Source organism: Helicobacter pullorum NCTC 12824, from assembly GCF_017979475.1.
Classification (GTDB): domain Bacteria; phylum Campylobacterota; class Campylobacteria; order Campylobacterales; family Helicobacteraceae; genus Helicobacter_D; species Helicobacter_D pullorum.
The window spans coordinates 57,672-115,342 of sequence record NZ_JAERIT010000003.1 but is presented as its reverse complement, the minus strand read 5'-3'; the positions used below and the strand labels follow the sequence as shown (position 1 = coordinate 115,342).

Below are 57,671 nucleotides of genomic sequence, written 5' to 3'. Positions count from 1 at the left end.
TCAAAAATGCAGGCCAATAAACTGCGTGAAATCGCAAAATATCTTTGCCCACCAAATGATAGTTTGCTGGCCAAAAATCCATTTTATTTTCCAAATTATTTTGATACCCCAAAGCACTCAAATAATTTACTAAAGCGTCCAACCAAACATACATTACAAATTTAGAATCCCCAATCTCATTTGGAAGTTTAATCCCCCAATCAAAACTTGTTCTTGTAATAGAAAGATCCTCCAAGCCCTCTTTAATGAAATTGATTACTTCATTGCGTCGCATTTTGGGCAAAATACATTCTGGATTTTGTTCAATCCATTGCAATAATCTATCCCCATAAGCACTTAATCTAAAAAAATAACTTTCTTCCTTTAAAAGATTCGTCTCTTTTCCGCAATCAGGGCATTTCTTTTGTTCGATTAATTGCGACTTAGCAAAAAACGATTCGCAAGATACACAATAATTCCCCTCATACTCTCCCTTATAAATATCGCCCTTTTGAAACATTTTCAAAAAAACATTTTGAGCGGTTTCTTTGTGATAAGAATCTGTTGTGCGAATAAACCAATCATAGCTAATCCCAAAACTATCCCAAAGATTTCTAAACCTCGATGAAATCTCATCTACATATTCCTTAGGATTTTTGCCATTTTTTTGTGCAGATTGTTGAATCTTTTGCCCATGCTCATCTGTCCCCGTCAAAAATAAAACCTCATCGCCCAAAAGCCTATGGAATCTCGCCAATGTATCTGCAATAATAGTAGTATAAGCATGCCCAATATGAGGAATATCATTCACATAATAAATAGGCGTTGTAATATAAAACTTAGAATTCAAAACTTCCTCCATTTCCTTTATTCATACTCAAATAAACAGCATTGACATAACGATTTCTCACAGCACATTCTAGCACTTCTTGACATTGCAAACAGCTTTGTAAATTATGCTTTTTTTGACATTCTTTAAGCATTTCAATATTTTCCTGCAAATTTAACTCTGTCATCTGCTCAAAATTATGCTTTTTTTCGCATTTTATCGCTTCTTTACAAAAATCACAACTTGTTGTATTATGCCGATTTTGACACTCTTTAATCTCTCTTAGTGCAATTTCTGTATTTTCAATGACTTCTGACAAACTCTATCTCCTCTTTGCTTCCAAAAAAACATGGGGTTGTATCATGCAAATGGCTTGGCGCTAGCTCCAAAAGACGCTTTTTAGAATCAATTGCTTCTCCACCTGCCCTTTCAAAAACAAATGCAAAAGGAAAAACCTCAAACAACATTCGAAGTTTTCCTTTGGGTGCATCTTGTGTAGATGGATAAGAAAACAAACCTCCACCCTTAACCAAAATATGATGCAAATCAGGGACCATTCCACCGCTATAACGCAAGCGATAACCCTTTGCAAAAAGAGATTCTATTTTTTCCCTATGTTCCTTGCTCCAATACTGCTGTGTGCCACCGGGTGAATTTAACTTGCCCTTTTCTTTGAGCATTAATGTTTTTTGGAATCTAAACTCCCTCCCATCAAAAACAAAATAATCTACCCCTTCTTTGAGATTAGAGGCAAAACCAATTCCTATTACCATACCATAAACCACATAAGCAGCCGCTATTAGATTTTGTGGTAAAAAATCCCCTTGATAAATACCAAAGATACTCCCCACACTCAAATTTGCCCCCATCAAAGAAGAACCATCTAAAGGATCATAAGCAATGCTATAAATACCTTCATTATGGAGTTTGATTGCACTTTCTTGCTCTTCACTGCAAATTTGCTGTATGATTTTTAACTCCCTAAAAGAATCTTGAATGATTTTATCTGCCAATATATCAGCTTGAAGTTGCAAATCCCCTGTTTTGTTTGTATTTTGTGTGTATTCTCCCATGCTATTTTTTAATACTTCAAAAATCAACAAAGAGCTATTTTTTATTGTCGCAAAAATCTCTTCCAAATCCGATGATAAACGATTTTGCATTAATTAAACTCCAAAAAAATAATAATTGTCTTTTATTATACCTAAAAATACATTTTTTATCGCTTACTACTTAGCATTTTAGAAACATATTCGCACTTTTTTGCTAAAATTTACTATCTCAAAAATGCAAAGGTAAAATATGTTAGTTGCTCCAAGTATCCTCTCTGCAAATTTTGGCAAACTCGATGAAGAAATCCAAGCAATCTGTGAAGCAGATTGCGACTTTATCCACATTGATGTAATGGATGGGCATTTTGTCCCTAATCTCACAATGGGACCTATCATTGTCGAATCTGTGGCAAAAGTCGCTACAAAACCACTGGATATTCATCTTATGGTGCAAAACAATAATTTTTTTGTCGATTTATTTGCCCCATTGAAACCTAAATTCCTTTCTTTTCATATTGAAGAAGAAAAACATGCAAATCGCCTAGTCCAAAAAATTCGTGATTATGGAATCTCTCCTGCAATTGTTTTAAACCCTCACACCAGCTTACAATCCATTGCTTATTTGATTGAATATGTAGATATGGTATTACTTATGAGTGTAAATCCGGGATTTGGGGGGCAGAAATTTATCCCAAACACTTTTGACAAAATCAAAGCACTCAAAGATATGATTGAAAGTCTTAATCCCAACTGCCTAATAGAAGTTGATGGGGGAGTGAGTGACAAAAATATTATGGAACTCAAAAAATGTGGAGTAGATATTGTAGTGGCTGGAAGTTATATATTTAGCGGCAATTACAAAGAAAAAATCTCATCTTTAAAATAATTCGCCCAAAACAGCACCAAGCAAAATTGCTTTGGGTGCTGATATTTTAAAAGCTAGGTAAAATAGCGCCTTTGTAGTGTGTCAAAATAAAATCTTTAATCTCTTGACTTTGGAGTGCCTCTACAAGCTTCTTGATTGCTGCTTCATTTTCTTGTCCCTCTTTAACCACCACGATATTTGCAAAAGGCGAATCTTTTGATTCTAAAGCAATCGCATCATTGAGAGGATTTAATCCCGCTAAGAGAGCAAAATTCGTATTAATCACTGAAATTGTAACATCATCTAATGCTCTAGCAAGTTGTGGAGCGTCCATTTCTTTGAAATTAAGCTTTTTGGGATTCTCTACAATATCTTGCACAGAGACAAGCTCCACGCCCTCTTTTAACTTAATAAGTCCATTAGCTTCTAAGATTCTTAATGCCCTAGCACCATTAGAAGGATCATTAGGCAAGGAAACCAAATCCCCCTCTTTTAGCTCATCAAGGCTTTTAATTTTGTTAGAATACACACCCATTGGCTCTAAATGAATATTTGCCACACTTACTAATTTTGTGCCTCTTTCTTTATTAAAAGAATCCAAATAAGGCTTGTGCTGGAAGAAATTTGCATCTAATGAACCATCATTGAGTGATAAATTAGGTGTTACATAATCTGTAAATTCTTTAATCTCTAATACAACACCTTCTTTTTTAAGCACTGGAATTACTTGCTCCAAAATTACTGCATGTGGCTCTGGAGTAGCACCCACTACAAGCTTAACTTCTCCCTTTGATTCTGCACTATTTTCTTTTGCAGAATCTCCACAACCACTAAAAACCAATACAGCTGCTATTCCCAACAAACCAATTATTTTTTTAAACATATGCTTCCTTAAATTTAAAAATTAATGTTTCAATTTTCTGTAAAGAAAATCCCCAAAACTTTGGATAATCTGTACAAGAACAATCAAAATCACAACGGTATATAACATAATATCGCTTTGGAATCTATAATATCCATATTTTATTGCAATATCTCCAAGCCCTCCACCACCAACAGCACCCGCCATTGCACTAAAACCAATTACCAAAATAAGTGCCAAGGTGATTCCTGATACAATACTTGGCAAAGCTTCAATAAACATGATTTTAAAAATAATCTGAAAATGACTTGCTCCAAAGCTTTGTGCTGCCTCTATCACGCCTTTATCCACTTCTTTTAAAGCACTCTCAATAATTCTCACAATAAAAGGTGCAGCACCAATACTAAGAGGGACAATGGCAGCTGTCGCACCGATACTTTTGCCCAAAATCCATTGCGTAAAAGGAAATAAAACTACCATTAAAATCAAAAATGGAAAAGAGCGTAAAGTATTTGTAATAGCGTCCAAAACTCTATATACCACTGCATTTGGTTTCAATCCACTAGGACTACACAATACAAGCAAAATTGCAGGAACTACCGCAAGCAATGCAGCAATAGTTGTGGCTATTATACTCATATACAAAGTATCCAAAGTCGCTTCAAAAAGCAATTTCATTAATTTTATATCCATTTTACAATCCTTACTCCACTATTTCCCAACGCGTCCCACTTTGCGTTAAAAACCTACAAACTCTTTCTTGAAACTCTTTTTGTATATTAATTACAAGCACTCCCAAAGCAATTCCGCCAAAAGATTCTAAATTTCCCCATACGATATTAAAATCCACCTGCAATTCTCTAGCCATTTGCGTAATGATAGGATTTTGTGCAACTTCTTTTGGAAAATAGATTCGGATATTCACTCCGCTTTGAGGCAAAATTTCATTTTCCCCTAAAAACTCCCGCATTTTTTTGTCTGGCTCCAAAAACAGCGATTCAATATTACCACTTTTAATAATCTCTCCATTCTCCATAAACGCTGCTTCTTGACAAATCTTTTTTACCACTTCCATTTCATGGGTAACCAAGACAATTGTTACTCCAATTTCTTTGTTGATTTGCAATAAAAGCTCCAAAATAGAACTTGTTGTAGAAGGATCTAATGCACTTGTCGCCTCATCACTCAAAAGCAAACTCGGATTCATCGCCAATGCCCTTGCAATCGCCACTCTTTGCTTCTGCCCGCCACTTAACTGACTAGGATAAAATTTGATTTTTTCTTGCAATCCTACTAATTCTACAAGTTTCTCTATTTTGTTTTTATCAATTTTTTCTCCCCAACATTGCAAAGGCAAAATAATATTTTCATAGACATTTTTTCTCGCCATCAAAGAAAAATTTTGAAATATCATTCCAACTTTTCTCCTAAAATGACGCAATTCTTCAATATTTAATTGATCAATTTGCACACCATCAATCCAAATCTTTCCACTATTGATTTTTTCCAATCCATTAAAAGTCCTAAGCAATGTGCTTTTCCCAGCTCCACTATGTCCAACAAGACCAAAAATAGAACCTTTTTTAATATTTAAGCAAATATTTTTTAAAACCTCCATAGAACCATAACTTTTATGTAAATTTTTTACCTCTATAAAATCCATCAAAAAACCTTAATTTTTAAAAAATTGCAATTTTATCAAAATTCAAACCACTTTATCTAGCCTAAAAATCAAATAATTCATGAGAAGGCTTATTGCCCTCTAATATGCTATGGAAATGCAAAATTTTGCAAGAATTCTCTAAAATCGCCATAAGTTTTGAGAGATATTGCAAATCCCGATGATAAACATACACACCATAGCCTTTAACTACCATAATCTTTTTATCACTTTCTTTAAAATAACGATTAATTTCAATATCTGCACGTTCATACCAATTATCATAATCTTTAGGGTCATAGACTTCTAATGTGCCTAAGATCTTATACCCAAAATAATCTCTAGGTTCAATTTTGTCATTGCTAAGTGTATAAGCAACCGTAAAAGGCGGCATTCCATAGGCAATATATTTTGCATTAGGGATATTTTGATAAATCAATGAATGAATAAACGCATCAATACTCGCTTCTTTCCAGCGATAATCTTGTTTGTGATAAAGCATAATCAAAGAATCTTCTGTCAAATCATCAAAAATTGCGTCCTTTTTATTGATTAAAAAATGCCCCTCTTCAAGCTTTGTGGAAATAGAGCCATGGAAGATTCCAAAAAAATTTTTCCTAAACATTGCAAGGGAAATTGTTTTTAAATCTTGAAAAATTTTTTCCATTCTACCCTTTCTTTAAAAAATTGTATTGATTTTGGCAATAAAATCCAATGGATCAATTTGCACCCCTCTTACTAAGATTCCAAAATGCAAATGCGGACCACTTACCCTACCGCTATTTCCACTTAGAGCAATCAACTCCCCTCTCTCCACTCTATCGCCCACTTTGACTTTAATCTCACTGCAATGATAATACATACTAAAAATCCCCTCCCCATGATCAATCACCACAGATTGACCAGCTAAGAATCTATCTTTAGCAATCACCACTTTACCACTATTGCTTGCATAAATAGGCGTCCCAATGGCTGCCCTAAAATCTGTCCCACTATGGTAGCTTTTAATTTCTTGATTAAAAAGCCGTGCATTCCCAAATTCACTTGTAATTTTGCTCTCCATAGGATAAATAAAGGGCTTATCCCAATAAATTCCTTTTGTATAGTTTGCATAAATTTTATTTGCCTCATCTCTTTCTTGTTTGATTCTAGCCTGATTTTTGGGATTTGGTTTAGCCTTGCTAGAATCCACACTAATTTGCTCACTTTTATAATTTCCCTTGTAAATACGCACAATTTTGCCATTATCCAAATGTAACTTTCTTTCTTTGGCATAATATGAAATAGGCAAAACCAAAATGCTTTTATCTTTTTCTTGTGGATGAGGAATCCATATTTGACTTTTCTCTTTTAATTTCCCAATCTCATTAGAATCTTCTACCAAAACCAAAGTTTTACCATTTTCTACTATCAATTCACTTGCAAATAATTTTGCTACACACAGCATTAATAATACAATTTTCTTCATCAATACAAAATTCCTTTTACTCCATAAACTAATAATTTTGAAGTATTTTAGAAAATTATCAAAGTTTTACTTATAAAGCAATTTAGCCAAAAAACTTTGATTATTTTCCCCATCTTTTACGATAATTGAATTTTTATTTTTAAGAAAGTTTAGTTTATTTTATTAATTTAACTTGACATTAATTGACTAAAGTTATATAATTTTACTTGAAATTCACAAGAATAATTGCTAAAATTCAATTTTGAAGTTGTTATTTTTGTTTGAAAGGAGTGAAATTCTATATGCAAGATGAAAATGAAAAAATAGATTCTCCACAAGATGAGAACACACAAGAAGAACAAGAGATTTCTGTGCAAGATTCTAAAGAAACACTTGAAAATAAAATTAAAGAGCTAGAAGATCAATATTTAAGGACTTATGCTGATTTTGAAAACACCAAGAAACGCTTAATGAGAGAAAAAGATCAAGCCTTGGAATACGCTTATGAAAAAATCGCAAAAGATTTATTGCCTAGCATTGATACTTTGGAAATTGCTTTAAAAACAATCAAAGAATCTAAAGAAAATAGCGATCAAACAGAAATCTTAGGAAAAATAGAGGAGGGAATTGCATTAACATTAGATAATTTATTAAAAACGCTTGCCAAACATGGGATTGAACCCATTGATGCAAGTGGAGAATTTGACCCGAATTTTCACGATGCCATTATGCAAGTGCAAAGTGATTCGCACAATGCAGGGGAAATTGTCGCAGAAATGCAAAAAGGCTATAAATATAAAGAAAGAGTGCTAAGACCTTCTATGGTTAGCATTGCAAAATCTTAAAATTAATAAAAAGGATATATTATGGGAAAAGTATTAGGAATTGACTTAGGAACAACAAACTCAGCAATGGCTGTTTTTGAAGGAAATGAAGCAAAAATTATCGCAAATAAAGAAGGGAAAAATACAACTCCTTCTGTCGTTGCCTTTACCGATAAAGGCGAGATTCTAGTCGGTGATCCTGCCAAAAGACAAGCGATTACAAATCCAGAAAAAACCATCTACTCCATTAAAAGAATTATGGGGTTAATGTTTAATGAAGAAAAAGCTCAAGAAGCCAAAAAAAGACTTCCTTATAAAGTAGTAGATAGAAATGGAGCTTGTGCTATTGAGATTGCAGGCAAAGTTTATACTCCACAAGAAATTTCTGCTAAGATTCTTATGAAACTCAAAGCTGATGCTGAAAGCTATCTTGGCGAAGAGGTAACCGAAGCTGTTATCACCGTGCCTGCATATTTTAATGATGCACAAAGAAAAGCAACCAAAGAAGCAGGGACAATTGCTGGATTAAATGTTTTAAGAATCATTAATGAACCAACTTCGGCTGCCCTTGCTTATGGATTAGACAAAAAACATGCAGAAAAAATTGTTGTTTATGACTTAGGTGGAGGAACATTTGATGTTACTGTGCTTGAAACAGGCGATAATGTCGTAGAAGTTTTGGCAACTGGTGGAGATGCATTCTTGGGTGGAGATGACTTTGATAATGCAATTATTGATTGGGCTGCAAAAGAATTTGAAAATGAAAATGGTATCAATCTTAAAAACGATGTTATGGCACTCCAAAGATTAAAAGAAGCTGCTGAAAATGCCAAAAAAGAATTAAGTAGTGCTCAAGAAACAGAAATCAATCTACCCTTTATCACCGCAGATGCAAGTGGTCCAAAACATTTAGTCAAAAAACTAAGTCGTGCAAAGTTTGAAAGTTTGATTGAATCTTATATTGACCAAACTATTAACAAAATCGGTGATGTTATCAAAGATGCTGATTTAAGCAAAGGCGATATTGCCGAAGTTGTAATGGTAGGTGGTTCTACAAGGATTCCAAAAGTTCAAGAAAGAGTAAAAGACTTCATTGGAAAAGAGCTCAACAAATCTGTGAATCCTGATGAAGTTGTCGCAATTGGTGCAGCAATTCAAGGTGGAGTTTTAAAAGGCGATGTTAAAGATGTTTTATTACTTGATGTTACTCCTCTTAGCTTAGGAATTGAAACATTAGGTGGCGTAATGACAAAAATTATTGAGCGAGGCACAACAATTCCTGTTAAGAAAAATCAAGTATTCTCTACAGCTGAAGACAATCAACCTGCTGTAACCATTCAAGTTTTACAAGGGGAGAGAGAATTAGCAAGAGACAATAAAGTATTAGGGAATTTTGAATTAAGCGGAATCCCAGCAGCACCAAGAGGTGTTCCACAAATTGAAGTAACTTTTGATATTGATGCTAATGGTATTTTGACAGTTAGTGCCAAAGATAAAGCAACCGGCAAAGCTCAAGAAATCAAAATCACTGGTTCTAGCGGACTTTCTGATTCTGAAATCGAAAAAATGGTAAAAGACGCTGAACTCAACAAAGAAGAAGACAAAAAGAAAAAAGAAGCTATTGAAGTAAGAAATCAAGCTGATAGCCTTGTGTATCAAACACAAAAAAGCCTAGATGAAATGAAAGACAAAATCGATTCTAGTGAGGCAGAAAAAATTCAAAATGCAATCAATGAATTGCAAGAAACTCTAAAAAATGAAAATGCCTCAAAAGAAGAAATTGAAGCCAAAGTAAAAACATTGACTGAGGCGAGCCATAAACTTGCTGAAGCAATGTATCAAAAAGATCAAAATGCACAAGGCAACACCGCTCAATCCAACAACAAAAAAGATGATGATGTGATTGATGCAGAAGTAGAATAACTAAAATTCTAAATCAATTCCAGCCCTTTGGGCTTGGATTTTCTGAAGTTTTTTTGGTATTTTATAAATTCTTGAATCTTTTAAAAATCTACTCCCTGTTTGATGAAAGCTAAAATTAATCTTAGCTCTCTTAGCTTGTTCCCTTAAATCCAAAACCCACTCATAATCACAAATCCTAGCATTAAATCCAGATTCTCCGCCCACACTAAGATGTTCAATTTTTTCCTTATCCAAAAATCGACTTAAATCCAATCTCTCAAGCAATGGAGCACACACAATCCATCTATGCTTAATTGGCAATTGCAAAAAACCCTCAAGACGCAAAGAAGCATAATATTGATTTTCTACGCTACAACCAACTATTACATTTTCATACCCACTACCCCAATCACTTGGGATACACTCCATAAATCTCATAATGCGTTTGGTAAAGAAAATAAATGTGCAATTTTTGCGTATTTTTATCATCTCCCACACTTCTTTACGCCAAGAATCTGCCTCTTTGAGCAAAAAATCACTACTAAAGCACAACCAAATTTTAGAAAAATCCGGAATTTTATAAGTTTGATTTTTATTTTTTTGCAAAGGAAGATAGAAAGATTTTGTTTGATAGATTTCCCTTGAATCTTTTTGATGACTTTTATCAATACTAAAAACATAGCAATTTTTGCATCCAGCACTGATTTTAAAACATCCATGCCAAGGGTTATATCCAAACTCTAATGTTTCCCCAAAAAGATTCTGCAATTTCACTCCAAAAAACAGATTCTACTGCATTTTTAATGATTAATTGCTTGTGCGATACCTAAATTGCCCCTTTTTAAACACCATTTTAAAACCACCTATGCTAAAAAGCCATTTATTTTCGATTGTGTTTTTCATAAAAGCAGCTAATTCTCCACTGACATTTTTATGATAAACAATCCCCACGCCATCTGTATGCCCTATGGAACAAACCGTCCCTCTATGATTAAATAAAAATGGCTTTTCAAACGCCCTACCTTCCAACTTTGCACACAAAAGCTCTGCAAGATAATCTCCCATTTGAGCCGAAAGCTGTGCTGTTGGTGCATGAATTGCATCTTTAGTAGCAGCAATCGCACAATCCCCCACTACATAAATATTAGAGAAATCCTTACATTGCAAATGCGAATCCACAGCGATTCTGCCCTTTTTATTAGGAATTTCTGACTTTTCTACTATATCACTTCCCTTTACCCCTGCGCTCCAAATAATCGTATTCCCTTCAACTTCAATTATTTTGCCATCTTTTTCTACCAAAACCTTATTTTCTTGTATTTCTTTAATATTTCCACTAGAAATGATTTCTACGCCCAATTTCTTTAGTTTGTCCTCTGCAATATCTACTAATTTTGAATTAAAAACAGGTAGAATATGCGGCGAACGCCCAATACAAGTAACCTTTGGAATCTTCCTATCAATCCCACAAATCAAACACAATTCATCAAGCTGCGTAGCAAGCTCTGCTGCAAACTCTATTCCGGTAAATCCCGTCCCACAAACAATAATTTGTAAATCTTTGGGATTTTTTGTATGCATAAAATCTTTGAATTTATTTTCAATATTTTTTGTGAGTTTCAAAGCCCGATTAAGGGAAGAAAGTTTATAAGTATAAGCATCTACGCCCTTGATGCCAAAACTATCTGGCTTAAATCCAAGTCCAATCACCAAATAATCATAAAAATATTCCCCGCCATTACCAATTACCTTGTTTTCTCTGGGGCAAATCTCAATAATCTTATCCTTAATAAAACGAATTTTTTTAGGATTCAAAATCTTGCGATAATAAATTCTTGCTTTTCTTGAACTCAAAGTGCCTATTGCTACTTTATGTAACAAAGTAGTCTGATAATGGTAGTCATGTTTGCTAATTAAAGTAATATCTGCTTTGGCTTTTAGTTTCTTTTGCAATCCAAGTGCGACTTTTAATCCACCATAACCACCACCGATGATAAGAATCTTTTTTCTTGCTTTTTCCATAAAAACCCTTGACTTTTTATTCCTTAGTTTGCATATTAGCAAAAAATATTAATAAAATAATAAAAAGTTTAAATAATATTTTACTTTTAAAGATATTTTAATGTTTTTAATCGATGTTTCTTTGGCTTTGCTATAATTGCATCTTTAAAAATTTTTATTAGGAATCTAGGTGCATAATTTTAGACGCTATACCCTTATTGCTCTCATTATTGCTTTAATCTATTTTTTGGTTGTATTTCCAGAATTTGCCAAAATCTTAGCAGGTGTTGCTATCTTGCTTATAGGAATGACAAATCTTAGTGGTGGCTTTAAATCTTTTAGCGGTGGATTATTAGAAAAAATCCTAAAAAAATCTACCGACACTCGCTTTAAAAGTATTTCTTTTGGTGTAATTACCACCATTTTAATGCAGTCTTCTACTTTGGTTTCTATTATTTCTATTTCCTTTCTTTCAGCAGGGCTTATCACTCTAGCACAAGGCATAGGGATAGTCTTTGGTGCTAATCTTGGAAATAGTGCTGGTTCATGGCTCATTGTAGGATTAACTAGTATTAATATTTCTATGTTTGCAATCCCTTTGATTGTTTGTGGGACTTTACTTGGATTCCAAAAAGATTCCTTATTCAAAGGTATTGGGCTTATATTTATGGGCATTGGTTTTTTCTTTTTGGGTGTAGATTATATTAAAAGCGGCTTTGAATCTTACAAAGAAGTAATGGATTTATCCCGCTTTAATTTCGAAGGATTCAAGGGTATTTTGATTTTTGTAGGACTTGGTGCAATTATTACAGGAATCGTTCAATCAAGCCATGCAACTTTAGCCATTATCATTTCAGCTCTTATTAGCGGGCAAATAGGATTTGAAAATGCTTTAGCAGCGACCTTGGGAACAAGTGTTGGCGGAGTTGTTACAGCAGTAATAGCAAGCTTTAGCACAAACATAGAAGGCAAGAAATTAGCCATTGCAAATTGCATTTTTAACTTCACTATTGCATTGATTGTTATTTTATTGTTTCCTTATTTTGTTAGCCTTGTCAATCTTGTCGCACATTACTTATGGATTCCTCAAGATAATCTAACGCTCAAAACCGCGCTTTTTCACACTTTATTCAATCTTATTGCAGTTTTATTGATTTCTTTATTTATCAAACAAATTGTTTTCTTTTTGGATAAATTCATCAAAGCACCAAAAGACAGAGATATGGACGCTCCACTTTATCTCAATAAAAATATTATCAATTATCCTGATACCGCCATTGAAGCATTACAAAAAGAAAGTTTGCATCTCTATAACAACGCGTATGCAATGATTGCACACACCATTGGTTTTAATCGCAGTGATATACGCGGAAAAGAGAGTTTTGACAATATTATCCAAAACAAAAAATGGTTTAGCGGAAATGTTGATTTAGATTATCTCTACAAACGCAAAATCAAAGTGCTTTTTGATGCAATTATGGAATTTTCTACCAAAGCGCAAACTTTCGTGCGAGATGAAAAAAAGCATTCAAGAATTTTTGCTTTTAAAATTGCTTCACGCAATATCACTGAAGCTACCAAGAATCTTAAAATTATCCAAACTAATATGAAAGTCTATTCAAGCTCACAAAACAAAGAATTAGCCAATCAATACAATGCAATGCGAAAAGACTTAGGCGAGCTTTTAAGAAGTATTGAAGAGCTAAAAACAATGAAAGATGAAAACGCACAGCTTATTCTCTCTCAACTCAAAAATGCAAAAAATCTCTTGAAAGAAAAAGATTATAATGCCCTCCACAATGTAGAAGAACTTATTTCTCAAGATAAAATCAGCGTAACTAATGGAACTTCTATCCTCAATGATAGTGCTTTTGTCGCACAAATTGCTAACCAATTAATTGAAGCAGTGGAAATTATTTTTGCCAAAGAAGAATGGCTAAAAGAGCAAAATCCACAAGAATCTATCCAAGATTCTTAGAATTTTGTCTCTTGCGTTTTTGATAAAAAATATAAACCGCTATTCCTAATACCACCAAAAACACTAATCCTAGTGTAATAATATGCAAATACTCTTTCAAAAGTGCCTCATTTTGTCCCAAAAAATAACCAAGTGCAGTAAGAATAATAACCCAGATTCCAGCACCCAAAGAAGTATAAAAGCAAAACAAAGCAAGATTCATTTTACCAAGTCCAGCAGGGAGTGAAATATATTGACGCACAACAGGAATTAAACGACCGCTAAAAGTAGAAACATGTCCATGCTTAGCAAAAAAATCTTCCATTTTTTGCATTGTTTTTTCATCAAAGAAAACATATTTGCCATATCTAATAAGAATGTCTCTACCAAAGAAAAGTGCCAAATAATAATTAATCAAAGCACCTGCTAAAGAACCCAAAATCCCAAATAAAATAGCTACAAAAAAATTCATTTCGCCTTGGTGTGCTAAATAACCTGCTGGTATCATTACAACTTCACTTGGAAAAGGAATGAAACTGCTCTCTAAAAGCATCATAAAAAAAATCCCAAAGTAACCCAAAGCACCAACACTCTCAACAATAAAATCAACAATGGCTTGCAAAATTTCCTCACTTAAAATTTAAAAATTAAATTAAATTATAACCAAATACAAGTTATAATTAGACAATAGAGTTTAAAATTTAAGGATTTCAAAAGTGGCAAAAGAAAAATGTCCCCCTTGTGATTGCCCACAAGGCGTCCCTTTATGGCTTGGAACTTATGGAGATATGGTAACTTTGATTCTTACATTCTTTATTCTCCTGCTTTCTATGGCTTCTTTTACCAATCAAAAAATCAACCAAGCCATAGGATCTTTAGAAGGCTCTTTTGCAGTTTTAGAAAAAGGACTAAGGACACAAATTAATCCGCCACAACCTATACAAGCAACCCCTATCCAAGCAGAAACAGAAATGGATAATGTAATGAATATCTTTGCAAGTCTTATCACTGAATACAATGAAATCAATAAACTTGCAAATGGTCCTGCAGTAGAATTTGAAGAAGCCGAAAAAGGTGTAATAATCCGCATTCCAGAAGATTTGCTTTTTGAAAGTGGCAGCGCAACACTTAGCAATCCAAATGGCATTACCTTTTTAAAACGCATTTCCTTAGAGCTTAATCATCTCCCCAAAGAAATACTCATCAAAGCAATCGGTCATACAGATAATACACCTATGAAAAAAAACGCCACTTTTGCGGATAATTTAGAGCTTTCTATTGCTAGAGGAGTCAATGTGGCTAATTTATTAATCTCTCAAGGTATTGACAAAGAACGCATTATAGGCGGTGGAGAAGGAGAGTTTTCGCCTATTGCCAACAATGATATTCCAGAATTGAGAGCCAAAAATAGGCGGGTTGATTTATATGTGTATAGCATAGGCGAAGATCTCTCCAATCTTATGGAAAATCTTTCTAAAGCTACACAGCAATAAGGATACAAATTGGCACAAACCTCTATTGAAACGCTTTTTGAAGGAGCAATAAAATTCAAAGAAGAGAATTTTCTAACCTATAAAGAACTTTTTGAAAATCTTAAAGAAGGGCAGAACCCTCACACTCTTTTTGTGGGCTGTTCTGATTCTCGCGTTGTTCCAAACCTCATTACAAATACACTTCCCGGAGAGCTTTTTGTAATCCGAAATATTGCCAATATCGTGCCACCTTATAGAGAAGCGGATGAATACCTCGCTACCACATCTGCCATTGAATATGCCCTAGAAGAATTAAAAGTAGAAAATATCATTATTTGCGGACATTCTCATTGTGGTGGTTGTGCTGCACTTTATGAAGAGGAGCATTTCACAAAAATGCCAAATGTGAGAAATTGGCTGAAGCTCATCTCTCCTGTTAAAGAGCAAGTATTAGCTCTTAATCCAAAAACCAAAGCTATGCGAGCATATTTTACAGAACAAATCAATATTGAAAAGCAAATTATGAATCTCTTTACCTACCCCAATGTCAAAGAAAAATATCTTGCTAGAACACTCCATATCTATGGCTGGCATTATATTATTGAAAGTGGTGAAGTTTATAGTTATGATTTTAAAAAACACGAATTTAATTTACTAAAAGGATAAATAATGATTATAATAGCTGGACCTTGCGTTATTGAAAATGATGAAATTTTAGAAGAAATTGCAGAATCTCTAAATCCCCTCTCAAAAAACCCCAAAATTGACTTTTATTTCAAAGCAAGTTTTGATAAAGCCAACCGCACAAGCCTTGAATCTTACAGAGGACCGGGCTTAGAAAAAGGATTAGAATCTCTAGCTAAGATTAAAGCAAAATTTGGCTACAAACTCCTAACAGACATTCATGAAACCTACCAAGTAAAACCCGCAGCAGAAGTGGTAGATATTTTGCAAATTCCAGCTTTTTTATGCCGACAAACAGATTTGATTGTAGAGGTAGCCAAAAGCAAAGCTATTGTCAATATCAAAAAGGGGCAATTTATGAATCCAGCCGATATGCGTTATTCCGTTTTAAAGGCTATAAAAACCCGTGGCGGAGAGAATCCTACTTATCAAGAATCCAAAAATCTAGGGATTCTTCTAACAGAACGCGGAAGTAGCTTTGGGTATGGAAATCTAGTGGTGGATATGCGCTCTTTGGTGATTATGCGAGAATTTGCTCCGGTTATTTTTGATGCAACTCACGCTGTACAAATGCCCGGTGCAGGCGGCGGAAAAAGCGGAGGCGATTCCCGCTTTGCTCCCATTTTGGCAAGAGCGGCAAGTGCAGTTGGGATTGATGGCTTATTTGCCGAAGTGCATACCAACCCAAAAATCGCTCTAAGCGATGGACCTAATATGCTAACCCCACAAGTCTTACTTGAACTTTGCCAAAAAATACTAGAAATTGACAATCTCATAAAATAAAGGATAAAAAATGCAAATTATTGAAGGTGAATTATCATTACTTGGCGATGAAAAAATCGCAATTATTTCAAGCCGCTTTAATCATCTTATTACCGATAGATTAGTCGAGGGTGCCAAAGATTGCTTTTTGAGGCATGGAGGAATTGAAGAAAATCTCACACACATTTTGGTGCCGGGAGCTTTTGAGATTCCATTTGCACTAGAAAAAGTACTTGCACAAGGAAATTATGATGGCGTTTGTTGTTTGGGTGCAATTATACGCGGCTCTACACCACACTTTGATTATGTAAGCGCAGAAGCAACAAAAGGTATTGCAAATGTTACAATCCGCTATGGTGCTGCTGTTACTTTTGGAGTTTTAACTACTGATAGCATTGAACAAGCCATTGAGAGAGCGGGGACAAAATCCGGCAATAAAGGCTTTGAATCAATGAGTAGCCTTATTGAACTTATCAATCTCTATCGCAAGATTGGTGCATAATGGCAACTAGAAGTCATGCCAGAGAAGTTGTTGTACAACTTTTGTATGCCTATGGTAGCGGAAATGAAAAAATTGGTAAATTTGCAGATGAAATTTTTGAAGAACAAAAAATCAAAAACAACCAAAAAGAATTTGCAACCAGCCTTTTTGAAGGTGTGATTGCAAACCTAGAAGCACTAGATTTACGAATCTCTCATCAACTCAAAGATTGGGATTTTTCAAAAATTGGAGATATGGAAAAAGCCATTTTGAGACTTGGAGTTTATGAAATTATTTTCAATCATTTAAGCAAAGCCATTGCAATTAATGAGGCATTAGAACTTGCAAAAAGCTTTGGCAATGAAAACTCTGCAAAATTTATCAATGGAGTGCTTGATGGGATAGCCAAAAATCTACAAGATTCTTCCCAAACTCCCCATCAACCTCACCAAAAAGGAAATCAATGAAACTTTGCATTGCCCTTGATATGCCAAACCCAAAAGACAATCTCAAGCTTTTAGAAAACCTCAAAAACACCAAAGATATTTGGGTAAAAGTTGGACTTAGAAGCTTCATAAGAGATGGTAAAGATTTTCTTTATCAAATCAAATCTATCGGGGATTTTAAAATTTTTTTAGATTTAAAGCTTTATGATATTCCTAACACAATGGGAGATAGCATTGATGAAATCACAAAATTACCCATAGATATGCTAACAATCCACGCAAGTAGTGGAAGAGAAGCAATGCAAGAAGTGATAAAACGCATTCAACACATTCAAAATCCCCCACTTATTATGGCAGTTACAGCACTTACTAGCTTCAATCAAGAGAGTTTTTATGAAATCTACCATGCTAATTTAGAATCACAAGTATTAGAATTTGCTAAAATAGCCCATGAATCTGGGATTAATGGGGTAGTTTGCTCTTGTTTGGAATCCAAAGCTATTAAAGAAAAAATAGGACAAGATTTCCTAACTCTCACACCTGCTATCCGCCCTTTTGGTGAAGATAGCGGAGATCAGAAACGCACCGCTACCTTGCAAGATGCCAAAGAAGCAATGAGTGATTTTATTGTCGTTGGCAGACCGATTTATAAAGCAGAAAATCCACAAGAAGTGGTAGGAAAAATCCTTACTTTGATTGCAAAATAGCAGTCCAAAAAGGGAAACCAATGGACAAGCTAACGAATTTTAAGATTCTACTCTCCAAAGAAAGATTGGAATCTTATAATAATGAGATAGACAAGCATTATGAAAATTTAAAGCTAATAGCCAATATCACCCCAAAGATTGCCACATTAGAGATTATTCTTAGGAATAAGCTTGACAGTGTGCTTTCTTTAAGAAATAATGAATGGATAAAAAATGCTAAAGATGCAAAAATCATTGAAGCTAGAGAAAAAATAGAAAATAATAGCAATGGAAGCTACCTATCTCATCATCAATACCTTTCTCGTATGAGTCTGGGAACTATAATCCATATTACAAGAAAAGGAAGATTCCAAAATAAAGTAATGAATTTAGGCAACATTAGCTTTTTGGATTATGATTCTAGTAATAGGAATTTTTGGATAAAAGATAGCAGAAAAACTTACTTTAAAAATTTCGAAAAAGTCGATATTGTCTTAAGTCTTTTGCAAAATTTACGCAATCGCAGTTATCATTGGGAGAATATAACAAAAACAATCAGCAAGAATGGGATTGATTATCCAAGATTAACTACAAAAGTTAAAAATACCCACATCGGCATTAATCCAAACAAAATAGAAATATTCTTAGATGATTTAATTAAAACATACAATGAAAGATTTTTAGATTATTGTTAAATAATCAAAGAAGTGGGGCGTAGCCTAAAAGACTTTTGGTATTGTCGCCCCTTGAATTTCGCTTACAATTATACCAACCAAAAATTAAAAGAATCTAAAACAATAATTGCTCATTCTCCATTTTAAAACCACAAGAAACCCAACTCTAAAAACATTTGAATTCACAATTATTTATTACAAATGTACTTTAAAGCCACACTTTATGCAATCATTATCTTTGGACAAAAGGCGGAATATCAATCAAAATTTAAAACACAAGTTCCAAATCCACCACTAAATCCAATCCAAAAAAATATTTTGGATATTATTTTTAGCAATTTTATTTTTGAGATTCTCAATTTTTTCTTTGGGATTTTCAAAGAATCTCTCATGGGTTTCCACCATAATATATTCTACATTTTCATAAAGCTTCTGCTCAATCAAAGAATCCAACACATCAAATTCCGCCCCTTCAATATCGATTTTAATAAGGCTAATTTTGTGGTGTTTTTGGATAATATCTTTTAAAAATTCACAAAATCTAGCATTTCTACCTCATAACCTACACCCAAATTATTTCTCATTATACCAGCCCCATCAGAAACAGCATTGCTCGCATAAGTGTAAAAAGTCGTTTTCCCATTTTTATTAGAAACTGCTTGATTGGACAAAATAAGCTTTTCATTGCCTTTGTATAAATCTCTCAAAAAAGCATAAAGATATTTATTAGGCTCAAAAGCATAGCAAATTCCTCCACAAGCCAAAGCCACATCGCTAAATACCCCCGCATGAGCTCCACAATCTACAAAAACAACCTTTTTACCATTTTGATTTTGCAAATAAAATTCATAAAAAATCTCATAATATTTCCCCGCAATGTGGGCTCGCCTAAGAAGATATTGAAAATGATAAATCCCCTCTTTGGATTGTTGGGATTCAACCATATCTAGCCTAATAGCACCGCTTCTATTATTGATATGTCGCATTATTTCTTGTTTTTGATTTTGTATAAAAGTCTGCATTTCTTGATTTTGTTTCAAATACAAATCACGCATTTCTTGCTTATATGCCTGTATATCGCTCTTAAGAATATTATCAGTATGTAGAGAATCTACCAAACTATCAATCTTATTTGAAATATTATTTAGCATAAAACGCAATCCCTGCACCAAATTTCTAATTTTAAAAATCTTTTTCTTCCCAAAATAAATTTCCCTCAAACCACTTTCATAACACTTAATTTTAAACATCTTTTGCCTTAATAAAATTTTTACTCTATCACCATAGAATGCGACAATATTTTAAAATTAATATCATTTTTTGTCATTCTATAATTATAGAGTAAGGGCAAAAATTGTTTGAAGATTTCAGCAAAGAAGAGATAGAGAATTTCCATAGAAAAATTGCCAAAAACATCGCAACAATCCGCAAAGAAAAGAGATTCTCGCAACTTGATTTAAGTTTAGCCATTGGATATAAATCTGTCTCTTTGGTTGGTGGAGCAGAAGCTGGATATAAAAATATTCATTATAATTTAGAACATCTTTACAAAATTGCCAAAGTTTTAGAAGTTGAAATCGGAGATTTTTTCAAAGGGATTTAAAACAATCCCAAAATCACTTTTTTCATTAATTTTCTAATTAATATAATCGCACTCTACTTCGCCCCACAGCATTTTATAAGGAAGCACTTTAATCAAATCCCCCTCTTTTATTTCTGTGTATTCTTCGCCAAATAATGCAATAGCACTGCTCTCAAAAAGTGGCAAAATTTGTCCAGAAGTATATTTGCCCTTTTGTGTTATACAAAACCCTTCTACGCCCAAATCACCAAGCATTGCGTCCATTCTCTTTTTTAATTGAAAAGTTTCTTGATTTTTTACTCTTATGGCTTGTGGAAAATACTTTTTTGCTCCCGCTAAATTCTTTAAAAATGGGACAATCAAAAAACGCAACAAAATCGCTCCAGCCAGTGGATTCCCCGGCAATGCAATGATAAATTTTGAATCCATTCTAGCCACCATAATAGGTTTTCCCGGCTTAATTTGCACTCCAGCAATAAGAATCTCTGCACCAACCTCTTCTAGTACTTCACGCATAAAATCCGCTTCCCCCTTGCTGGCTCCACCTGTTGTAAAAATCACATCAAAAGGCAACTCCAAAATTTCTAATATTTTTTGCTTATCATCTTTTAATATTCCACCATAGCTACCCCAAAAACCAAAGCTCCTCAACATTGCAAGTATCATTGTTGCATTAGAATTATAAATTTGATGCTCTCTAGCATTCTCCCAAGGCTCTTTTAGCTCATTTCCACTCGCAAATACCCCTATTTTTAACCCCCTAAAAACCTCTACATAACTCACCCCTTGAGATGCAAGAATTGCCAATACATTCTCACAAACCTCCTCACCAACCCCAAAAAGCTTCGCATCAAGTGTTATTTCTTCTCCATATTTTCGGATATTTGCCCCCATTTTAAATTCTTTGTTTGGAATCTCAATGGATTCTTGATGATTAAATCCACCCACAATTTCTTCAAAAGGAATGACAATATCTACCCCTCTAGGCAATCTAGCACCTGTCATAATTTTTGCACACTCCCCTTGTGCTAGTTCCACTTCACTGCAATCCCCAGCAAAAATAGTTGTTTTTATTTTCACACTTCTGCCTATATCTTCTTTTCTTATTGCATATCCATCCATTGCTGCATTATCAAAACTTGGAAGTGCTTTTTTGCAAAATACTTCTTGTGCCAAAAATCGCCCATACGCTTCTAAAATAGGCAAAATTTCTTTATTTCTCTTAAATCCTCTAGCTGCATCTTGCAAAATAGAGATAGCCTTTTGTAATGTAACTGCTTGCATTTTCTATCCTTGTAATAATCTAATTTGTCGATACTTTTGAGAAATTTTTTCTGCTAACCACTCTATATTGCAGTTTTCTTTTTTGAAACTTAAGCTCAAAAGCTCTCTTGCCTTTTGTTCTGTATAACCCATCATTTGCAGCACAAAAGATGGCTTTGAAAATCCAAAAAGGCATTCTTGCCCATTAATCATAGAAATACCATCAAAAATCAAACTTTGAATGAGATTTCTCGCTTTAATCCCCTGTAATCCCAAAGGCAAAGTATTATTTGGTGTTTCAAAAAAAGCATAACAATCATCTCCCAAAATTTCTTTTAATGCCAAATAAAACTTTTTTGCTTGATTAGAGCTAGGAATCTCTTGTTTTTTGATTGCTTCTAAGAAAACTTGGTATAAATTTTCAATCTCCAAATACAAAGCAAACTCTCCAAGTTCAGCTTCTTTGGACAACATTACCCCAAAAGGACGCATTAAGCCTAAATTTTCTCCATTTGCTAGTAGTAAATTTGCATTTTGAGGCAAAGGTAACCTAAGTGCAAGTGCATAGCTAATATCCCAAATGCTAAAAACTTCTTTTAATTCTTTATCCAAATGAAAATTAGAAGTCAAAATATCTTCATTCAAATAAGGCACAACAAAACATTCTGCCCCCTTTTCCAAAGCCTCTTTAATGCAAATTTGACCGCTTTTTTTATCAGGAATTAAGGGGATAATAGAATCACTCTCTTTTAAAGATAAATATGCCCCATAAAGCATTTGATGAGAAGAAAGCACAACTGCAACCTTGTACTTAAGCATCAATTTGGTAAGCAAAAAATAAAAACTCTCCAAATTAAAACTAAAAGGACGAGCTATTTTGCAACCCAAATAATTGCTTAAAGCTTGATTTTCTCTCCATATTTTTTCTGACGCATTAGGTGTGATAGCCAAATAATTTGGCTGCTTAGAAGCAATAAGTTTTTGCATTAATTCTAAGTTAATAGGAGGGTTTTGGAGATAATCTAGCATGATTTTATAATCCTTTTGCCACCTGTATTTTCAATATCACTAAAACTATCCAAATAATCCAAATATGAAATAAGATATTTGCGACTAAGATTAAAATGCTCTTTGAAATTATTTAAATCCAAATAACCTTCTTTTTTGATGATATTTCTCATCTCATTTAGAATTTGTGTGAGTGCTTGAGTGCAGACAAAAAGCTTGTGGCTAAGACGCACTATTTTTCTTTCTTTTGTCAATTTCTTATAAATATCATCACCACTTTTTCTATCAATATCTAGCATATCATAAAGGTTATAAGGCGCCATTGGCTCAAACCCTTGCTGTTGCAAAATAGAATAAATTTTGCCATAAAGATAATCTTGCACTTTGCCAATTTTAGAATCCACCCCAACATAAAAAGAATCATTCTTGCACAAAATCCCTTCTTGCAAAAGACTATCTAAAATATGCTGTGCAAAGTCATTTGCCACCCAAGATTGTTTTTGAGTAAGCAATGTAGCGCTCAAAAGTGCATTAGAATTTTTATCCAAAATTTTGCAAATAATATCTCTTAATAATTTTGTTGTCTCTTTTGAATAAACCACCAAACTTTTTTGGCTAACAAAGCAATTATCTATTTTTTGGGCAATTTCTAAAGCTTCACTTTGAGAGATTCCAAAACGCTGTGAAGCACTAATTAATCCTAAACCTTTTTTGTGTGCTTTTAATAAAATTTCAAAAGCACTCTTAAAATCCTGCTGGTTTAAAAATTTCAAAAAAGTTAGCTTTTGTGCCTTTTTCATAGGATCCACAATAGGGCTTAAGATTCTCCCTCCCCCTAGCGTATGATTGTCATCACGTAAAATAAATCTTTCATCAAAAATGCTATAAATAGGGCTTTTAAACTTTAAAGTGGCATATTTTTTGGTATCTTCCAAAAACAAGATTCTACAAGACATCTTTAATGCCCCAATAAAAAACATAGCCTCCAAATTATGTGGAATCTCCTCAAAAAGATGAAGTGCTACCTCAACCCTATCAAATCCTCTTAAATACCCCTTTTTTGTTAGCAAATCTCCCCGTTTAAGCTCATTGTGGGACACTCCACTAAGATTCAAAGCCACTCGTTGCCCGCTCTTTGCCCAAGGGACAGATTCTCCATGGCATTGAATATTCTTAATCCCCAAAAGCCTCTCAAGGTTACAACACCACACTTTATCCTCCAAAGTGATACTTCCATCCAAAAGCGTCCCACTCACTACACAACCAGAACCCTTTATCACAAAGATTCTATCAATATAATAACGAAAAAACCCCAAATCCCTATGAACGCTTTTAGGAAGCATAAAGAGAGAATTTTTGAGATTCTCCATACTTACACTATCATAAATAGAAACTTCAAAAATTTGATATTTTAAGCTTTCAAATCCTGTAAAACATTGCTTAATTTCCTGTTTTAGCTCTTGTATTCTTTTTTTATCCACCAAATCTATTTTGCTCAATACCACCAAAAAATTATGGATTCCAAGCAAGCTTGAAATTTTTAAATGCTCCAATGTCTGCGGCATAATTCCTTCATTCGCAGAAACCACAAGCATTGCATAATCCAATCCAAATGCACCAGCAATCATATTTTTGACCAATTTTTCATGACCGGGAACATCAATAAAGGCTATATTTTTCTCACCATTACTCAAATTTGAAAAGCTCAAATCCAAGGTGATTCCACGCTCTCTCTCATCACTCCTCTCATCTCCCCAAAATCCATTTAAAGCCCTAATCAAGCTTGTTTTGCCATGATCAATATGCCCCATTACACCAATGATTAGATTATCTTGCATATTGTCCCTCAATTTTCAAAAGTGCTTCTTGAATCTTTTGATTATCCCCCTCCAAAAGTGTTCTTACATCCAAAATAACCTTTTTGTTTTCAATCCTTGCAATAATCCCCTCTTTGCGTAAAAGTCTTTCTAATTCTTGTTCATCACAATAACTCAAAGCAATCCCAAAAGATTCCAAAGCCTTATTAGGCATCGCTCCGCCACCGCTATAACTTTTTGTTTCTTGAATAAGAGGTAAAAAACTTTTGGGTATCCTTTCAAATAATTCTTGTGCTTTTTGCTCTAAAGTTTTTTTATCTTGCAACAAAAGTTTGCAGGTTGGGATTTTTTCATATTGCCCTTGCAAGTATGCAAACAATGTCGCTTCAAGCATTGCAATGGTAAATTTATCCACACGCAACATTCTTAAAAGCTGATTTTCTTTCAATTTATCTATATATTGCCTTTTACCAAAAATAATCCCAGCTTGTGCTCCACCTAGCAATTTATCCCCACTAAAACTTACCAAAGAAGGATTTAAACTTGCAATTTCCTCTAAAGACATTTCATGCTTTTTCAAATTCCCCTCAAATCCCTTTAGCCCAAAATATCCACTCCCTAAATCATAATAATCCAACAAATCATTTTCTCTAGCCAATGCAATTAGCTCTTTATAATCCACTTCTTTGCTAAACCCTGTAATTTCATAATTAGATTTATGCGCTTTGAAAATCATCACAGTATTTGCATTAATTGCCTCTTTGTAATCTTTAAAATGCGTTTTATTAGTTGTCCCAACTTCCTTTAAAACTGCTCCAGAATCTTCCATCACTCTAGGGATTCGAAAACTTCCTCCAATCTCAATAAGCTCTCCCCGTGAAACAATAACTTCTTTATTTTTTGCAAAAGTATTAAAAATCAAAAAAACTGCTGCTGCATTGTTATTGACTACCAAAACATCTTCTGCTCCCAAAAGCAATGCAAAGAGATTTTGCAAATGAATATAACGCTCACTTCTTGAACCTTTTTGCACATCATATTCCAAATTGTTATAAGCACACAAAATAGGCTTAATTTCCTCCAGCATTGCCTCAGAAAACACACTTCTTCCAAGATTTGTATGCACAACAATTCCAGTGGCATTTACAAGAGGTTTTAAAGATTTTTGTGTAGCATTTAAATAAATTTGTCTAATACGATTGATACATTCATCAATCTCTATAACCTCCCCTCCACCCAAAAGAGTTTTACGATAAGATTCCAAAAAATCCACAATAATCACTTTTAACAAATCAACATTAAATCCGCAAAATTCTTTTGCATAAAGCAATTTATCAGTTTTGGGGATATGCCTTAAAATATCATTCATTGTTTAATTCTTTAATTGTAAAATTTCAAGTAACGATAGCAAAAAGTTACTTTATTTTTGACTAAAGCCAAAATTTTTTATATTTTTTTGGAAATTTCTCTCCATATTTCTTTAGAATCTCCACAAAAATGCTCTCTAAATTGCGTTTTATTAAAAGTTCTTTGGCGTTTAGCAAGTTGTGCTGTATGGGTAGAAATCAAACTTTCTAATTCGCTTTCTTGCAAAGTATTTTCTAAAAATCCTATAATCTCTTTAATCCCTATACTTTTTGCCCATTGATAATTTTTACCATATTTTTTAATCAAGTTTTCTGTCTCTTTAATAGCACCATTTTCAAGCATTTTTTGCGTTCTTTGTATGATTCTTTGTCGCAAAATTTCTCTCTTTAGAGTGATTTCATAAATCTCACATTCTTGAATAATCGGGGTTTGTTGGTTTTCTTTAAAATATTGTGTTGGGCTTTTTTGTGTCGCAAAATAAATTTGCAAAGCCTTGTGGATTCTATAAGTATCTGTGGGCTTTAGTTTTGCAGCATAAATAGAATCAATTTTGCACAAAAAGTCGTATTGACTTTCCAAATTGCCCAACAATTGTATTTGCAAATCAACTTTTTGTTTATCAAATGTAGGAAAACAAGAAAGTCCATCAAGCAGCATTTTTAGATAAAAACTTGTCCCACCTACAATCAGTAGATTTTTATTAGTTTCTTGACAATGTGATTTTGCCCTTTGGTATTCTTGAATGAAAATTTGCACATTATGTGGTTGTATAGGCTCTAAAATATCAATTCCAAAATGCCAAATACCTTGCATTTCTTCTTTTGTAGGTTTTGCAGAGATAATATCAATTTCCCGATAGACACTCAAAGAATCCAAAGAAAGAATCGCACATTTCTTTTCTTGTGCAATCTCTAAGGATAAAGCAGTTTTTCCAGAACCACTACTACCTAAAATAGCAAAAGTTTTCAAGCAAAATTCTTAGAAGCCAAAATCGCTTCAAAAAAAGCATTCCTTAAAGCATTTTTTTCCAAACTAGAAATTCCCTGTGCAGTAGAACCTCCCGGACTCATTACGCTTTCTTTTAAAAGTGCGGGGTGTGTATCTTGCAATAATGCAGCAAAGCCTTCAAATAATCCATTAACGATTTTTGTGCTTTCTTGACGAGGGAGTCCATTTACAACTCCAGCATCTATCATTGATTCTGCTACAAGTGCCAAAAATGCAGGCGAGCAGCCACCAAGAGCAGCTGCTATTGGCATCATCTTCTCATCTATCCAAACACTTCTCCCAATAGAATCAAAAATTTCTAATGCCTCGTTTTTATAGCCTTCATCACCACAAAGACTCGTGATAGATTTACCCACACTTGCAGCAACATTTGGCATGGCACGAATATAATTTTGCGATTGAATAGATTTTTTTAATGTTTCCAAAGAAACAGCATTCAAAATCGAATAAACGCATTTTGCTTTACCAACAAACCTAAACTGCCCCAAAGCATAAGGTTTTACACAAAGTAAAATTTCTTTACCCTCAATATCGATTGCATTGTCTGTTTGCGGCAATACACTAAGCTGCAATTCTTTACAAAACTCTCGAATCTTGTGAAAATCTCTACCCCCAACATACAAAGCAAACTTGCCCTTTAGCCCAAGAGCCAAAGCTCTTGCCATTTTGCCATAACCCAATAAAATAAGACTTTTCATAAAAGACTATAATTATTCTGTTTTATTGAAATCAAAGAATTTTGAAATAGGTTCAGAAAGTCCAAAATTTTCATATTTAAAATTTTCTAGCACAACTTGCGCCATTGTTAAATTCTCAAAGTTAAATAGCACAGGAGCCAAGAAATTCACAGTAGATTCTTCAATAGGATCCTTGATGCAAACAATATTTAAAGTTACTAATTTGGAATTTTGAGGATCTATATTCGTCTTGCCTTTAAGCTCTAAGAGTGCTTTAATAGGTGAAGGAATTTCAAACTCATAATCTGAACGCATTGCATAGGGATTCACCAAAGTAAATGAAATTCCATCATTCTCGCAACTTTTTAATTGCATAAAAGTATCATCATCTTTAGCGATTTTTTCTAATTTCATCTTTTGGATATGTTCAAATCCTAAAATCGGAGACTTCACTACAAATTCCATACCTCATCCTTCCATAGAGCAAAATCTATATTTCCTCAAAAAATATTTTTAAGAATTATACCAAAGTTTATAAATCATAAATTTCTAAAAATTTAATTCTATCGCAATAAAAACAAAAAATCAATGTAATTTTATAAAAGTTATACAACAAATCCGCTATAATTAGAATATTCATACATATATTTTTGGTGTTTAAATGTTTGGATAGCAATATCATAGCATTAACACTTCAAAGTAAATACAACAAACAAAGGATTTTTGTGATAAATATTTTAAAATTCTTTTTTTTCTTTCTTAGTTTCATAATGCTTTTTGGCGCTTGCTCTTCTAAAAGCAATAGTGGATTAGCTCTTGATGAAGTCAATAAACCTGCGGATTATTGGTATCAAAGTATGCTTAAAGAAATTCGTAATGGGGATTTAGAAAAAGCCGATAGTTACTTTACTTCTCTTCAAAGCGAGCATTTAAACTCCCCTCTTTTGAGTGAAGCTATGCTAATACTAGGGCGTGCTCATATGCAAGAAGAAGAGTATCTTTTGGCGGCTTTTTATTTTGATGAATACACTAAGCGTTTTGGGAATGAACAAAACATTGATTTTATCAAATTTTTAAAATTACAAGCTAATTACTTTGCTTTTGCCAAACAATTTCGCGACCAACAATTACTTGCTAAATCTATCCAAGAAGCTCAAGATTTTAGCCAAAAATACCCTTATTCGCGTTATCGCCCAATGGTAGATACAATGTTGTTAAAATTAGAACTTGCCAATTTGAGCCTCAATAAAGAAATTATCAAACTTTATAACAAAAAAGATAAGCAACAAGCAGCAGAATATTATCAACAAAAAATTGATGAAAATCAATGGGTAAAAGATGTCTTTTACAAAGAAGCAGGCTCTCCTTGGTATCAAAAAATTTTTGAATGGTAGGATTCATTAATGCAGTTAGAACGTTACGGAAAATTCCCAAAAAATCTTCCTATTATCTTGGAAGAAGATATGTTTTTATATCCTTTTATGATAGCTCCACTCTTTATTACCAATGAAGAAAATCTAAAATCCATTGAAATGGCTATGCAAAATGAAGATAGGCTTGTTTTTATTACTACTCTAAGTTCAAAAGAAGAAGAAAATACAGAATCTTTTTATGATGTTGGAGTGATTGGAACAATCATGAGACACACTGCATTTCCTGATGGACGCATCAAGATTCTCTTCCAAGGATTAAGTCGAGGGAATCTCTTGCAAGTTACTTCAGAATCTCCCTTAATGGGGGAAATTGCTCCTATTTTATCTAAGAGTTTTGACCCTAATAGAATTGATGCAATACTCTCTGTTTTGAAAGAAAAATTACGCAATCTTTATAATGTTTCACAAAATTTTTCGCAAGATTTGTTAAGAAGCATCAATGAAACAACAGACCCAAATCGCGCAGCTGATTTAATTGCAAGTGCTATAAGATTGAAAAAAGACCCAGCCTATAAGATTTTGAAAGAAAATGACCCAGAAGAGAGGCTTTTAAGCTTAATTGATATTGTGATGGAAGAAATCAAAGCCCAACAGATTCAAAAAGAAATCAAAACCAAAGTCAATTCTCAAATGGAAAAAATCAACAAAGAATATTTCCTCAAAGAACAACTCAAACAAATTCAAAAAGAACTTGGTGGAGATAACAACAAAGAAACCGAAATACAAGAATATAAACAAAAACTTGAAAAACTAAAAAATTCTATGAGCAAAAGTGCCTACAAAGAAATCAATAAACAAATCAACAAGCTTTCTCGTATGCACCAAGATAGTGCCGATGCAAATCTTTTGCAAAATTATATTGAATTAGTTTTGGAAATACCCTTTGGGGCTTATTCAAAAAAGCCACTCAAAATCGAGGAAGTAGAAAAGCAGCTCAATAAAGACCATTATGGGCTAAAAAAGCCTAAAGAACGCATTGTAGAATACTTTGCAGTCCGCGAACTTCTCTCTTTAAGAGGCAAAGCAAATACCGAGAATAAAGGAACTATTCTTTGCTTTTATGGACCTCCTGGAGTGGGTAAAACAAGCCTTGCAAATTCCATTGCCACCGCTCTTAAAAGAAAGCTTGTAAGAATTGCACTAGGTGGCTTAGAAGATGTCAATGAATTGCGTGGGCATCGTAGAACTTACATTGGAGCAATGCCCGGTAGAATCGTTCAAGGCTTAATTGATGCAAAAGAAATGAATCCTGTGGTTGTCTTAGATGAGATTGACAAGATTCACAATTCTTTCCGCGGAGATCCTTCTTCTGTTTTGCTAGAGATTCTAGACCCAGAACAAAACAAAGAATTTAGGGATTATTACACTAATTTTGATTTGGATTTATCACAAGTGATTTTTATAGCCACCGCAAATGATATTGGTGCGATTCCAGCCCCTTTGCGTGATAGAATGGAATTTATCAATATCACAAGCTACACACCTCACCAAAAAGAGCAAATTGCAAAAAAATATCTTATCCCTCAAGAACTTAAAAAACATGGCTTGCAACCCTCTGAAGTGAGCTTCAATACTCAAGCCATTAAAACCCTTGTAGAAAAATACACAAGAGAAGCAGGGGTAAGAAATCTTAGAAGAAAAATTGCACAAATCTTACGCAAAGTGGCAAAAGAAATCTTGCAAAATCCGCAAGAAAAAATTACCATCACCACAAAAAATCTCCCCTTATATCTTGATAAAATCGTCTTTGAATTTGAAAATGTTGGCAAAAAAAATGAAATTGGGCTTGTCAATGGATTGGCTTGGACTAGCGTTGGGGGAGATGTGCTCAAAATTGAAGCACTCAAAATCAAAGGCAAAGGCGGATTGCACCTTACAGGGAATCTAGGTGATGTCATGAAAGAAAGTGCAAAAATCGCTTATTCTCACATCAAGTCTTTAATCGATAGCAAAGAATTGAAAATCGATAAAACACTCATTTCGCTAACCCGCAAAGAACAAGAAGAAAATATACAAGTGGATTGCAGTGAAATTTATAATCGATTTGATATCCATTTGCATGTTCCAGAAGGGGCAACGCCAAAAGATGGTCCGAGTGCTGGAATAGCTATTGGCAGTGCTATTGCTTCTTTGTTTTCAAATCGCCCGATAAAAAGCTCTTTTGCAATGACAGGCGAACTCACTTTAAGAGGAAAAGTTTTGCCCATTGGCGGATTGCAAGAAAAACTCATTGCCGCCTTCAAATCAGGCATCAAAGAAATCCTAATCCCTAAGAAAAACTTTGAACGCGATATGGACGAGATTCCAGATGAAGTAAAAGAAAATGTCAAAATTCACCCCGTAGAAGATTTCAGAGAGGTTTTAAAATACATCCTTGAAACAAAATAATCTTTTAGAATTGCCACTTTACAATCCTCTTGAAATCTGTGGCATTGACGAAGCAGGGAGAGGTTGCATTGGTGGCTCACTTTTTGTTTGCGGAGTAATTTTAACCCCCACTTTCCCAAAAATCCTCTTAGAGCAACTTCAAGATTCCAAAAAACTCTCTCAAAAAACACGCGATAACCTAGCCCCGCAGATTCAAAAATACGCCAAATTTCATCTTGTCAAAAAAAGCGCAGAAGAAATCGATACAAAAGGACTTAGTTTATGTATCAAAGAATCTTTACAAGAAATCTTAACAAACTTACAAGCCCCACATTATCTCTTTGATGGTAATTGCAACTTTGGAATCCATTCCCTACAAACACTTATTAAAGGCGATTCTAAGATTCCATCAATTAGCGCAGCAAGCATTCTAGCCAAAAATGCAAAAGACAAAGAAAGTGCAAAATTAGACAATCTTTATCCGCAATATGGCTTCAAATCCCACAAAGGCTATGGAACCAAAGACCACTTAAAGGCTATTTTGGACTTTGGTTACTGCAAAGAACATCGCAAAAGCTATAAAATCAAAATTTTTACCAAAGAAAATCTCTTTTTGATTTAATATACTTTAAACAAAATAAAGATAAAATAGGCGACTTATTTTTATGCTTAAAGGTGCTATTTTGAGTGGAATAGTTATTACAATTACTTCAGGAAAAGGTGGTGTAGGAAAATCTACCACAACAGCAAATTTAGCCGTAGGGTTGGCAAATTCAGGCAAAAAGGTAGTAGCCGTAGATTTTGATATTGGGCTTAGAAATCTTGATATGATATTGGGCTTAGAAAACCGCATTGTTTATGATATTGTCAATGTAATGGAAGGTGAATGCAATCTTTCTCAAGCACTCATTAATGACAAAAAAGCTAAGAATCTTTATTTTCTACCAGCCTCCCAAAGCAAAGATAAAAATATTCTTGATAAAGAAAAAGTTGCTAATCTCATTGAAAAATTAAAAAATGAATTTGATTATATTTTGCTTGATTCTCCAGCAGGAATTGAAGGCGGGTTTGAGCATTCTATTTTTCTTGCTGATGAAGCGCTCATCGTCTCTACTCCAGAAGTTTCAAGCGTAAGAGATGCTGATAGAGTAATTGGCATTATTGATGCAAAAAGCCAAAAAGCACAAAATGGAGAGGAAGTCAAAAAGCATATCATCATCAATCGTCTAAAGCCAGAAATGGTAGAAAAAGGCGAGATGTTGAGCGTAGATGATGTTCTAAAGATTCTTTCACTGCCGCTTATTGGTATTATTCCAGAAGATGAAAAAATCGTCTCTTCCACTAATATGGGCGAGCCTGTCATTTATGGCAACTCTCTTTCAAGTCAAGCATACAAAAATATTGCAAAGCGAATCTTAGGAGAAGAAGTTCCTTATTTGGAATTAAAACCCAAAAAAGGCTTCTTTGGAAGGTTATTTTCATGAGTTTAATTGAAAAAATTTTTGGAAGCAAAAAAAATTCTGCACAAGAAGCAAAAAATCGCTTAACACTTATGTTGGCACACGAAAGAACTATCAATGTGCCCTATATGGACGCAATGAAACAAGAGATTTTGGAGGTTATCAAAAAATACACCAAAGCCCAAAAAATCGATATTAAAACTGATTCTAATCAAAATTTCAATACACTCGAAGTTGAAATTCTATTAGAAAAATAACTTTGAATGGATAAAATTAACCCTATTACCATAGGAATCATAGCACTTTTATTATTGCTGCTTACCTTTAATTTTATCCCCAAATCCGATTCTAAACCCCAACAAAGCCTAAACTACAAAGAATCAATCCCCATAGACACCAACACTTCCAAAGTCAATGTCGCACTTCTTCAAAAAAACATTAAACTCTTAGAAGAAAATCTAAAAACCCTCCAACAAGAAAACAATCAAACTTCACAATCCACCATTCCACAAATCACACCTCCCACTATTTCACAAGAATCCAAACCAACAAAGCCCACACAAATCCCCTCCAAGCCAAAACCACAATGCCAAAAACCAAAACCACAGCTCGCCATTATTATTGATGATATAAGCAACTTCTATCAATACCAAAAGATTCAAGAAATTCCTTATAAAATCACCCCCTCACTTTTCCCTAGAAGCATAGCCTCTCAAAATACGCCAGAAATTGCCAAAAAAGCTGATTTTTATATGGTTCATCTCCCCCTAGAAGCACTCAATTTTAGTCAAAAAGAACACAAATACCTTCTAAGCACAGATTCCAAACAAACCATACAAGAAACAATCCAAAACCTCAAAAAAGATTTCCCAAACTTAACCTATCTTAACAACCACACCGGTAGCAAATTTACTCAAACCCCACAAGCAATGTATTTCTTGCTTGAAATCCTAAATGAAAATAATATTAGCTTTGTTGATTCAAGAACTACACCTCACACCAAAACTCGCAATTATTACCAACAAAATCCAACTACCCCCCTAAATCAATGCCAAAATCAACCTTTCTTAGAACGCGATATATTTTTGGATAACGAACTTGATATAACAAAAATCACTCAAAACCTTATTCAAGCCGTTAAAATCGCTAAAACCAAAGGTTATGCTATCGCCATAGGACACCCTCACCAACAAACTATCTTAGCCCTTAAAAATGCTACAAATTATCTACAAAATAGCGGGGTAGAACTTGTCTATATAAATGAGTTAGTAATTCCATAAGCTTTTATTGCAAAATATGTTAAAATAAAAATTAAAAAGTGGTTACCTAAAAATGACAACTCCAAAAGCAACCCATCAATTACAAGGCAGTATCTTAGCCATTACACCTTGTGAAGATTCTACTTTTTGTGTGGATAATACCTTTTATATTACACAAATCAACAAAAAACTAGAAATCCAAACAAGCCTACAAGTTACTAGAGATTTAGAGCCGCCTCATCGCTATTCACATGCTTTTGGAATTTCTAATGATTCATATTTTTGCATTCCTATTATCGGAGAAAAAAAGTCTCTTATTTTAAAATTAGAGCATTCAAAACTCAAAATCATCTCCACACTCACTGACCATGATGGTGAAATGGAATCTTGTGCTTTTTCCAAAAATGGCAATTACTTCGCAACAGGGGGACAAGATGGGCGTGTATTTTTGTATGAAGGCAAAAGTTTTTTACCAACTGCTTCCCTTTTAGCCCGTTCAGATTACATTTCTACCATTAAATTTTCTCAAAATAATGAATTTATAGCAATTAGCGGATTTGATAAATTTACTATGATTTTTGATGTTTTACGCCACAAAATTGCCTTTAATTTCGTAACTAATGATGTTGTAGAAGATTCTTGTTTTTTTGAAAATGATGAAAAACTTTTGCTTGTTTTGCGAAATAATTCTAGCATCATCTTTAGCCTCAAAGAAGGAAAAATCATCTCTCAAGAGTATTCTTTTGCATTTTGGCCCACAAGCATTGCACTAGATGATGAAGAAAATTATGCTCTCATTGGGACACGCTCTGACACACTCTATGTTATTTCATTAAAAGACAATAGTAAGGTTATGGAAATCAAAAATGAACATGCAGGAATCGCTTCTTTGGCTTTTTCACATGGATTTTTATATATTGGCTGTATTGATGGGACATTACTCATCATTGATTATAATGAAGGCAAAGAAGAACTAAAAGATGCTCTAGCTACCAAAAATTACAAAAATGCTAGGGAAGCCATTAACAAAAATGTTTTTTTGAGTATCCACCCACTCACCAAAGTTTTTGATGAAGTGTGGCCAGATATTCTAAATCAAGCCATTGATTTACTCAATAAAGATGAGATTGAAAAGGCTATTGAAATAACAGCACCCTTTATTGTTTCCCAACCCAAAAAAAATGAGTTTGATTTTTATCTCTCACAAAAAGAAGGGGCAAAGACTTTTTTGCAACTCATCGAAAAAAAGGACTATTCCAAAGCTTATGAAATGACTAAAACAATGAAATTTCTCACAAAAACTCAAGCCTATGAAAAGCTTGAAAATATTTGGAATAGAGCTTTTTTCAATGCCAAAAAACTTCTCATTGAAAATGCAAAAATCAACCAAAGACTAGCCGAACAATACTTAGCACCCTTTGAAAACACCCCCAAAAAAGAATTAATCATCCAACTACTAAGAAATTCTGATGTATTTGCTAAAGCAGACAATCTCATTAAGCAACAAAATTTCAAAGAATACTTCTCGCTAACTTTTCAATTTTCATTCCTAAGAGAAACTGATTTATACAAAAAAGTTTTACTATTAGGCGAAAAAATGCTCACAAATCTTATTGAATTAGAAAAAAACTTCCAATACCAAGAAGCAAAAAAAATTGCTGAAACATTGCTTGTTTTCCCAAATCTCAAACGCTCTGCTAACGAAAAAATTGTCCTTATGCAGCAAAAAGAAAATTTACTCAATGCCATAGAAAAAAAAGAGGTTAAAAAAGTATATTCTATGGTTGATGATATTGAAAGTTTGCGTTCCATGCCACAATTTAAAGACTTTACCAAAGATTTTCTAAGACGCTATGAGGAAGCAAAACCCTATGCCTATGCTGGAAATGCCAAACACACTATGGTGATTTTTGGAGAATATATGGAAATTAGTTATTGGATTGACAAAATTGCTTCCCTTATTAAAATCGCCTACCTCAAACAAATTAGCAATGCACTCAATGAAATTGAAGTAAATTGGGTAATCACTATCAAACGCTATTACGAAAGATTCGGCAAAAGTGCAGAAATCATCAAACTTTTACAAAATCATCATTCCAAAGAGATTCTTGATGAATTTGAAGGAGAAGGCGAAAGCGATGGCTATCGCTATCATCCTTTTGTGGATAATATTGTAATTTATATCGTGCAAAAAGATTCTGATTTTGCAAACGCTTAACCAACTTCCACCTGAATTACAACACCTAAAAAACCTTAAAACACTTTATTATTGCGGGGATATAGAGCTGTTAAAGAAACGCAAAATTGCCATTATCGGCTCAAGAAATCCCAACCCCTATGCACAAAGTTTTACCAAAGAAATAGCCAAAAAAATCTCCCAATATGCAGCCATCATCAGCGGTGGTGCATTAGGCATAGATATTTTAGCTCACAATGCAGCCCTACCTAACACCATTATGGTTTCACCAAGCTCATTAGATATTATCTACCCCAAAACTAATCAAAAAATCATTCAAGAAATCCACAAAAATGCACTTATTCTAAGTCAATTTCCCCCAACCTACATTCCAAAAAACTACTCTTTCTTAGAACGCAATAAAATCATCATTAGCCTTGCAGAATACATAATAATTCCTCAAGCAGATCTCAAAAGCGGTTCAATGGAAAGTGCAAAATACGCTTTAAGTCTTGGCAAAAAAATCTATGTACCGCCCCATCAATTAGGACAAAGCAAAGGCACACAAACTTTAGCCAAAGAAAAAAAGGCAGAAATCATTTGGGATATTGATGAATTTTTAAATCAACTTTTTGAAGTATCTTACAATAATAATAAAGATGAAGTTTTAGAGTTCTGCAAAAGCAATCCTTTCTTTGAAGAGGCTTTTGCTCGTTTTGGCGAGATTTTATTTCATTATGAACTTGAGGGCAAAATACAAAGAAACAATGGAAGAATCGAGGTAATATAATGCAAAATATCATTGCTTTAGACATCGGATTAAAGCGGATTGGAATCGCACAATTCTTGCAAAATATCCCGATACCTCTACCCCCTATTTTACGCAAGAATCGCAATCAAGCAGCAAGAGATATAAGCAATCTTATCCAAATGAAAAATCCACAAATTTTAGTCATTGGCATTCCACAAGATGGCGATTCATCTTTAGAAATGGAACGCAGAATCAAACATTTCATCAACCTACTTGAGATTCCAAAAGGGATAGAAATTTGCTTTATTGATGAATCTTTTAGCTCTTTTGAAGCACTTCAAAAAATGCAAGGAAGCAAGAAAAATAAGAAAAAAGATGGGAGTTTAGATAGCCTTGCAGCTCTTATTATTTTAGAGAGATATTTAATGAGCCAAAAACAAGATTAAAGGCTTATTATTTAGAAGTAAATTTACTTGCACGCCCTGCTTTCCAACAAGCATAGCTACAATCTCATCTTCGCTTCTACAAGCTTTTGGCAGCGAAATCCCTATTGACAAATTATGTTCTGACAAAACCGCTTTTGCGCGTCCTGCAATGATATTAGTAAATTCTGAAATAACATCCAAAAGCTCCTCATCACTTTGAGATTCTTCTCCAAGCAACATCATAGAGGCTTCTTTAACAATCATCTTACTAAAACAAAGTGCAACAACTCCGCTCACATCGCCTTCAAAATTAATCATTGCACCCATAATATCATTTTGCCCCGTCTTATTATAAGTGGTAACCTTATAATCCGTGCGTTTTGCCTCTCCACCTGTAAGCGAAGAGAGTGTCTCTATGGCAGCATTGATAAATACAGGAAGTTGTGCCACTAAATGCTTGGTTAGCCCCTTACGCTTTTGCTCTGCAAGCTGATATTTATTTGCATACTCCCTAATCAGTGAATCATTTTTGCACTCTGCTACACTTCCAAAAAAATAGATTCCACTGCGTTTGCACAAATCAATCTTATCTGGATTAATCTTAATCTTCAAGCCACAAATAGCAATACAAGCCTCATAGCGCATATTATTTAGTGCTAATGACATAATAAATTCTAAAGCCACCAAACTAAAATCTTGGGTTTGCGTAACATCAAAAATAAAAACCTTATAACCCTCTCTCAATCTCGAATTATGTGCTTGTAAATTAAAATAAAGAGAAATATTTTTATCGGCTTTTTTATACAATGTATAAGTTACAATACCGCCATGAATCGTGGTAGGAATGAAATTCCCTGTTACATCAAAATAAATATTATAAAGATAAAAGGCTTTGTCTAAAAGCTGCTTCCCTTTTGCAAGAAGACTTTGCATATTATTCACACAAATAACCTCATAACCTCTATTTTCTAACTCTCGAGAAATAAGAGTTTGCACCATACCATCATTATCACAATAAATAATCTTTTGAGAGATTGAAGGCATTTTTAATGAAAGTAGCAAATTTGCCATAGCTTCTGTTTTAAAAAGCGGCACACTTCGATTTGGAAACAAGGCTTTAAGTTTAGGGAATTGCAAATCACTATAACCGATGAAAGCAACCGGTATAGAGACTCGATCTTGGATTGCTAATAAAGCTTTTGCGACGAGAATTACCGCACCTTCTTCAAAATAAGAAATATTTTCAAATGAAAAATAAATAGCACGGATAGATAGGCTGCGGATAGTTCCACTATTAGAGATGAAAATTTCGCAAATTTCCTTTGCTTCTTTCATCTCTAAATGGATAGAAGGGGAATAAATAGCAATATCGTATTTAATGACTGGACGCATTATTAATTTGCGTTATAGACTTCTGCTTCTACTCTTCTATTTGCTTGTCTTCCCTCTTTAGTTTTATTAGTTGCAATAGGTTTCTCTTCTCCATACCCTTTTGTATCTAATCTATCTGGAGAGATTCCTTGTTTGACAATTTCTTCTTTTACAGAAATTGCTCTTCTTTCTGAAAGCTTTTGATTGTAAGCTTCACTTCCTGTGCTATCTGTATGACCACTTATAGTAGCAGTTTTATCTGGGTTTTGCTTCATATATTCTGCAAAATCTTGAATTTCTGGATAATATTCAGGATTTACAGATGATGAATCAGAAGGGAATTGCACACTAAAAGTATGAATATGCGATAGAGTTGGAGCTGGAACTTCTTCTACAACCACTTCTTCCACTACTTCTTCTACAACAACCTCTTCTTGTGCAAAAGTTCCAAATGGAATACTAAAGCCCAACATTGCAATCACATCACTTCTTCCATCAAAACTTACTAAATGTCTAAGTTCTGTTTTAAGGTGCAAGTATTTGAAAGCTTCCCAACGCAATCCTAAACCATATTGACCAAATGGAGCACTATCTAAGCTTTGATTATTGTTAGAAACATCTTCATAACCCACACCACCAAGAATATAAGGCGATACACTATTCCATACTTCAAACTCTTTTACAACATTCATGTAATAGCGATTAAAAGAAGTTTTATTATCAGGAATACTTTGTTCTGCATGCGTAATCCAATCATAACCCAATTCTACCAATACTTCTGGAGCAACTCTTGCACCAAATTTCAAACCATAGGACAAATCAATATCATCCGCCATTCTTTGATTATCTACATGCCAGCTTCCACCAATTTGTGGAGTAACCTCAAAAAGATTATTTGCCGCAAAAAGCGAACTACACAACATTAATGACAAGGGGAGAAACTTTTTCATTTTTTTCCTTTTCTCTTAGAGTGATAACATATCCTCCTTTTCCTAAAAAGGAATCTATGCTATCTATTATTGTATCTAAAATTAACTATTTTTTACCCAAATTTTAAAAAATATTATCTAAATAAAAACTTTAAAATTTCTTTTGATTCACATCATTTAAGATATTTTCTGCAATATCATTAACGCTTTTGGTGATTTCATTTGTTGCATTTGCCACTCCAACATTATCTTGTGTTGCAGTTTCAAGTTGTGCAATTGCTTCATTAATTTGACTAATTCCTTCTGTTTGTTCTTTGATAGATTCGCTCATTTCATTAACGCTTTGCACCAAAACATTCACATTTGCTTCAATCTCTCCTAGAGATTTTGTTGTTCGCTCTGCAAGTTTTCGCACCTCATCAGCCACAACAGCAAATCCTCTACCATGCTCCCCTGCTCTTGCTGCTTCAATAGCTGCATTCAATGCTAAGAGATTAGTTTGGTCTGCAATATCTTTAATCACTCCCACAATCTCTTTAATATCCTCTGCTTGTCTTGTAGCATCCATAGTTTTTTCACTTACATTTTGCATAGAAGAGCTAATTTCTTCTACTGCTGCTGCTGATTGTTCCAATGAAGAAGCTTGCGCTTGAGAACCATCGGTAAGCTTTTGCATAGATTCTCTAAGCTCTGTTGAACGCGCTGTTAATTCTCTAGCAAAATTAGCACTTGCATGCAGCATTTTCTTAATCTCTTCTCCCAAAGTATTAGTAACAACTTCTACTCTTCCATTTGCGTTTTTCACTTCTGTTGTAAAATCCAACTTCACATAAGAATCAAAAACCCTAGCAATTTCATTAGTATCACTTCCTATTTTGCGTTGCAAAACACTAAGCATTGTATTTAAAACTTCTTTTAATTCCATAAGCTGCGGATTTACAGGATCTTTAGAAATCCTTGCAGTTAAATTACCTGCTTCAATTTCTTTTGCGGTATCTACTGCTGCTTGAATCGCTTCTTCATCAATTTGCAAAGAAGAACGAGTCCTTTCAATGTTGGCATTAATAATTCTTCCCATTGCCCCTAATTCATCATTTGCGCGAATCTTGATAGTTTGGACATCTTTGCTTTCATGGTTAATAAATTTAAAGAGCTTATCAAGCGCATCAAGGATAATTGGCAATCTATTAGCAACATTTTTACGAATATAAAAATACACAAAAGCCATTACCAAAATCAAAAAAGCCGCTGAAGCTGTAAAAATTAAATATTCCAAACGATAAAGAGGTGCAAGAACAGAAGATTTTGGAGCCGTAACCAAAACTCTCCAGCTTACATAATTATCCACTGATGAGAAAGATACAAGACTTGCATAACTTGGAGCACCATCTGTGGCAATATAATCATAAACACCCGTTTGCCCTGCTATAATCGCATCAACAATCAATTTAGCTTCTGGTCTTTTATTGGCATCTTGAAGTTTTTTAAACAACAAACTTTGATTGCCATGGAGAATAATCGTCCCATCTTGATCAAACATCGCAACAATACTTCCCTCAAAAAGCTTATTATTAGAATCCAAAAGCGAATTTGCAATATCATCAAAGCTAAAAATAAAACCCACAGCTCCAACAACTTGGTTGTTCGCATCAAAAATAGGCATTGCCATATCAATACCTACAAACTCTTTGCCACCAAAAGAAAAGCGATGCGGCTTGCCAAATAACACTTTTGTTTCACTGCCTTTTTGGGAATTCAATGCTTCTTTAATGGAGACAAGCTCGACATTACCATTTATAGCCACATTCACAATACCTCCAGCAGAGGAAGGTTGCTTATCTTCATAAGCAACCATATAATCCCCATTATCCAAACGATAAAAAGAATTTCCACCATCAAAACCCAAAGGATTCTTTAAATACAAAAATGCAAAATCCGCATAAGAACCAGAATCCAAAACATTAGTTACCACATCTTCTAAAGCTTTTGGTGTGATATTGTATTTGGAAGTTTGAGTGAAAATCTCTCCTAATACATTTGCAGAAGTCCTATTAAGAGCTATCATTTCATTCACAACACCTTCAACAAAACCAGAATACCCCTTAGAAGATTCTAAAATCATCGTTTCGGCATCTTTACGCATACTATCACCAACGCTTTTAACTACAACTATTGACAATATACTAAGACCAATAAGCATAATAATACTGATAGATACTACAAGCTTAGTCCCGATATTCATATTTTTTAAAAAATTCATTAATTTATCTCCCAAGCTACTTCGCTAAAATTTCAAAGCTCGGATTATATCTTACATTTTCTTAAACATAATATAATTAATAGAAATAGTTTAATAATGAAAAATAAAGCTTATATTAAACATTTTTTAAAGCAAATGAAGTCAAAATTCAATTCAAATGCAGGATAATTTCCTGCAAATAAAACCTCAAGAATAATATTTTTGGATTTCAAGATTCCCAAGCTTTTTTTCTGTCACAATACTTGCAATCATTCCTCCAGAAACATTGCTTGAAGTCCTTGCCATATCCAAAATAGGATCAATAGCCAAGATAATCGCCAAAAGTGAAAAATGAGATTCCAATCCCAATCCACTTAATAAAATAGAAAGAATCATAATTGTAATTCCGGGGATTCCAGCAATCCCAAAAGAAGTAATCACACATAGCAAAACAATAATCACTCCCTCACTAAAACCAAGAGGAATTCCAAGTGCATTCAACATAAAAACACACACTAATGCAGCATAATATCCAGCACAACCATTCATTCCCATCGTAGTAGAAATACTCCCGACAAAAGTTGCTCCCCCTCTACTCACACCAAGCTTCTCCAAACAATCAATAGTTAGAGGCAAAGTGCCTGCAGAACTACGCGAAACAAAAGCCATCAATAAAGCCTTAAAAGCCTTTTTGAAATACACAATAGGATTCAACCCCAAAAATCCAAGTATCGCAGAATGCATCACAAAAACCAATACCCAGCTTATGTAAATTAAGATTACAAACAAACCAGCCTCGATTATAGAATCTATTCCATTAACCAAAAGAGTATCTACAATCATCGTTACAATAGTATATGGCATAATCTTAATTAGTACTCCAATCATTTTGGAAATCACCAAATAAATAAAAGTAAGCCATTTTTTAAAAATATTAAAATTTTGCTCGAAATTTTCTTGCCTACCCACAAGATAAGCACAAAATCCAAAAAATATCGCAAAAATCACCACACCTAGGATATTATTGCTATTTGCAGCCCCAATAATATTATTTGGCACAAACCCCAAAATCATACTATTGAAACTCTCCACTCCCCTAATGCTTTTTTCTGTAACTCCAGCTTCTACTCCAACACCCAAATCAAACGCCACTCCCAACAACAATCCTATTATTGCTGCTATAGCCGTAGTAATCATTAAGCTTGCAAAAGAAAAAATCGCCGTCCATTTAAGCTTAGTTGTTTTATCTAAATTACAAATCGCATAAACCAACCCTACAAAAATAAGCGGAATAACCATTAAACGCAAAAAAGAAATAAAAAGTGAATTAATAAAACTAAGCCAAATATGCACCTCATAGAGCCAATGCAACTTAGTAGAATCCTTAAAGTAGCCCAACCCTTGAGTTGGAAATCCTGCCAATGTCAAAATAAAACAAGCAAAAACCACCCCAAAAACTAAAGCACCAATTAACTGCCAATTTTGCCGTTTAATCCTAGATAAAAAGTAAAAAATCCCTGCCAAACAAAAAAGAATTATAAGCGTATAAAAAGAAGAAATATTAAAAAAATGTTGCAAGAAATTTTGCATAAGAAACCTTTTATTATGTATTTTTGCACACTGCAAATTTAAAAGGCGGGATTATACACCAAAAACAATAAACTACTTCTTATCTTTCTTTTTCTTTTTGTCTTTCTTTATATCCCCTTCTTCACCACAAAACATTCGGACACTAGAATAATAAGAAACGATACCCGGATCTGCTAGCAAACATACATTTTCAGCATCTTTATCTTCATAATCAATTTTAGCAAGCAAGATTCTAGCAAGATTGATTCTAGCGCGTCTTTTATCATTTGAATCCACAATCAACCATGGTGCAAATGGAGTATGTGTGCGAGAAAACATTTTTTCAAATGCCTCTGTGTATTCATCCCATAGATTCAATGATAATTCATCAATAGGGCTAAGTTTCCACCTCTTTAGAGGCTCATCTTTGCGTGCTTCTATACGCTTTCTTTGCTCTTCTTGCCCCACATCTAAAAAAAACTTAAACAAGATATATCCGCTCTCAATCAACATTTGCTCCAAATGAGAAACCTGAATAATAAACTCTTTGTATTGTTCATTAGTGCAAAAATTCATTACTCGCTCCACTCCAGCACGATTATACCAACTCCTATCAAAAAATACGATTTCCCCGCCATTTGGCAACTCATCAATATAGCGTTGAAAATACCATTGAGTTTTTTCCACATCACTTGGCTTTTGCAATGCCACCACTCTTGCTCCACGAGGATTTAGATGCTCTCTTAAGGCTTTAATTGTTCCGCCCTTCCCGGCAGCATCTCTCCCTTCTAAAATCACAATAATTTTTTTTTGATACTTTTTCACCCAATTTTGCAATTTGATTAATTCAATTTGTAGTTTTGTAATTTCCTCTTCATAAAACTTTTTATTTATTTTTCCCTTTTGGTTATAAACTTCACCGGGTCTTTCATCTTCTGGGCGTATAACTAAAGCCTTACTCATAATTTACCTCCAAACTAAGCTATAAAATAGCCAAAATATTCTACCATAAAAGAATAAAATTCCAGATTTAAGGAGAGAGATTTTGAATACATTATTTTGCATAGAAAAAAACTGCTCTTTTAAGCCACTAAGGGACTTTGCCACAAGATACGCAGAAGATCTTTTGGGAGAAATTCACCAAATTCATTTTATAAACACCGATGATTCTTTGGAATATCTTTCTAAGAATCTTGATTGCTTGATACAAAATTCAAACAACATTTTAATTCTATCCCCCAAAGATTCCTTGCAAGAAATCTCAAGCCATATCCAACAACAACTCGATTCTAAAGCCATACAAGAAAAAAATATCTATTATTTTAAGATTCTTCATTGCCTCATCACACTGCAAACCCTCCCCCCAAATTCCCCCCAACACTCTTTGGAATCTTTATTGCAAACGCCTAAAGATACTACTTTTTTATATCCTTTGGGAATAGAGTGCAAAAGTGCTTATATGCTACTAAAGCCGCTTGCAAAGATTCACAATGTGGCACTGCAAATCGCATTTGAATCTAATGAAATTGGAATCTTAAAAGCCATAGGCAATTCTCAAGAAAGCTTAAAAAATTTCCTACAAGAAATGCAACAAACTTTACAAAATAAGATTTTTCCAAGCCAAAACCTTGCCCAAAGTATTATAAAAATTTTAGCCCAAAACAAACAAAAAATTACCACCGCAGAAAGTTGCACGGGAGGATTAGCTGCATATTATCTCACCAAAGAATCTGGAGCTAGTGAAGTTTTTGATGCTGGCATTATTAGCTATTCTAATGCAATCAAAAATGCTTGGCTTGAAGTTTCTCAAAATCATTTAGAACAATTTGGTGCTGTCAGTGAAATTGTGGTTTATGAAATGCTAAAGGGAGCACTTAAAGCAAGCGGTGCGGATTTTGCAATTGCCACAAGTGGAATTGCTGGTCCAAATGGCGGAAGCCCTAATAAACCTGTGGGGACAATTTTTATTGGTGCGATGAATAAAAATGGTGATGAAATTATCCAAAGAGTTTTATTTCAAGGGGATAGGAATTATATTCAAGAGCAATCTTGTCTTTATGCTTATTTGCTATTCTTGAAACTATTTTTCAAAAACTATTGACTTTATACGAAATTATAGCTATAATTTCGTTTCCTTTTTATTTGACCCGCTAGCTCAGTTGGTAGAGCAATTCCCTTTTAAGGAATGGGCCGTTGGTTCGAATCCAACGCGGGTCACCACTAAATAAAAGTGGCTCCTTCATCTAGCGGTTAGGATACCACCCTTTCACGGTGGCTACAGGGGTTCGAGTCCCCTAGGAGTCACCACTTTTATTTTCTAAATTTTGACTTTATGATGGTCGCTTAGCTCAGTTGGTAGAGCGCCACCCTTACAAGGTGGATGTCACAAGTTCGAGTCTTGTAGCGACCACCATACTTGGAGCGGTAGTTCAGCTGGTTAGAATACCTGCCTGTCACGCAGGGGGTCGCGGGTTCGAGCCCCGTCCGCTCCGCCATTTACACTTTTCTATCCTTTTATTTTATTTCCATTACATTCTATAAATTACACATTAAAACAAAAACTACCCTGCTTTTTCTTTAAATATGATATAAAATTGATTTATCTACAAAGGTTTTTTATGGTAATCACAATCACAAATGCAGATAATAACTTAATTGACATCTTAGAATCCATTAACAAAAAGCTATCAAAACCTTATAAAATAGAAAAATTACAAGAGGATTTTATACCTTATCAAGAATCTTACGCTTACAAAAAATACCAAAGTTTTAGCGAGGATTATAAAAAAGAATTAGCAGAAGAAATCAAAGCAGATATAAAAAGGCTCTAGTGATGATTTTTGATGTGAAATTCAAAAAGAGCGTTGAAAAGGAAATCAAAAAAACTTGAAAAATTAAATCCAAAAGTAGCAGACAAAATCATTTATTTTATCTTTTCTAATCTAGCTAACTCACAAAAACCTTAAAAAAGAAATGGAAATTAAGCAAAAGTTTTGTAGAATATTCTTGAGGTTTGCCTTAAAGAGGTGGCAGCCTCTTTGAAGGTAGTTTATAGCCTCGAAAGTGAGGTGAGTTAAATTGATACTTCAAATTACAATAGCAATTATACTACTTTGTCTTATCATAGTCAAGGCGTATTAATTTGGGGGCTTTGCCCCTTGCTATTGTAAAGCCCTCTTTTAGCGATAATGCACTTCCCCTCTTAAAGCCAACTTGCATTTGCAGTAAATTTTTTGCCTATATGAGCTTAGTAAAAGTGAATGAAAAATTAAGTAGGATTATGCAGAATCTGTTTTTAAAAATTGCAAACCAAAGCAGAATAGCAACCTCTTTGACTTCGCAATCTCCAATTCTCGTAGATAGGATTTTACCTCTTTGGCGTGTAAGCACCTCCCTTCTTTATTTTAAACCACTTTTAAGCATTAAAACAATACATAAATATGCATTATATATTATTCAAGAGTAATTTACACATATTATTGCATAGTCCTTAATTACTGCAACTATTGCTAATAAAATCTCTTGTTTCATCATCAATATCTCTAACCTTACTTATATCCCAATCAGATAAGTTTTGATTAAAAGATGCGGCTTCATTAAACATAGCAAACATACTTTTAACTTTACTCACATTCCATTCTCCAATTGGTTGATTGAAGGATTCAGCACCTTCAAACATACTTTCCATATTTTTAACCTTACTAATATCCCATTTGGATATGTCTTGGTTAAAGGATACAGCATAAGCAAACATAAAAGACATATCTCTAACATTGCTTACATTCCAATTACCGATTGGTTGATTGAATGCTTCTGCTCTTTGAAACATCCAAACCATATTTTTAACATTAGAAACATTCCAATTTCCAATGGGTTGATTAAAAGATTTAGCATCAACAAACATAGCAGTCATATCTTTAACTTTACTTACATCCCAATCACCAATTGGCTGATTAAATGCTTTTGCTTTTTGAAACATAGCATTCATACTTTTAACCTTACTCACATTCCATTCTCCAATTGGTTGATTGAAAGATTTTGCTTCTTGAAACATACTCTCCATATATTCAACCCTACTAACATTCCATTTGGATATGTCTTGATTGAAAGAGATTGCTCCATAGAACATAAAAGCCATATTTTTAACCTTACTTACATTCCAATTACCAATTGGCTGATTAAAAGCCTCTGTGCTAAACATAAAAGCCATATTTTCTACATTAGAAACATCCCATTTACCAATGGGTTGATTAAAACTTTTTGCTCCAAGAAACATAGAATACATACTTTCAACATTACCAACATTCCAATTAGAAATATCAGCATTGAAAGTTTTAGCCCCTTCAAACATGCTAGTCATATCTTTAACACTAGAAACATCCCATTTCTCAATGCCTGAGAAATCAGTGCGTTTAGTATCATCAAATAAAAAACTCATATCTGTAATCTTGGAAGTATCTATATCTCCAAGATTAATAGATAAATCATTTACTAATTTTTCTAGCTCCACTTTTGTATTTGGTGTATATTTCATTACATTCTCCTTATGTTTGTGATTATTCTTGTCCTTTTTTAATCCTCTTTCCTTTCTTTTTATTCATCCAAGCCCATTGATAACCTCATTTTTATTGTTATTTTCTTTATATTTTAATCTCAAACTTTTTATCTTTTGCAACATTGCTTCATAATCGATTTCTTTGTGGTGTGTAGAGATAATTTCATTCTAAAGCTTTCCTATTTGGATTCTGTCTTGTTTCATCTCTTGTATTTCAATATCTAGCAATAAATGCCCAATATGCGCATACTCCAATAAAACATCTTTTTCCATTAATGTTGCCATATTATCTTCTTAAATTAACTAAATAAATTATATAGCAATAATAAGAATATTACAAGATCAATTTTTTGCAAAAAGTTAGAAAAAAATTAAGTAGATTTTTTATAAAATATTTTTTGAGGTTGCACCAAAGAGGGATAGCAGCCTCTTTGGCTTTTGTAACCTCCAATCTGTCTTAAGAAAGGAGGTAAAATGAAAGTCCATAAGATACTTACAAGTATCTTGCGTATTATTATACTACTTTGTATAATTTTTAGCAAGTGCTTCTAGGGTTTATACCCTAGTTGTAAGTATCTCCCTCTTTAGTCCTCCTGCTTTAATTTTTTCCTTAACTCATTGATATTATAGGATTTTGTATTAACAAGCAATGTGCTAAGTAATGATTCTAAACTACTTCTTTCATTATAAATTTTACTTCTTCTATTTTTATCTTGCTCTATTGAATTAACCAAAGCATTTGCCCCTTTACCCAAAGGCACAGGCATAACAAAATTAAATAATTCTACTCCCCTATCCATTGCCCCTTTTGCGCCCTCTCTCCTTGTATAAGTACGATTCATAGCAAGATTACAATTGAGGGCTTGTTGGAAGAGTTGTTGAGGGATTCCATTGGTTGCAAGTTTGGCAAAAAATTCAGGAATTAGATTGCCCTTGATATTTCCCAGTGAAGCAAACTCTAATAATCCCACACAAATGCCACACAAATACCCTTGAAATTTCACAAAAGAATTAAACCCAAAAGAAAATATTATTTTCTAATAGCATCATAAAAAATCCAAAAAATAAAATCAGTCAATCAAAACAATAACCAAATTTAAAAATAAAAATTATTTTGCAAGTGATGAGTGGATAAAAGCTTGAATATGCTTATTAATATTTTAAGTTACTTTGATAAATCTAAAAACTATCAAAAAATAATGAAATTTAGCATTAATCATTAGATAAAGGAATACTTTTTGCTTATTTTTTCTTAAATTTTTTTATAATTTTTTAGAAAAGGTAGGCAAATGACTAGCATATCTAATTCTTCTTATTCTAATTATTTAAATGTTCATTGCAACTATTCTAAAGAAATCTCAAGCCTCATAGACAAAACTTCTAATCAAAACGCAAATACCCCATTTACGCAATCCACAAGGCAAGATACTCAAAATATTGAATATAATTCTAGCAAAGCCTTTCAAGAAGTCTCTAAGCAGGATTTAGATAACATAATCAACGATAACCACGACGATTTTCAATCCTCCATATTAGAAAATTTTTTAGATTCTTTGAATTATTGCACTATTGGTGCAATTAACAAAAATTCTAAAGATACAGCTTTTAATCAAGAAGATTTTAAAAATGCAAAAGCAAATTCAGCAACAAATTCCAACAAAACTTTTGAAAAATACCCCCTTGATAACTATGGTTTTATGGGAAATGAGTTTTTAAAAGAATCAGGATTGCCAGAGGATTTGAAATTTCATAGTAATTCCCTACAAGCTATCAAAAACTACCTTACGCTCCCATTTTACGAACATCACAGCAATGGAAATGATTACTTTTCAAACTACTTTGATAGTGTAGATTTAGGAGGTGGATTAAAAAACGCTTTTGATTCATTGGAAAAATTTATAGACATCAAAGATAACTATACAAAAGAGGAATTATTGAATATTTTTAAAGACAATGAAGGTTTTATAGATAGTTTAAGGGGCGATATTGCTCTTGTAGAGGATTATACTTTTATGGAAAATGGAGAAGAAAAAATTGCTTTAGAGGGTGTTATTATGTTGTTCTCTTTGGTAAATTATGGGGAGGCTTATGCCAAATCCGAAAATAGCCAACTTGGTGAATATGGTAAATACTTAGCAGGACTTCCAAACTCTTGGCTAGAAAGTCCCTCTATTTTGCAAGATTCTACCTTTCAAGAAACAAGCAAAAAAGTAAAAGAAAATTTCATTGATTGGTTTTTACAAAAAGTATTGGAGATAAAAGAATTTCCTACAATGGAAGCAAAAGCATAATGCAAAAAATGCTTTTATTGCGCATTTTTTTGCTTGTTTTTATAGCAAACTTTGCTTTTGCTTTTAGCGTTAAATCTCTACAAGAACTCCACAATCAAAATGTTATAAGGCAGCAATATGAGGAATCTTGTGGAGCTTCTGCTTTGGCTACTTTACTTAATTTCTTTGAATTTAGACAATATAGCGAACAAGATATACTTGCTTTTTTAAATCAAAAAACCGATATGTTAAGCTTCAAAGAATTGCAAGAAGTGGCAAATACTCTAGGTTATGCAACTAAAGGCTTTCAACTCCAAAGAGAAATATTAGAACAAACTTCTTATCCTTTGCTTGTAAGCCCCTAAATTTACAAATACAATGCCTTTTTGCGTCATTTATTTTGCCTCAAATTTCCATTTAATCATTGTTTCTAAATTGTTTTAGATAATTGTGAGTTTTGTTATTATTTTAAATTTTTGGTATAATTTCAAATCTCAAAAACTTCAAGGACATATATGCGTAATCCTCACTTTTATTCTTTTGCTTTTATGGTTTATTTATTGCTTATTGGTTTAGCCTTGGGAGCTATTATTGCTAGTGCTTTTAGTGCTCCTGTAATTTTTCGTGCTGCTAGCTTCGTTGAAGGTTTAGAAATTACACTCTTTCAATCTGGCGTGTTAATGACGCAGATTTTCATAAAACTCAACATATTGCTTAATATTCTAGCAGTTTTTATCATCATCTATGAAGTTATCATTTTCAAAACCACGCACCAAAAAATAGCCCCCTTGCTTGGCTTTATTAGTGTGATTTTAATTTTGTTATTTACTCTTTATTATACGCCTTATATCCTCCAAGCTCAACAAATGGGAGAAGAATCCATACAAACTCTAAAATTTGATGCTATGCACAAACAATCCGTCTTAGTTTTCAAAACTTTGCTTATCACTTTATTTTTACTCTTTTGTATCCGCTCTTACAAGCTCATCAATAACGCTTACAAAGGTAAATAAACTCACAAAAACTGCAAGGGCTTCTTTCCTTGCAAAGCTCAAAGGAAAACTCCTTTTGCATTCCTTTGTAATACTCTAGTTTTTCTTCTAACTTCTCTTTTTTTTCTATCAATGCCTTTTCTTCTTTGATTTTGGCTTCATAGATATCATAAAATCCAGCTTTTACCTCTGCATTGCTATGGATTTCTTGGATTGCCATAGCATAAAGCACAAGTTGAAAATCTTTGGAGTTTTCGATACTTCTCTTGCCGCCTATTTTTAGATTTCTTTTATATTTATAGTCCAAAACAAAAAAATCTTGCCCCTTTTTGTCAATCCTATCAATCCTACCTTCAAAAGGGATTCCACATACACCAAATGAGAACTTCCTTTCAAACTCCACAGGAATCCACCCTTCTTGTAAATGCTCTTGCTCAGTTTTAAAAAATTTCTGCAAATATCTTTTGGCAAGCTCCAATTCAAAAAACTCTCTTTTAGTCTCATAATCTTGCAATCCCCTATAAACTTCCTCTTGTAATTGTGCAAAATTATGATGAGTTTGATAACTACTATAAGCCTCTTGCAATACCTTATGGAGCTTCATACCCACATTAGCACCCATATTTGAATTTTCTTCTTTATATCCCAAAACATAGCGATAATAATATTTTCTCGCACAAGTCAATAAGCATTCTAGCTTTGAAGCGCTCATAATTCCAAGCTCCAAAGGTGCTACAATTTCCCTCTCTTTATACTGCAAAGCTTTCCCGCTCAAAAAATAATCCCCATATTTTTTTGAAGCTTTATAGAATCTAGCTTCACTAAAAATTTTATCATCTAGCAAAAAGCGAGAGGGCTTGTCTTCGTCATTATTCAAAAACATTACACCCACTTCCAAAGAATGCTCAAAAAGGCGTGAATAATAATATTTTTGGAGATTCTCTCTATCTTTTTTGGTGGGTAGTCCAACTTTTTCTCGTATCAATGAATTAAGAAAAATATCTTTTTGATTCACTTTTGGCACATTGTTTTCATTAAATTCTGGGACAATAATATAAGAAAACTCAATCCCTCTTGTTTCCAAAATACCTATCACACTGATTCTTCCACCGCCAATATCATCTATACTTAGCTTTTTTAACATCATAAAAAATGTATGAATTTTGTCCTTTATTGGCAAAAATTCTAAATACTTCAATGAATAAGAAAAATGCTCTAAATTCTGCAAAATAATCTTTTTGGCTTCTTTATCCTCCCTTGTTATTTCCTGTGATTCTATGATGAAATTTTGAAACTCTCCAAAGTCCCTAAATTGTTCTATATGCTCCTCAATCTTCACAAATAATGCTGTTTCTTGAAGTTTTTTACCCATAGCAAAATTAAAATTTCTCGCACCATCAAAAAGCTCCAAATAGTTTTTAAACTCCTCACTAGGCAAAACAATGCAAATTTCCTCTGGCTGGATTCCCCGCTCCAACCACAAATCAATCTGACTAAAAATCCCTCCCACCTCTGAAACTCTATCGCTAAACTCTAATAAATTGATTTTGCCATATTTGATTGTTTTTGTGGGTTCAAAAGAATCTTTTTTGATATCACCCCTTTTTAAATGCAATATAAAATCTCCATTTTCTAATTCTATCCCAAAGATTCTTTGATAATATTCTTGATTAAAAGCATTAATGCTAATTTTAAAAACAATGGGCTTTTGCATGGAAATTTCTTTGAAAATATACATTTCAAAACAACTCAAAAAGCCTTCCAAATGCACTTCAATCTCATCAAACTGCGATAAAAGCTCAAAAGTAATTTGATAATTTTCCAAAAAATATTTGTCAAAAAAGCTATTTTGTGCAATTTTATCTTGATAGGTTTTAAAAATATTTTTTAATACTTGCAAATGATCATCATAAAATGCGTAAATATCTAGTCGCTCAAGAGATTCTATCTGCACACATTCCGCACACAATTCATCATAAAATTTAAAGAAAAAATCAGAATTAACCAAAAATTGCGAGAAGTTTTTTGCAAATTCGCCAAATTTTTGAGGATTGACTTCTTTAATGGCTTGATAAAGATAGACATAACGCAAAAATGGAGGGATTTTACTTTTTGCTTCAACCCTCAAAATACTATCAAAAAATTCGCCAATACTTTGTGCATTTGGCAAAAAAGAGGCATTATAATTCCTCTCAAAAAAATCTTTGATTGCTCTTGTATTTGAAAATAAATAAAGTTTTTCCACTCTTTAAAGATTTTCTTTAACAATTTTAACAATATTTGCTACATTAAATCCAAAATGCTCAAAAAGCATTTCTCCTTTGCCACTTGCACCAAAATTTTGCATACCTACAACAATATCGGCTAAAGCATACCACTCTAATCCCCTACTTGCCTCAATAGCGACTACCAAACCTTGAAGTAATGAATCTTTATAATTCCTATCTTGCTGGATAAACAAATCATAACAAGGCACACTAACTACTTGAACATCAATGCCATTTTCTTCTAGCTTCTCTGCACTTTTTAGAGCTAATGCCACTTCACTGCCGGTTGCTAGAAGTGTAACTTGCGCTTCTTTTTTGGAAGGCTTTTTGATATAAGCACCTTTTTTAACCTGCTCTTTGGCAATGGGCGATAAAACAGGAAGATTCTGACGACTAAGCACAAACGCACAAGGACCTTCTATCTCAAAAGCAGTTTGCCAACAGGCTACATTTTCATTAGCATCGCTTGGACGAAAAACATTTAAGTTAGGCATTGCTCTAAAATGGCTCAATTGCTCTATTGGTTGATGTGTCGCTCCATCTTCACCAACTCCGATACTATCGTGCGTCCAAATATAAAAAACTTTGTTTTTCATCAATGAAGCTACACGAACACTTGGAGAGAGATAATCACTAAAAACAAAGAAAGTTGCACAAAATGGCAAAAATAGCCCATAATTTGCAAGACCATTTGAAATTGCCCCCATTGCATGCTCTCTAATTCCAAAATGAAAATTTCTACCCTTTGGAAAATCTCCCATACCTTTTAGCTCTGTATTGTTAGAAGGCGCTAAATCTGCACTCCCGCCGACAAACCCATACAACGCTTTTGCAATAGCATTCAAAATCTCTCCATTGCTAGAACGCGTTGCAATGCTTTTGGATTCATCAAAAATAGGGTATTTAATCTTAGAAAAATTAGGATTTAGCATTTCTCTCAAAATATCTTTTTTGTCGCTCTTTTCTAAAGTTTTTTCCCACTCTTTATTAGCCAACTCTCCTAATTCTTGAGTATTTTTAAACCGAATCTTTGCAGATTCTGGAATAAAAAACTTTTCATCAGGATTAAAGCCTAAAGCCTTTTTAGATTCTGCGATTTCTGTTTCACCAAGCGGAGAACCATGGGATTTGTGCGAACCGCTTAAATGCAATGAACCTTTAGCAATCGTTGTTTTTGCAATAATAAGCACAGGCTTTTTAGAGGTTTTAGCTTGAGTTAGTGCAGCATCAATTTGCATAAAATTATGCCCATCAATTTGCAATACCTCCCAACCTTGAGATTCAAAACGCAATTGCATATTTTCACTCAAGGCAACCTCACATTCTCCCTCAATAGTAATATTATTAGAATCATAAATCACAACCAAATTATCTAATTTATGATGTCCAGCAAGCGAACAAGATTCATAAGAAATTCCCTCTTCTAAATCCCCATCCCCGCACAAACAATAAACTTTGTGAGTAATTAAATCACCAAGCATATTTTGTGCAAGCTTTCCTGCCATTGCAAAGCCAACAGCATTAGCAATTCCTTGCCCCAAAGGACCTGTGGTAATTTCAATTCCGGGGGTATGCTTATACTCTGGGTGTCCCGGCGTTTTGGAGCCAAACTGCCTAAAAGACTTTAAATCTTCTAAGCTAACATCAAATCCCCACAAATGTAGCAAACTATACACTAATGCACTTGCATGCCCTCCGCTAAAGACTAATCTATCGCGATTAATCCAATTTGGATTCTTAGGATTTATCTTCAAATGGTAGCCCAAAACAACCGCAATATCTGCTAATCCCATTGGCGCACCGGGGTGTCCGCTATTTGCAGCTTGCACCATATCTGCACACAAAAATCTTAAAGAATCCGCCATTAATTGATATTCATTGATTTCGTTTTTGTCCAACATATTTTCTCTTATCCTTTATTGTTCTAGTAGTTTGATTCTTCCTTTGCAGGTTTTGCAATTAAAAATAACATTTTCTTTTTGTATTTTATTGTGCAATTCCAAAGGCACCAAATGCACCTTACCTTGACAATTACAAGTATATTGAACTTTGGATTCTTCTACAATATTTTTGACTTTGGTTTCTTGTGGGGTAATTTGACAAGTGCTTCTGCGAAATTTCTCAATTTGCATATCCTCTCTTATAATATGCTCCAAAAGCCATTTTTTGGCAATAACAGCTAATTGCTCTTTCAAATCATCGACATTGCGAATCTGCATAACAGCACTTGTCATATCTCTAATAATCTCGCGATGCCTCTCTTTGTGCTGAATCAAACGCGGATAATAGATAGATTCCATATAGGCTTCTTCATCTTTAAAATGCTCTTGCGTATAGTTTAATAATTCCCTAAGAATAGTGATAATTTCTTCTTTTGTGGCTTTTTTGTTAGTTAGTGCGTAAGCTCTTCCAGCAATTTCAAATAATTTTTTATGTTGCTCATCAATTGCTTCATTATGGACGCTCAACTCTTTGCTCCAAGATGGCAGCATCTGCTATCCTCCCCCCTAACTTTGACATTTTAATCTTTAGAGTGATTTTACTATAAAATTTCTTAAACCATAAAAATTTTAAAAGTGTTTGTAAAAATTTTATGGAATGGGGGAGAAAACTTCCCTAAAGATTATTGAAAACTACTCAACTTATCAGAGAGTTTGCTAGAGCCTTCAAGGACACTCACTGAAATTGCATTCACTTCATTAGAAAGCGCTTTAATATGGTTAGAAATATCACTTACGACATTTAGTTTTTCATCTAAAAGTGCCATTTTTTCCTTTGCTTCAATATTTTTCTCTGCCATATTTTGAGTAGATTTAATGCCAATTCTCAATCTCTCCATTGTATCAACCACTTCATTTTGCAACTCATTTGCAACTTCATTAGTTTCACTCATTGAATCATGCACTATTTTCATTCCTTCAATATTATCACGAATTTGCTGTGCAATGAGTGAAACAGTAGCATTGATTTCAGCAAGAGATTTTGTGGTTTTTTCTGCAAGTTTTCTTACCTCATCTGCAACCACAGCAAATCCTCTACCATGCTCCCCTGCTCTTGCTGCTTCAATAGCCGCATTAAGTGAAAGAAGATTAGTTTGATCAGCAATGTCTTTGATACTCTCTGTAATGCTAGTAATACTATCTGCGCTGCTAGAGAGATTGCCCATATTATCCATAATAATGTTTTCTTGTTCATTCCCTTGTTCAATAAGTTTTGCTAATTCCTTAAGTGTTTCTTCTGCTTTTAGCATAACCTTTTGCATTTTATTCATATCTTCAATGGTATTTTGCGCTAAAACCCCATTAGCTGAAATATGCTCATCTAATGCTAAACCAATTTTTCTCAAAGTAGAAATTTGCTCATCTTGTATATCGGAATTTTTTTGTAGAATCGTTGCATTTTCTTTTAATTGCTGTGAGTTATTTAGACTTGCTTTTGCATTTTCAGTTGCCTCTAAAATAGAATTTTCAACCACTGCAATGAAGGAATTAATATAATTTGCACTTTTAGATAATTCACTCTTTGCATCAATCACTAGACGCGATTTCAAATTTGCCTCTTTAGAAGCTAAATTTTTAGTTAATTTCTCTAAAAGCGAAATAGGGATAATCACTTTTTTGAGTGTCAAGAAAATGAAGAATAAAAGCACAAGCAATGTAGCACCAAACACACCATAAGCAATATAAAGTCTATCTTGACTTTCTTTTGCAATTTGGGCTTGAACTACTTTATTAGCCAAAATCAATTCTTTTTGAAGTGTTTGATCTTTGTATATTTCAGAATTCTTTTGCATCAAAGCAGCTTGAGCCAACATCATTTTATAATGCTTAATAAAAAGCGTAACATTTTGATCATTCAAAGATGAAAAGGTTTCTAACTTTGCAATAGCGGCATTAAGCTCCTTAAGATTCTCACTCTCAAGGATATTATCTGTGGCTAATTTGGCTAATATAGAATTAGTAAGCTTAACAATAGAGGCATAACTTGAATTATTCTCTGCAAGTTGTGCGATTTCTTGATGGAGTGCATAAAGAAAAGTTTTGGAATTAAAAGCAATAGAATTAGCACGCTTGAATTTATCTAATTGATTTTGCTTTGCTTTAAAAATTTCTGCAATTTTTGATGTGTCCAAACCTTGATTTGTTAGAAATTGCAATTCTTGTGCAAACTCCCTAGAATCTCTCACGCTTTCATCATAATTCATAAAATCAAAATAATTCTTAAATACATTGTCAATTCTTAAATCCAAATATTCTAATCTCTTTAAAGCATCGGAAATTTGCGTGTTTTTCTCAACATTAG

58 protein-coding genes and 4 tRNA genes (2 of these 62 cut by a window edge) are annotated in these 57,671 nt (G+C 33.6%); 31 read left to right on the top strand and 31 right to left on the bottom strand.

The features are described from left to right. The 3 genes in view from metG to JJQ98_RS03230 are tightly spaced (each overlapping or abutting the next) and all read right to left on the bottom strand, a layout consistent with a single transcriptional unit that may run on beyond the window. Positions 1 to 841: the 5' end (the start) of a methionine--tRNA ligase gene (metG, locus tag JJQ98_RS03240; RefSeq protein ID WP_151104916.1), read on the bottom strand. It extends 1,103 nt beyond the left edge of the window; 841 of the gene's 1,944 nt are visible here — the first part of the coding sequence; its start codon is at positions 839 to 841; its stop codon lies off the left edge, out of view. Beyond that, complete coding sequence (locus JJQ98_RS03235) at positions 819 to 1,127, bottom strand: hypothetical protein (RefSeq protein ID WP_054195418.1); 309 nt, start codon at positions 1,125 to 1,127, stop codon at positions 819 to 821. The genes metG and JJQ98_RS03235 overlap by 23 nt, the downstream gene beginning before the upstream one ends. Continuing rightward, entirely contained in the window at positions 1,111 to 1,971 is an 861-nt protein-coding gene (locus tag JJQ98_RS03230; protein ID WP_080542622.1) for a class 1 fructose-bisphosphatase, read from the bottom strand. Before JJQ98_RS03230 ends, JJQ98_RS03235 begins: the two co-directional genes overlap by 17 nt. A gap of 139 nt (positions 1,972 to 2,110) precedes the next feature. On the opposite strand from JJQ98_RS03230, the gene rpe reads away from it, so the two are divergent. Then, on the top strand, positions 2,111 to 2,746 hold the full coding sequence (gene rpe / locus JJQ98_RS03225) for a ribulose-phosphate 3-epimerase (RefSeq protein WP_060661521.1): 636 nt from the start codon (positions 2,111 to 2,113) through the stop codon (positions 2,744 to 2,746). Positions 2,747 to 2,792: 46 nt separating this feature from the next. Here the strand turns inward: rpe and JJQ98_RS03220 are convergent, their stop codons facing one another. The 5 genes from JJQ98_RS03220 to pgp3 form a co-directional block, all read right to left on the bottom strand. Then, positions 2,793 to 3,608, bottom strand: coding sequence for a MetQ/NlpA family ABC transporter substrate-binding protein (locus JJQ98_RS03220; protein WP_151104915.1), 816 nt, complete (start codon positions 3,606 to 3,608; stop codon positions 2,793 to 2,795). Positions 3,609 to 3,629: 21 nt separating this feature from the next. Beyond that, positions 3,630 to 4,280, bottom strand: coding sequence for a methionine ABC transporter permease (locus tag JJQ98_RS03215; RefSeq protein ID WP_054195415.1), 651 nt, complete (start codon positions 4,278 to 4,280; stop codon positions 3,630 to 3,632). 10 nt (positions 4,281 to 4,290) lie between these two features. Further along, entirely contained in the window at positions 4,291 to 5,250 is a 960-nt protein-coding gene (locus tag JJQ98_RS03210) for a methionine ABC transporter ATP-binding protein (RefSeq protein ID WP_040499894.1), read from the bottom strand. 61 nt (positions 5,251 to 5,311) lie between these two features. Further along, positions 5,312 to 5,914 (bottom strand): class II aldolase and adducin N-terminal domain-containing protein, encoded by a 603-nt coding sequence (locus JJQ98_RS03205; protein WP_005022043.1) that lies wholly within the window; start codon positions 5,912 to 5,914, stop codon positions 5,312 to 5,314. Between the two features lie 12 nt (positions 5,915 to 5,926). After that, a complete protein-coding gene (gene pgp3, locus JJQ98_RS03200) occupies positions 5,927 to 6,715 on the bottom strand; it encodes a peptidoglycan metallopeptidase Pgp3 (RefSeq protein ID WP_065827988.1) in 789 nt (262 codons plus the stop codon). Between the two features lie 281 nt (positions 6,716 to 6,996). Between pgp3 and grpE the strand changes: the two genes are divergently transcribed. Together grpE and dnaK are read left to right on the top strand one after the other, a co-directional pair. Then, positions 6,997 to 7,539, top strand: a complete 543-nt coding sequence (gene grpE, locus JJQ98_RS03195; protein ID WP_151104914.1) for a nucleotide exchange factor GrpE — start codon at positions 6,997 to 6,999, stop codon at positions 7,537 to 7,539. A gap of 21 nt (positions 7,540 to 7,560) precedes the next feature. Then, positions 7,561 to 9,441 carry a molecular chaperone DnaK gene (gene dnaK / locus JJQ98_RS03190; protein ID WP_054195413.1) on the top strand — a complete coding sequence of 627 codons (1,881 nt, stop codon included), beginning with the start codon at positions 7,561 to 7,563 and terminating at the stop codon, positions 9,439 to 9,441. Here the strand turns inward: dnaK and JJQ98_RS03185 are convergent, their stop codons facing one another. Then, positions 9,442 to 10,194 (bottom strand): DUF5131 family protein, encoded by a 753-nt coding sequence (locus JJQ98_RS03185; RefSeq protein WP_278347659.1) that lies wholly within the window; start codon positions 10,192 to 10,194, stop codon positions 9,442 to 9,444. Positions 10,195 to 10,227: 33 nt separating this feature from the next. Next, positions 10,228 to 11,442: an NAD(P)/FAD-dependent oxidoreductase gene (locus JJQ98_RS03180; RefSeq protein ID WP_065827991.1), complete on the bottom strand. Its 1,215-nt coding sequence runs from the start codon at positions 11,440 to 11,442 to the stop codon at positions 10,228 to 10,230. A 169-nt stretch (positions 11,443 to 11,611) separates the two neighbouring features. Between JJQ98_RS03180 and JJQ98_RS03175 the strand changes: the two genes are divergently transcribed. Further along, complete coding sequence (locus JJQ98_RS03175; protein WP_151104912.1) at positions 11,612 to 13,399, top strand: Na/Pi cotransporter family protein; 1,788 nt, start codon at positions 11,612 to 11,614, stop codon at positions 13,397 to 13,399. Here JJQ98_RS03175 and JJQ98_RS03170 read toward each other — a convergent pair. After that, positions 13,383 to 14,000 carry a DedA family protein gene (locus JJQ98_RS03170; RefSeq protein WP_151104911.1) on the bottom strand — a complete coding sequence of 206 codons (618 nt, stop codon included), beginning with the start codon at positions 13,998 to 14,000 and terminating at the stop codon, positions 13,383 to 13,385. The two genes, JJQ98_RS03175 and JJQ98_RS03170, sit on opposite strands and share 17 nt — an antisense overlap. A gap of 94 nt (positions 14,001 to 14,094) precedes the next feature. On the opposite strand from JJQ98_RS03170, the gene JJQ98_RS03165 reads away from it, so the two are divergent. Genes JJQ98_RS03165 through JJQ98_RS03135 form a run of 7 tightly spaced genes read left to right on the top strand, consistent with a single transcriptional unit; the run spans position 14,095 to position 18,604 of the window. After that, positions 14,095 to 14,871, top strand: coding sequence for an OmpA/MotB family protein (locus JJQ98_RS03165; RefSeq protein ID WP_151104910.1), 777 nt, complete (start codon positions 14,095 to 14,097; stop codon positions 14,869 to 14,871). Positions 14,872 to 14,895: 24 nt separating this feature from the next. Then, complete coding sequence (locus JJQ98_RS03160; protein WP_224757655.1) at positions 14,896 to 15,516, top strand: carbonic anhydrase; 621 nt, start codon at positions 14,896 to 14,898, stop codon at positions 15,514 to 15,516. Positions 15,517 to 15,519: 3 nt separating this feature from the next. After that, positions 15,520 to 16,317 (top strand): 3-deoxy-8-phosphooctulonate synthase, encoded by a 798-nt coding sequence (gene kdsA, locus JJQ98_RS03155; protein WP_151104909.1) that lies wholly within the window; start codon positions 15,520 to 15,522, stop codon positions 16,315 to 16,317. Between the two features lie 10 nt (positions 16,318 to 16,327). Beyond that, positions 16,328 to 16,798 carry a 6,7-dimethyl-8-ribityllumazine synthase gene (gene ribH / locus JJQ98_RS03150; protein ID WP_054198136.1) on the top strand — a complete coding sequence of 157 codons (471 nt, stop codon included), beginning with the start codon at positions 16,328 to 16,330 and terminating at the stop codon, positions 16,796 to 16,798. Continuing rightward, positions 16,798 to 17,244, top strand: a complete 447-nt coding sequence (gene nusB / locus JJQ98_RS03145; protein ID WP_005022025.1) for a transcription antitermination factor NusB — start codon at positions 16,798 to 16,800, stop codon at positions 17,242 to 17,244. The genes ribH and nusB overlap by 1 nt, the downstream gene beginning before the upstream one ends. Then, positions 17,241 to 17,930 (top strand): orotidine-5'-phosphate decarboxylase, encoded by a 690-nt coding sequence (gene pyrF / locus JJQ98_RS03140; protein ID WP_151104908.1) that lies wholly within the window; start codon positions 17,241 to 17,243, stop codon positions 17,928 to 17,930. The genes nusB and pyrF overlap by 4 nt, the downstream gene beginning before the upstream one ends. A 20-nt stretch (positions 17,931 to 17,950) precedes the next feature. Continuing rightward, the gene (locus JJQ98_RS03135) at positions 17,951 to 18,604 is read left to right on the top strand and encodes a hypothetical protein (protein ID WP_151104907.1); all 654 of its coding nucleotides are present in this window, start codon (positions 17,951 to 17,953) and stop codon (positions 18,602 to 18,604) included. Positions 18,605 to 18,877: 273 nt separating this feature from the next. Here the strand turns inward: JJQ98_RS03135 and JJQ98_RS03130 are convergent, their stop codons facing one another. Continuing rightward, a complete protein-coding gene (locus JJQ98_RS03130) occupies positions 18,878 to 19,060 on the bottom strand; it encodes a hypothetical protein (RefSeq protein ID WP_345719226.1) in 183 nt (60 codons plus the stop codon). A 47-nt stretch (positions 19,061 to 19,107) separates the two neighbouring features. Further along, on the bottom strand, positions 19,108 to 19,833 hold the full coding sequence (locus tag JJQ98_RS03125; RefSeq protein ID WP_170252208.1) for a class I SAM-dependent methyltransferase: 726 nt from the start codon (positions 19,831 to 19,833) through the stop codon (positions 19,108 to 19,110). Positions 19,834 to 19,937: 104 nt separating this feature from the next. Here JJQ98_RS03125 and JJQ98_RS03120 point away from each other — a divergent pair, with 104 nt between their 5' ends. Continuing rightward, positions 19,938 to 20,186, top strand: coding sequence for a helix-turn-helix domain-containing protein (locus JJQ98_RS03120; protein ID WP_005022019.1), 249 nt, complete (start codon positions 19,938 to 19,940; stop codon positions 20,184 to 20,186). A gap of 33 nt (positions 20,187 to 20,219) precedes the next feature. Here JJQ98_RS03120 and JJQ98_RS03115 read toward each other — a convergent pair whose 3' ends face one another. The 7 genes from JJQ98_RS03115 to fliW all read right to left on the bottom strand — a co-directional run bounded on the left by JJQ98_RS03115 (position 20,220) and on the right by fliW (position 27,771). Beyond that, a complete protein-coding gene (locus JJQ98_RS03115) occupies positions 20,220 to 21,449 on the bottom strand; it encodes a molybdopterin molybdotransferase MoeA (RefSeq protein ID WP_151104906.1) in 1,230 nt (409 codons plus the stop codon). A gap of 3 nt (positions 21,450 to 21,452) precedes the next feature. Beyond that, positions 21,453 to 22,457: a nitrogen fixation protein NifS gene (locus JJQ98_RS03110; protein ID WP_151104905.1), complete on the bottom strand. Its 1,005-nt coding sequence runs from the start codon at positions 22,455 to 22,457 to the stop codon at positions 21,453 to 21,455. Further along, on the bottom strand, positions 22,451 to 24,274 hold the full coding sequence (selB, locus tag JJQ98_RS03105; RefSeq protein WP_151104904.1) for a selenocysteine-specific translation elongation factor: 1,824 nt from the start codon (positions 24,272 to 24,274) through the stop codon (positions 22,451 to 22,453). Before selB ends, JJQ98_RS03110 begins: the two co-directional genes overlap by 7 nt. Further along, entirely contained in the window at positions 24,264 to 25,622 is a 1,359-nt protein-coding gene (gene selA / locus JJQ98_RS03100; RefSeq protein WP_151104903.1) for an L-seryl-tRNA(Sec) selenium transferase, read from the bottom strand. The genes selB and selA overlap by 11 nt, the downstream gene beginning before the upstream one ends. Positions 25,623 to 25,699: 77 nt before the next feature. Beyond that, positions 25,700 to 26,590 (bottom strand): tRNA (adenosine(37)-N6)-dimethylallyltransferase MiaA, encoded by an 891-nt coding sequence (gene miaA / locus JJQ98_RS03095; RefSeq protein WP_151104902.1) that lies wholly within the window; start codon positions 26,588 to 26,590, stop codon positions 25,700 to 25,702. Further along, positions 26,587 to 27,327, bottom strand: coding sequence for a pyrroline-5-carboxylate reductase (locus tag JJQ98_RS03090; RefSeq protein WP_151104901.1), 741 nt, complete (start codon positions 27,325 to 27,327; stop codon positions 26,587 to 26,589). The genes miaA and JJQ98_RS03090 overlap by 4 nt, the downstream gene beginning before the upstream one ends. Positions 27,328 to 27,339: 12 nt before the next feature. Next, positions 27,340 to 27,771 (bottom strand): flagellar assembly protein FliW, encoded by a 432-nt coding sequence (fliW, locus tag JJQ98_RS03085; protein WP_005022009.1) that lies wholly within the window; start codon positions 27,769 to 27,771, stop codon positions 27,340 to 27,342. A gap of 260 nt (positions 27,772 to 28,031) precedes the next feature. Here fliW and bamD point away from each other — a divergent pair, with 260 nt between their 5' ends. The 9 genes from bamD (at position 28,032) to ruvX (ending at position 37,198) form a co-directional block, all read left to right on the top strand. Continuing rightward, the gene (gene bamD, locus JJQ98_RS03080; RefSeq protein WP_151104900.1) at positions 28,032 to 28,700 is read left to right on the top strand and encodes an outer membrane protein assembly factor BamD; all 669 of its coding nucleotides are present in this window, start codon (positions 28,032 to 28,034) and stop codon (positions 28,698 to 28,700) included. 9 nt (positions 28,701 to 28,709) lie between these two features. Then, positions 28,710 to 31,127 carry an endopeptidase La gene (gene lon / locus JJQ98_RS03075; protein WP_151104899.1) on the top strand — a complete coding sequence of 806 codons (2,418 nt, stop codon included), beginning with the start codon at positions 28,710 to 28,712 and terminating at the stop codon, positions 31,125 to 31,127. Next, complete coding sequence (locus JJQ98_RS03070) at positions 31,114 to 31,728, top strand: ribonuclease HII (protein ID WP_151104898.1); 615 nt, start codon at positions 31,114 to 31,116, stop codon at positions 31,726 to 31,728. Before lon ends, JJQ98_RS03070 begins: the two co-directional genes overlap by 14 nt. Positions 31,729 to 31,789: 61 nt before the next feature. Then, on the top strand, positions 31,790 to 32,590 hold the full coding sequence (gene minD, locus JJQ98_RS03065) for a septum site-determining protein MinD (RefSeq protein WP_005022003.1): 801 nt from the start codon (positions 31,790 to 31,792) through the stop codon (positions 32,588 to 32,590). Next, positions 32,587 to 32,823: a cell division topological specificity factor MinE gene (gene minE, locus JJQ98_RS03060; RefSeq protein WP_005022002.1), complete on the top strand. Its 237-nt coding sequence runs from the start codon at positions 32,587 to 32,589 to the stop codon at positions 32,821 to 32,823. The genes minD and minE overlap by 4 nt, the downstream gene beginning before the upstream one ends. A gap of 6 nt (positions 32,824 to 32,829) precedes the next feature. After that, positions 32,830 to 33,846 (top strand): divergent polysaccharide deacetylase family protein, encoded by a 1,017-nt coding sequence (locus JJQ98_RS03055; RefSeq protein ID WP_151104897.1) that lies wholly within the window; start codon positions 32,830 to 32,832, stop codon positions 33,844 to 33,846. Between the two features lie 52 nt (positions 33,847 to 33,898). Further along, complete coding sequence (locus tag JJQ98_RS03050; protein WP_065837568.1) at positions 33,899 to 36,043, top strand: WD40 repeat domain-containing protein; 2,145 nt, start codon at positions 33,899 to 33,901, stop codon at positions 36,041 to 36,043. Further along, positions 36,030 to 36,791 (top strand): DNA-processing protein DprA, encoded by a 762-nt coding sequence (locus tag JJQ98_RS03045; protein ID WP_151104896.1) that lies wholly within the window; start codon positions 36,030 to 36,032, stop codon positions 36,789 to 36,791. The genes JJQ98_RS03050 and JJQ98_RS03045 overlap by 14 nt, the downstream gene beginning before the upstream one ends. Next, the gene (gene ruvX / locus JJQ98_RS03040; protein WP_104719668.1) at positions 36,791 to 37,198 is read left to right on the top strand and encodes a Holliday junction resolvase RuvX; all 408 of its coding nucleotides are present in this window, start codon (positions 36,791 to 36,793) and stop codon (positions 37,196 to 37,198) included. Before JJQ98_RS03045 ends, ruvX begins: the two co-directional genes overlap by 1 nt. Here ruvX and JJQ98_RS03035 read toward each other — a convergent pair. From JJQ98_RS03035 to ppk2, 5 genes are all read right to left on the bottom strand, one after another. Next, positions 37,175 to 38,569, bottom strand: coding sequence for a chemotaxis protein CheX (locus JJQ98_RS03035; protein ID WP_151104895.1), 1,395 nt, complete (start codon positions 38,567 to 38,569; stop codon positions 37,175 to 37,177). The two genes, ruvX and JJQ98_RS03035, sit on opposite strands and share 24 nt — an antisense overlap. A gap of 2 nt (positions 38,570 to 38,571) precedes the next feature. Further along, the gene (locus tag JJQ98_RS03030) at positions 38,572 to 39,498 is read right to left on the bottom strand and encodes an OmpA family protein (protein ID WP_005021991.1); all 927 of its coding nucleotides are present in this window, start codon (positions 39,496 to 39,498) and stop codon (positions 38,572 to 38,574) included. A 130-nt stretch (positions 39,499 to 39,628) separates the two neighbouring features. Further along, positions 39,629 to 41,737 (bottom strand): methyl-accepting chemotaxis protein, encoded by a 2,109-nt coding sequence (locus JJQ98_RS03025; protein WP_054195391.1) that lies wholly within the window; start codon positions 41,735 to 41,737, stop codon positions 39,629 to 39,631. 186 nt (positions 41,738 to 41,923) lie between these two features. Continuing rightward, positions 41,924 to 43,306: a cation:dicarboxylate symporter family transporter gene (locus JJQ98_RS03020; RefSeq protein WP_065829223.1), complete on the bottom strand. Its 1,383-nt coding sequence runs from the start codon at positions 43,304 to 43,306 to the stop codon at positions 41,924 to 41,926. Between the two features lie 72 nt (positions 43,307 to 43,378). Continuing rightward, positions 43,379 to 44,248 carry a polyphosphate kinase 2 gene (gene ppk2 / locus JJQ98_RS03015; RefSeq protein WP_005021988.1) on the bottom strand — a complete coding sequence of 290 codons (870 nt, stop codon included), beginning with the start codon at positions 44,246 to 44,248 and terminating at the stop codon, positions 43,379 to 43,381. Between the two features lie 82 nt (positions 44,249 to 44,330). Here ppk2 and JJQ98_RS03010 point away from each other — a divergent pair, with 82 nt between their 5' ends. The 7 genes from JJQ98_RS03010 to JJQ98_RS02980 all read left to right on the top strand — a co-directional run bounded on the left by JJQ98_RS03010 (position 44,331) and on the right by JJQ98_RS02980 (position 46,751). Next, positions 44,331 to 45,386: a CinA family protein gene (locus tag JJQ98_RS03010; RefSeq protein ID WP_151104894.1), complete on the top strand. Its 1,056-nt coding sequence runs from the start codon at positions 44,331 to 44,333 to the stop codon at positions 45,384 to 45,386. Positions 45,387 to 45,429: 43 nt separating this feature from the next. Continuing rightward, positions 45,430 to 45,505 (top strand) — tRNA-Lys (locus JJQ98_RS03005). 12 nt (positions 45,506 to 45,517) lie between these two features. Further along, positions 45,518 to 45,592 (top strand) — tRNA-Glu (locus tag JJQ98_RS03000). A 30-nt stretch (positions 45,593 to 45,622) separates the two neighbouring features. After that, a tRNA-Val gene (locus JJQ98_RS02995) sits at positions 45,623 to 45,698 on the top strand. 5 nt (positions 45,699 to 45,703) lie between these two features. Further along, positions 45,704 to 45,780: transfer RNA gene (locus JJQ98_RS02990), tRNA-Asp, on the top strand. Positions 45,781 to 45,903: 123 nt separating this feature from the next. Further along, positions 45,904 to 46,116 carry a hypothetical protein gene (locus JJQ98_RS02985; RefSeq protein WP_065826435.1) on the top strand — a complete coding sequence of 71 codons (213 nt, stop codon included), beginning with the start codon at positions 45,904 to 45,906 and terminating at the stop codon, positions 46,114 to 46,116. Between the two features lie 311 nt (positions 46,117 to 46,427). Further along, positions 46,428 to 46,751, top strand: a complete 324-nt coding sequence (locus JJQ98_RS02980; protein WP_065829791.1) for a hypothetical protein — start codon at positions 46,428 to 46,430, stop codon at positions 46,749 to 46,751. A gap of 24 nt (positions 46,752 to 46,775) precedes the next feature. Here JJQ98_RS02980 and JJQ98_RS02975 read toward each other — a convergent pair whose 3' ends face one another. Both JJQ98_RS02975 and JJQ98_RS02970 read right to left on the bottom strand, forming a co-directional pair. Beyond that, a complete protein-coding gene (locus JJQ98_RS02975) occupies positions 46,776 to 47,819 on the bottom strand; it encodes a BspA family leucine-rich repeat surface protein (RefSeq protein WP_151104893.1) in 1,044 nt (347 codons plus the stop codon). A gap of 605 nt (positions 47,820 to 48,424) precedes the next feature. Then, positions 48,425 to 48,811, bottom strand: a complete 387-nt coding sequence (locus JJQ98_RS02970) for a hypothetical protein (RefSeq protein ID WP_151104892.1) — start codon at positions 48,809 to 48,811, stop codon at positions 48,425 to 48,427. Between the two features lie 318 nt (positions 48,812 to 49,129). Between JJQ98_RS02970 and JJQ98_RS02965 the strand changes: the two genes are divergently transcribed. The 3 genes from JJQ98_RS02965 to JJQ98_RS02955 all read left to right on the top strand — a co-directional run bounded on the left by JJQ98_RS02965 (position 49,130) and on the right by JJQ98_RS02955 (position 51,123). Continuing rightward, positions 49,130 to 50,131 (top strand): hypothetical protein, encoded by a 1,002-nt coding sequence (locus JJQ98_RS02965; RefSeq protein ID WP_151104891.1) that lies wholly within the window; start codon positions 49,130 to 49,132, stop codon positions 50,129 to 50,131. Further along, the gene (locus JJQ98_RS02960; RefSeq protein WP_247596668.1) at positions 50,131 to 50,475 is read left to right on the top strand and encodes a cysteine peptidase family C39 domain-containing protein; all 345 of its coding nucleotides are present in this window, start codon (positions 50,131 to 50,133) and stop codon (positions 50,473 to 50,475) included. The genes JJQ98_RS02965 and JJQ98_RS02960 overlap by 1 nt, the downstream gene beginning before the upstream one ends. A 150-nt stretch (positions 50,476 to 50,625) precedes the next feature. Continuing rightward, positions 50,626 to 51,123: a DUF4149 domain-containing protein gene (locus tag JJQ98_RS02955; RefSeq protein ID WP_065829125.1), complete on the top strand. Its 498-nt coding sequence runs from the start codon at positions 50,626 to 50,628 to the stop codon at positions 51,121 to 51,123. Here the strand turns inward: JJQ98_RS02955 and JJQ98_RS02950 are convergent. The 4 genes from JJQ98_RS02950 to JJQ98_RS02935 all read right to left on the bottom strand — a co-directional run. Further along, complete coding sequence (locus tag JJQ98_RS02950) at positions 51,098 to 53,347, bottom strand: PD-(D/E)XK nuclease family protein (RefSeq protein WP_151104890.1); 2,250 nt, start codon at positions 53,345 to 53,347, stop codon at positions 51,098 to 51,100. The two genes, JJQ98_RS02955 and JJQ98_RS02950, sit on opposite strands and share 26 nt — an antisense overlap. A gap of 3 nt (positions 53,348 to 53,350) precedes the next feature. Next, entirely contained in the window at positions 53,351 to 55,270 is a 1,920-nt protein-coding gene (gene tkt, locus JJQ98_RS02945) for a transketolase (protein ID WP_151104889.1), read from the bottom strand. 15 nt (positions 55,271 to 55,285) lie between these two features. After that, entirely contained in the window at positions 55,286 to 55,861 is a 576-nt protein-coding gene (locus JJQ98_RS02940) for a bacteriohemerythrin (RefSeq protein WP_005021972.1), read from the bottom strand. 131 nt (positions 55,862 to 55,992) lie between these two features. Next, positions 55,993 to 57,671, bottom strand: partial view of a methyl-accepting chemotaxis protein gene (locus JJQ98_RS02935; protein WP_151104888.1) — the 3' portion only. Its footprint extends 112 nt past the window's final position; the window shows 1,679 of its 1,791 coding nt (coding positions 113-1,791); its start codon lies beyond the right edge, outside the window — the gene reads right to left on this strand; it ends in the stop codon at positions 55,993 to 55,995.

Excerpts from the sequence above, each read along its gene's own strand:
- rpe (WP_060661521.1), top strand. The coding sequence starts at position 2,111 with ATGTTAGTTGCTCCAAGTATCCTCTCTGCAAATTTTGGCAAACTCGAT.
- JJQ98_RS03115 (WP_151104906.1), bottom strand. The coding sequence starts at position 21,449 with ATGCAAGCAGTTACATTACAAAAGGCTATCTCTATTTTGCAAGATGCA.
- fliW (WP_005022009.1), bottom strand. The coding sequence starts at position 27,771 with ATGGAATTTGTAGTGAAGTCTCCGATTTTAGGATTTGAACATATCCAA.
- minE (WP_005022002.1), top strand. The coding sequence starts at position 32,587 with ATGAGTTTAATTGAAAAAATTTTTGGAAGCAAAAAAAATTCTGCACAA.
- JJQ98_RS03090 (WP_151104901.1), bottom strand. The coding sequence starts at position 27,327 with ATGAAAAGTCTTATTTTATTGGGTTATGGCAAAATGGCAAGAGCTTTG.
- dnaK (WP_054195413.1), top strand. The coding sequence starts at position 7,561 with ATGGGAAAAGTATTAGGAATTGACTTAGGAACAACAAACTCAGCAATG.
- JJQ98_RS03050 (WP_065837568.1), top strand. The coding sequence starts at position 33,899 with ATGACAACTCCAAAAGCAACCCATCAATTACAAGGCAGTATCTTAGCC.
- JJQ98_RS03205 (WP_005022043.1), bottom strand. The coding sequence starts at position 5,914 with ATGGAAAAAATTTTTCAAGATTTAAAAACAATTTCCCTTGCAATGTTT.
- JJQ98_RS03035 (WP_151104895.1), bottom strand. The coding sequence starts at position 38,569 with ATGCGTCCAGTCATTAAATACGATATTGCTATTTATTCCCCTTCTATC.
- tkt (WP_151104889.1), bottom strand. The coding sequence starts at position 55,270 with ATGTTGGACAAAAACGAAATCAATGAATATCAATTAATGGCGGATTCT.
- JJQ98_RS03025 (WP_054195391.1), bottom strand. The coding sequence starts at position 41,737 with ATGAATTTTTTAAAAAATATGAATATCGGGACTAAGCTTGTAGTATCT.
- JJQ98_RS03055 (WP_151104897.1), top strand. The coding sequence starts at position 32,830 with ATGGATAAAATTAACCCTATTACCATAGGAATCATAGCACTTTTATTA.
- JJQ98_RS02975 (WP_151104893.1), bottom strand. The coding sequence starts at position 47,819 with ATGAAATATACACCAAATACAAAAGTGGAGCTAGAAAAATTAGTAAAT.
- ribH (WP_054198136.1), top strand. The coding sequence starts at position 16,328 with ATGCAAATTATTGAAGGTGAATTATCATTACTTGGCGATGAAAAAATC.
- JJQ98_RS03180 (WP_065827991.1), bottom strand. The coding sequence starts at position 11,442 with ATGGAAAAAGCAAGAAAAAAGATTCTTATCATCGGTGGTGGTTATGGT.
- JJQ98_RS03230 (WP_080542622.1), bottom strand. The coding sequence starts at position 1,971 with ATGCAAAATCGTTTATCATCGGATTTGGAAGAGATTTTTGCGACAATA.
- JJQ98_RS03215 (WP_054195415.1), bottom strand. The coding sequence starts at position 4,280 with ATGGATATAAAATTAATGAAATTGCTTTTTGAAGCGACTTTGGATACT.
- JJQ98_RS03030 (WP_005021991.1), bottom strand. The coding sequence starts at position 39,498 with ATGAAAAAGTTTCTCCCCTTGTCATTAATGTTGTGTAGTTCGCTTTTT.
- pgp3 (WP_065827988.1), bottom strand. The coding sequence starts at position 6,715 with ATGAAGAAAATTGTATTATTAATGCTGTGTGTAGCAAAATTATTTGCA.
- JJQ98_RS03110 (WP_151104905.1), bottom strand. The coding sequence starts at position 22,457 with ATGCTAGATTATCTCCAAAACCCTCCTATTAACTTAGAATTAATGCAA.
- ppk2 (WP_005021988.1), bottom strand. The coding sequence starts at position 44,248 with ATGAGTAAGGCTTTAGTTATACGCCCAGAAGATGAAAGACCCGGTGAA.
- JJQ98_RS03020 (WP_065829223.1), bottom strand. The coding sequence starts at position 43,306 with ATGCAAAATTTCTTGCAACATTTTTTTAATATTTCTTCTTTTTATACG.
- lon (WP_151104899.1), top strand. The coding sequence starts at position 28,710 with ATGCAGTTAGAACGTTACGGAAAATTCCCAAAAAATCTTCCTATTATC.
- pyrF (WP_151104908.1), top strand. The coding sequence starts at position 17,241 with ATGAAACTTTGCATTGCCCTTGATATGCCAAACCCAAAAGACAATCTC.
- JJQ98_RS03220 (WP_151104915.1), bottom strand. The coding sequence starts at position 3,608 with ATGTTTAAAAAAATAATTGGTTTGTTGGGAATAGCAGCTGTATTGGTT.
- JJQ98_RS02985 (WP_065826435.1), top strand. The coding sequence starts at position 45,904 with ATGGTAATCACAATCACAAATGCAGATAATAACTTAATTGACATCTTA.
- grpE (WP_151104914.1), top strand. The coding sequence starts at position 6,997 with ATGCAAGATGAAAATGAAAAAATAGATTCTCCACAAGATGAGAACACA.
- JJQ98_RS02965 (WP_151104891.1), top strand. The coding sequence starts at position 49,130 with ATGACTAGCATATCTAATTCTTCTTATTCTAATTATTTAAATGTTCAT.
- selB (WP_151104904.1), bottom strand. The coding sequence starts at position 24,274 with ATGCAAGATAATCTAATCATTGGTGTAATGGGGCATATTGATCATGGC.
- JJQ98_RS03125 (WP_170252208.1), bottom strand. The coding sequence starts at position 19,833 with ATGTTTAAAATTAAGTGTTATGAAAGTGGTTTGAGGGAAATTTATTTT.
- JJQ98_RS02960 (WP_247596668.1), top strand. The coding sequence starts at position 50,131 with ATGCAAAAAATGCTTTTATTGCGCATTTTTTTGCTTGTTTTTATAGCA.
- nusB (WP_005022025.1), top strand. The coding sequence starts at position 16,798 with ATGGCAACTAGAAGTCATGCCAGAGAAGTTGTTGTACAACTTTTGTAT.
- JJQ98_RS02940 (WP_005021972.1), bottom strand. The coding sequence starts at position 55,861 with ATGCTGCCATCTTGGAGCAAAGAGTTGAGCGTCCATAATGAAGCAATT.
- JJQ98_RS02955 (WP_065829125.1), top strand. The coding sequence starts at position 50,626 with ATGCGTAATCCTCACTTTTATTCTTTTGCTTTTATGGTTTATTTATTG.
- JJQ98_RS03135 (WP_151104907.1), top strand. The coding sequence starts at position 17,951 with ATGGACAAGCTAACGAATTTTAAGATTCTACTCTCCAAAGAAAGATTG.
- JJQ98_RS03210 (WP_040499894.1), bottom strand. The coding sequence starts at position 5,250 with ATGGATTTTATAGAGGTAAAAAATTTACATAAAAGTTATGGTTCTATG.
- selA (WP_151104903.1), bottom strand. The coding sequence starts at position 25,622 with ATGAATGATATTTTAAGGCATATCCCCAAAACTGATAAATTGCTTTAT.
- kdsA (WP_151104909.1), top strand. The coding sequence starts at position 15,520 with ATGATTATAATAGCTGGACCTTGCGTTATTGAAAATGATGAAATTTTA.
- ruvX (WP_104719668.1), top strand. The coding sequence starts at position 36,791 with ATGCAAAATATCATTGCTTTAGACATCGGATTAAAGCGGATTGGAATC.